We start from the raw sequence: 52,905 nt of genomic DNA on the forward strand, positions 1-52,905 counted from the left end.
CAACGTAACTGGTGTTGCACTCTTTGTAGAGCAGAATGATTTTGCGGTCGCCACGTTCTAAAAACGCGGTGAGTTTTGGCAGTACGCGCTTGTGGTAGAGCGTAAAAACAGGTTGCTGATGGTCACCATCATGCGCGACCAAAATATCGCTGTCTTCTTTGACGAACTGGCAGAAACGCTCGACAAGGTCGGTGTTAATTTGTGGACTATCGCAAGGTACAAATCCGACCCAGTCAGTTTCAGCATGCATCAAACCCGCGTGAATACCGCCCATAGGCCCAGGGAAATCTTTGAATTGATCACTAAATACGAAACCAAATTTGCTGTACGCATCTTGGTTTCGGTTGGCATTAATTAAAATGCGTGGAGTTTGTGGAGATAAACGTTCAATAACGTGTTCGATGAGTGGCTTCTGATTTAACTCAATCAGACCTTTATCTTTTCCACCCATACGGCTGGCTTGACCACCAGCCAAAATGACCCAACTAGTTTGTGTTGGTTGAAGCATATGCATTCTCTTGGGATGTTTCTTTTGGTATGACATACAACAGAGGAGACTCTATCAAAGTCTTGTCTTTAATCCACCACTGTTTTTTACATAAGTCGGTCAGTGCGTTGGCCTGATGGCTTGTCACCACGATACTGGAACCACGATCCAAAAGATCTTTTGCCATCACCACCAATCGTTCAATGGATTCTTGGTCTAAAGACGCACTTGGCTCATCCATCAATAAAATCGACGGTTTTAAGATCCAAGCCCTTGCCATGGCAACGCGCTGTTTTTCACCGCCGGACAACACGGAAATATGTTCGTCCGCTAAGGTTTCTAAACCTACCATGCGCAGCGCGTGAATAACTTGAGCTCGCTTATCTTTTTGCGTGTCTTGTTGATATTTCACTCCATAGACTACGTTTTCATATACAGTGCCGTCAAAAAGGTAAGGGGATTGATGGAGATAAATCACATCGACACGACCATTGCGACGCGTCAGTCTTTTCAGCCACGTATCTTTTGGCGCAACAACATCACCAGTAGAGGGTTTGAGCAAGCCAGCAAGGATTTTGAGTAGGGTAGTTTTGCCCACACCATTGTCACCCTTGAGATAAATGGCATCATTTGGGCCGATGGCTAACTCAGGGATGTGGAAAAGCACACGCTCTTTAAAGCGCATGGATAACTGTTCGGCGGTGATTTTTATAGTCATAATTCGCCTCGACATGGGGTTAATGGTGAGTCGTTTGTTTGCTTCATGTTCTATGTTCTGAGGTAGCCTTTGCCTCTCATGCTTGATAAGAAGAAGTTTAGAGCCAACGCTAAAGATAGTAATACAATTCCTAATGCAACTCCTTGCACAAAAGCACCTTTACTGCTTTCCATTGCAATAGCCGTGGGAATATTTCGCGTCACGCCCATAATGTTCCCACCAACCATCATTGAGCAGCCCACCTCGGTCACGATACGTGAAAACCCTGCAATGATAGCCGCAAGTAGAGGAAAGCGGGTTTCCCAAATCATCGTAGCTGCCAAGCGCGGAATGGAGACGCCCAGCGTGATGGCAGTTTCCACTGCACGACGGTCGCTAGATTGTAATGCACCATGCATCATCGATACCAAAACAGGGAAGCAGATCACCATTTGGCCGAAGATCATTGCCTTCTGAGTGAACAGCATTTGCCAGTCTCCCCAAGGGCCAGCACGCGACAGCAACATGTACAGCAACAGGCCAATCACCACGGTAGGGACCGCTTGCAGCGTATTTACGATCGACAACAAAAACCATTTACCGCGAAAGTCGGTATACGCCAGTACAAAGGACATCAAAATAGCCGGCAATACCACTAGGGATATTGCCGTAATAGAAACACTAAAGGAGACCGCAACGATCTCCCATAGGTCTGCATCAAAATTCACCAGTAAGCGAAGCGCTTCCAGTGTTGTATCAGCAAGATTCATATTGCGTTATTTGCTCTCAGCATTCGCAACAAACAGTTGTTTACCGTTTAGGCGGAAACCATTGATAAGTTCTTGTCCGCGAGGGTTTACCAACCAATCACTGAATGCCTTCGCACCTTGGTAGTTGATCGTTGGGTAACGCTCAGGGTTAACAAGAATAACTTGGTACGGGTTAAACAGTTTTTCATCGCCTTGGAACAGAATTTCTAGATCCAATTTGTTTTGGTAAGCCAGCCATGTGCCGCGGTCCGTCATGGTGTAGCCTTGCATTTCAGACGCCATGTTTAGAGTTGGGCCCATACCTTGACCTACGCTACGGTAGCCACCAAAGTTCGGTTCGATTTTAGTTTGAGCCCAGAAGCCCATTTCTTTTTTGTGCGTACCAGAATCATCGCCGCGAGAGATGAACGTTGCGTTTTTGTTTGCGATCTCTTTGAATACATCTAACACGCCTTCGTCATTTTTGATTGTTGCTGGGTCAGCTTTCGGGCCTACAATCACAAAGTCGTTGTACATTAGCTTGCGAGGTAAAACGCCGTAGCCTTTCTCAACAAATGCGCCTTCAGCTTTTGGTGCATGTGTCATCACCAAATCTACGTCACCGTTTTCGCCCATTTTTAAGGCTTTACCCGTACCTGCAGCAATAACATCGACTTTGTAGCCCGTGTCTTTTTCAAATTGTGGAAGCAGGTAATCAAGTAAACCTGAATGGTAAGTACTGGTTGTGGTTGCAAGGCGAACATGTTCTCCGTCTTGAGCAGAAAACGCAGAGTAACTTACAAGCGTGATAGACGTTGCAGCCAGAGTTAGCGCAATTTTTTTCATTTTTATGTGTTCCTTTCCAATGATTCTTTGGAATCTCTCCAGGTTTTAGGGAGAAGCCTTTTTGGACGAGAGCGATTAGCGTAATACGCAAGTTGTCTTAGGGTGTTGGAATAAGCAAACATCAACATCCTGAGATCACTTAAATGCGCTCCGTATCCACCTTATAGCAAACAAGATGCCAACCTTTTACAAGCTTAAAGTGCTTGGTTTATGCACTAAATCATGGGGTTATTTGCATAAAAGTTTGCGTTGGTACAAAATGTCGCACTTTTTGTAGGGTATCTCTGTTTAAACTTGGTACACTCTGTCCCATCGAAATCCATCTGGGGTAAATATGTCTACTCAATCCCATCTTAGTACAAACCAACAATATAGCGCCTTTTCCGTACTGGTCGTCGATGATGAATTAGGCATGCAAGCCATCTTGAAAAAGGCATTGGGTAAGCTTTTTTCACATGTCGATACAGCTGGTAGCATCGAAGAAGCAGAACAACTGCGTAATTCTCGACATTATGATCTGATCTTACTGGATATTAATCTGCCAGGGCGTTCTGGAATTGAGTGGGAAGAAGCGTTTGAAGATGATGACAAACGTGCCGATGTGATTTTTATGACGGGTTATGCGGATTTAGAAATTGCCATTCGAGCGCTACAGCTCGGTGCTTCCGACTTTATCCTCAAACCATTCAACCTTGAGCAGATGTTAAAAGCGGTCAGTCGCTGTATGGATCGCCGTTTGAACGAACGCATGCAGTACGCCATGACACGCGATTACCAACGTCACAATACCTCAGAGATCATCGGCGGCTCAGAAAAAACGCGTCTGCTTAAGCAACTTATTAACCAATTTGCACCATCACGCGCTTCTGTTTTGGTGGAAGGTGAGTCGGGTACGGGTAAAGAACTAGTTGCACGAGGTATCCACCAGGCGAGTGGGCGAACGGGCCCGTTTGTGCCAATCAACTGCGGCGCGATTGCACCAGAGCTTTTAGAAAGTGAGTTGTTTGGTCATACATCGGGCGCGTTTACCGGTGCAAAAAAATCGCGTGAAGGTTTGTTCCGTGTTGCGAACGGTGGCACCTTATTTCTTGACGAAATCGGGGAGATGCCACTTGCAATGCAGGCATCATTATTACGTGTGTTAGAGCAGCGTACGATTCGCCCTGTCGGTTCAGAAAGAGAGATCAGTATTGATGTCCGTATCGTAGCGGCAACCAACCGAAATCTGCAAGAAGAGGTCAATCAAGGTAATTTCCGCAGTGACCTCTATTACCGTTTAAACGTTCTGAAAATTGAAGTGTGTCCGCTGCGAGAGCGCAAAACCGACTTATTTGAGTTGGTGCCATTTTTCAGCAACATGCTGACGCGCGAGCTCGGTATGCCTGCGCCAAAATGGGCTCACGAGGACATGGAAGCCATGAGTGAGTACGATTGGCCGGGAAACATTCGTGAACTGAAAAACTTGATTGAGCGTTGTATCTTGCTTGGCAAACCACCTGCACACTATTGGCGAGAGCTAAATGGCGGGCATTCACTACCTAATGTGTCGATTACTGTTTCTCACTCTGCTGAGTTACCAACCTTTAGAGAAGGCAAAGAATTTACTGGCGAAGGCTATCCAAACAGCTGGACGTTAAAAGAAGTCGAGAAAGCACATATTAAACAAGTCGTTAACTTGCATGAAGGCAATAAGTCTGCTGCTGCTCGTGACTTGGGCGTAGCTCGCAAGACCTTAGAACGTAAGTACAAAGAATGGGATTCTGAGGGTGAGGAATATGCCGACTAACGGCCCACAGCACAAAGGATTGTCAAAATGGACGCACCGTTTTAAAACCATGGTGCGTTATCGCTTATTATTCTTAACCTCTGCGCCGATTTTCCTCACATTGTTAGCTCTGATCGGCATTACCATTTATTGGTCTATTCATTACACGTGGCAAAATGCGCTGCTTGATGTCTCGGAACGTCTTGGTGTTGCAAATAACAGTGTAACGTTGTTACAGCAAAAGCAAGCCAATTACGTGCGGGCGTTTGCCGATTCGTACGATTTCCGTATTCGCATTAATCAAGGAACGCCACAAGGTGACCTGCAAAAGTGGGTCACAGAGCAGAAGAAAAGATATGCTTTAGATTTTCTCTCTTTCCAACGCGTTAATTCCATGGAAAACAAATTCCGCTTTATGGATCTCACCAAGCGCGAATCGTTTTTTGATGTACTCAATAAAGAAGAACTCGAACGCCTCGATCCTGAACTCGCCAAACGAGCAGAAGTGCCTATTCTTGCTGATGGTGACAGGGAGGTGCGTGGGTTAGTCAGTCGGACCGTGATTCCGGTATACAGCCAAGCGAACGATTTGATCGGCTTTCTTGATGGTGGTTTGCTCCTTAACAACAGCACAGTGCTGGTGGATCAAATCCGCGATCTCATTTACTTAAGTGATAACGACCGCCTTCGCCCTGTGGGTACGTTGACGGTATTTCTCGATGATTTGCGTGTGAGCACCAACGTTCCTCTAGACAGCGATCATAGACTAGGGCGCGCTATAGGCACTCGCGTGAGCGCCGAAGTGTATAACCAAGTACTTTCTAAGGGTGAACAGTGGGTTGATCGCGCTTATGTGTATGACGCTTGGTATATTACGGCGTATCAACCGATCAAAGACCAATACGACAATGTTATTGGTATGCTTTATACTGGTTACCTCATGTGGCCATTCGTTAAAGCCTACATGACGAACATTGCCGAAATCAGCTTGATTACGGTTATGTTATTGCTGGTTTCCGGCGTGATGGTATATCGCGGTTCTTATGATCTGTTTCGACCGATCGAACGCATTCATAAAGTGGTGAAGCAGGTCCAACAAGGTAAAGAAAAACGGATTGGCCCGTTAGGATTAGATGCCGATCATGAACTTGCGCAGTTAGCCAGACAGTTTGATGATATGTTAGACGCGCTAGAAGAGCGCAAAATTGAATTGAAAAACTCCGCAACTCAACTTGAATGCAAAGTTCAAGAGCGTACGGCAAGCCTGAGAGAAAAAACCCAAGATCTTGAACTGCATATTCAATTGCTCAACCAAACCCGCGACAAACTCGTTGTTCATGAAAAACTGGCAGCACTGGGAGAACTCACCGCGGGGATTGCTCACGAAATTAATAACCCAACCGCCGTGATTCTTGGCAACGTAGAATTGATCCATTTTGAATTGGGTGACGATGCAAGTCGAGTACAAGAAGAAATTGATGCGATTCACGCGCAAATTGATCGTATCCGCAATATCACACGCAGTTTATTGCAATACAGTCGCCAAGGCGGTGTTCAAGATGAAATCACTTGGCAACATGTCAATCCTATCATTGATGAAAGCATCACCTTGGTTAAAACTGGCACCAAGAAACGCGACGTTGAGTTTGTGACTGACCTACAAGCGCATACGTCCGTTGAGATAAACCGTCACCACTTGCTACAAATCTTAGTTAATTTGCAAATGAACGCCATTCACGCAATGAGCGGTAAAGGCACGTTAACCGTAGTCAGTGAAGACTGGATTGAAGAGGGCGAAGTGAAAGGAGCCGCGATTCATGTTATCGATGAGGGCTGCGGTATTAAACCAGAAAACTTGAGTCGAATCTTCTCGCCATTTTACACAACTAAACGAGAAGGCACAGGGTTAGGGCTATCGGTCTCCCAAAGTATTCTCAGCCAAACGGGTGGTGAGTTAAAAGCAGAGTCTGAATGGGGAAAAGGCAGTAAATTCAGTATTTATTTACCTAAAAAAGCCGAACTGATCCTAGAGGTGACGAATATCGCTTAGTCACTTGTTGTAAGCATTACGGAAGAAAGAGCCAGTTATAATACTGGCTCTTTTTTGTATTCAATGACGCATTTGTGCTTGAGCTTTTTGCTTTGAAGAAGCACTGCGATGGTTTCACTAGCGATGAATTAATAAAAACAACACTTGCAGTATGTAGCATGAACAAGTACCGTTGCCCGGTTTTTCTAAATACACCCCAATTGCTAAGGTAAAGGTTTTGATCTCCACAGCGAATATTACTCAACAATTCGGCGCTAAGCCGCTATTCGAAAACATTTCAGTTAAGTTCGGCGAAGGCAATCGCTATGGCTTAATTGGAGCTAACGGTTGTGGTAAATCAACCTTTATGAAGATCCTCAGCGGCGAGCTTGAGCAAACCAGTGGTAACGTAAGCTACGATCCAAACGAGCGCGTTGCAAAACTGAACCAGGACCAGTTCGCTTACGAAGAATTTACGGTAATCGATACCGTCATCATGGGCCATAAAGAGCTATGGGAAGTGAAGAAAGAGCGTGACCGCATCTACTCACTTGCTGAGATGAGCGAAGAAGACGGCATGAAAGTGGCTGACTTAGAAGTTCAGTTTGCTGAAATGGACGGCTACATGGCAGAAGCCAAAGCGGGCGAGCTTCTTCTTGCTGTAGGTATCCCAATGGAGCAACACTTCGGTCTAATGAGTGAAGTAGCACCAGGCTGGAAACTTCGTGTGCTTCTAGCGCAGGTTCTATTCGCAGACCCAGATGTGATGCTTCTTGACGAACCTACCAACAACTTGGACATGGACACAATTCGTTGGTTGGAAGATACGCTAAACGCGCGTAACTGCACAATGATCATCATTTCGCACGACCGTCACTTCCTAAACTCAGTATGTACACACATGGCTGACTTGGACTACGGTGAGCTACGCGTTTACCCTGGTAACTACGACGAGTACATGACGGCGGCTTCTCAAGCTCGCGAACGTCTACTAAACGACAACGCGAAGAAGAAAGCACAAATCGCTGAGCTACAAACTTTCGTTGCGCGTTTCTCTGCAAACGCATCGAAAGCAAAACAAGCGACATCTCGTGCGAAGCAAATCGACAAGATCAAACTGGACGAAGTGAAAGCGTCTAGTCGTCAAAACCCATTCATTCGTTTTGAACAGTCTAAAGAGCTGTTCCGTAACGCTCTGATTGTAGAAAACCTGAGCCAAGGTTTTGAAGAGGACTTGTTCTCAGACTTCAATGCAATTTTTGAAGTGGGAGAGCGCGTTGCTATCATCGGTGAAAATGGTGTGGGTAAAACAACACTTCTAAACACGCTTGCTGGTGTACTTGAACCGCGTGCTGGTGAGTTCAAATGGTCTGAAAATGCAAACATCGGTTACTACGCGCAAGACCACGCGCATGACTTTGCAGAAGATATGAATCTAACGGATTGGATGGGTCAATGGCGTCAAGAAGGTGATGACGAGCAAGTCGTTCGTGGTTTCCTTGGTCGTATGCTGTTTGGTCAAGATGACATTAAGAAGTCAGTAAAAGTACTGTCTGGTGGTGAGCAAGGTCGTATGCTGCTTGGTAAGCTAATGATGCACAAGCCAAACATGCTGCTAATGGACGAACCAACCAACCACATGGACATGGAATCAATTGAATCTTTGAACACGGCGCTTGAGCAATACAAAGGCACGTTGTTCTTCGTATCTCACGACCGTGTATTCGTAGACTCGCTAGCAACGCGTATTATCGAAATCCGCGATGGCAAGATCACGGACTTCAAAGGCACGTACTCTGAGTTCCTAAAATCTCGTGGCGTTGACGCGTAATAACTCGCAAAGCGTTTAAAAAGCAAAAGCCTCGCTATTTAGCGAGGCTTTTTTGATATTTGGCCTTAATCCTTAAACTGACCGGTTATATACGCATAGATCCCGACCACGCCAAAGGTAATAATCATAGAAAGCATGATACCGCTGGGCGTAAGCAGAAAATTCCACAATTGGTCATTATTCATAGTCCACATCCTCTGTGAATCCGCATTATTGGTTTTAGTTTACACTGAAAAGGTGTTATTGGTTGCCTTTTACATCAAATTCAACCTTGTTGGCTCCTGTAAACACTTGGAAGCGCAAACCTTTCGCACGCGCAATGGTCGTAATACCAAATTGCTTCGCTAGATCTAACCCCATTTGAGTAACGCCAGAGCGAGAAAGCAGAACAGGAATGCCCATTTGAGCCACTTTAATCACCATCTCTGATGTAAGGCGACCAGTTGTGTAGAAAATTTTATCTTCACCTGTCTCTTCTTTGAGCCACATCTCACCTGCAAGTGTATCCACTGCGTTGTGACGGCCGACATCTTCCACAAATGACAACACCTCATTCCCTTTGCAAACCGCACAGCCGTGTACTGCGCCCGCTTTTTTGTAGGTGTCGTTGTAATGGGTTAACGCTTCCAGCGCAGAATAAATTTCTGACTGCTTAAGAGAAACTTGAGGCACTTGATAATTTTCAAGCTGCTTCATCACGTTGCCATACATAGTGCCTTGGCCACAACCTGAGGTGACGGTTTTCTTTTTCAGGGCGCCTTCTAAGTGTTCAGTGTTTTCTTTAGTAATCACCGCTGCGGAATGCGTTTCCCAGTCAATAATAACGGATTCAATCGCGGCTGGATCGGACAGGAAGCTTTGGTTTTTTAAATAACCGAGTACTAGTGCTTCTGGACGCGAACCTAGCGTCATGAGTGTGACCACTTCTTTCCAGTTCAGCATGACCGTAAGAGGACGCTCGCACGCGATTTGCTTCGTGAGCTTTTCGCCGTACTCGTCGTACACATCGACTTCAATGGTTTGCATGGGATTTTCACTGGTTTTAATAATATTTGGTTTCAGCACAGTCGTGTCCTAGTGATTAAGAGCGTTAGGTTGCTACGCATTTAGCTTGCTAAGTGGTTAGCAAAGCAAATCTCGTTCCAAAATAGCGGTTCCCACAAAAATTGCGAGGTTTTATGTCAACAATGCATTAAAACTGCGAGTTCGCAGTAATGACACATCCGTACATTTGAGTTTCGGCTAGTTTGGTACTTATAGCCAGAGGACATGAATAGGCTAAGCTTTATTAGTGTGGCTCGTTTATTGCTTATAAGTCAATAAAATGGTCGAAAGTAAGGTCAAGGTGTCCTGATTGCTTTCAGACCAAAATAGAAAAACTGGGTGAGTTATGTCGGATAAGAAAGATTTCGAGAACAATTACGAGAAGACTGAAGACGCATGGCCAATTGGCGTAGAGCTTGTTGAGCATGAGATCAGTACAGGGATTTGGGTGACAACCCAATGGCAGTTGACGGGATTTGCGCTAAATCCGACGGAAGAGACTCCAGATGTTTGTCTGTTGCAATTGCACAAAGACGAGCGTACAGACTACCGCTTTAACTTAAGCTCTCAGCAACCTAAACTTTTTTTAGTGATGGATAACGTCGAGTCTGGTGAAAAACCAGCGATACAGCTACTAACGGCTTCACAATCTGTCGCGGCGCAATATATGGATGGCGACAACCTTGTACTATCCAACGATATGCCGTTAGCCGTTCAGGCTTGGATGGAAGCCTTCATCGGTCGTCACGGTGAGTTGTTAGAAGTAAGACGTAAGAAACGCAAAGGAGCGGGCAGAGCAAATGGCAACTAGTTTTTTAAGCCGTTGGTCGAAACGTAAATTAGAAGAATCTTCCCAACAGGATGAAGAGATCACACCGGTAGCAGAGACGGAGCAATCCGAAGATAGTGTCACAGCGCTTTCAAACGCTGACGAAAGCTCAGACGCTTTGAACGTCAATGAGGTTAGTCAGGCTCCAGACATTACCGCGAATGTAGAGACTGAAAAGCCCGAAGAAATGTCTGTGGCGCAACTGCTGGTTTCTGAAGCTTCAGAAAGCGTTAAGAAAGCCGCGCTGCGCAAAATGTTCTTGTCCGAAGAATTTAACGTGCGTGATGGCCTAGACGATTACGATGATGATTACAGTAACTTAAAGTCACTTTCTAAAGACGTCGCAGAGACGCTACGTGATTGGGTTAAAGAAAAAGTGGAAGAAGAACCAGACGCTGCAACGACGCAAGGATCTGAACTTAACGCTGACGATATCGCATCTGAAGTGGTTGAAGACGCAGAACCAAACGCCGAAAAAAGTGCCGGAATTACCCAAGATGAAAATGAACTGTATATAAATACAGTGCCTGGTGAAGGTGATACTTTTGCTGAGGAATCACCGCCTAACGAGGTGAGACAAAATATACCACACAAAGAATAGGTACATTTTGACTAAACACTCAATGAACCGGCTGGGACAAAATGTCTCAACCGGTTTTTTTATCCCTACTATTTGTCGGTAAAATATCTAAGTGATTGAATTTTAATTGATATTTTGTTGGCATGACATTTGCTATTTGTTGCTCAATACCAATCTGGTTGAAGTTAGCACGGACGCACTGCGTAGTATTCATCGCCTATAGATGGCGGAATAAGAACGCTCATTGATAAGTTAATCAGCAGAATCTCCGGCGCTAACTACACTAAGAGATGGAAAAGACTATCCATGTTCATAAATGGAATTGAGCAATGCTGAAACAATTATTAGAACAAGCAACTTCCAATAACGGTAAAGCGAGGCTGTACGCTTTCGAAAATACCGTAGAGTTGACCAATCTTATTCCACCAACCGTAAGCTATGAAAGCGGCGGTAATACTTTGATTGTGGGCCCAACGGCAATCATCGAAAGTGCGGCAGCGCAATTGTCGCAAATGAACAGCCTAACGCTGCTTTCTACCGATGGCGAAAAGGGAACAAATCCCGAGCTTTACTACGCCAATTCGGTTCAGGTTTCAGGGTTCTTAGGTACGTTTGAAGTTCTGATTGAAAATCATGGTTCGACCAACAATCTTGCCAAGGTCGCGATCAATAGCGATTGTTTCGATATCGTACTCGATCTTTGCCTAAACAGCTGCATGTCGGAAGAAGTACCAGTACCGGGCTACTACCCAGTTGGTCGTGGCTATCCGAAACTGGTTGAAGCGTTGGAAGAAATTCCAACCTTGATGGGGACGTTCGATAAACCGAAATTCTTCCGTTTAGATACCGATCTATGTGCACACAGCTCTCGTGGCGTAAAAGGTTGCGAACGTTGTGTGGATGCTTGTCCGGCAGGGGCACTATCGAGTGAAGGCAGCGACAAAACGGGCCATCGCATCGAGATCAACCCATACCTATGTCAAGGCGTGGGTACTTGTGCTACAGCGTGTCCGACAGAAGCGATTCATTACGCACTGCCAAACCCTGAAGATACGCAAAAGTTTATTGAACGTACGCTAGCTAACTATGAGCAAGCGGGTGGTTTAGATCCTATCGTATTGATTTGTAGTTCTCGCCACGAGAGCTACAACGTGATGGCACTAAAAGCACTGCCAGATAATGTGATTCCAATTGTGGTGGAAGAACTGCCTTCGGTTGGTATTGATACTTGGTTCGCCGCGCTTGTGAATGGTGCTACTCAGGTGCTGTTTGCGGCTTCACGTTTTATGCCTCAAACCATTATTCGTGTGCTTAATAGCGAAGTAGGTATTGCTCAAGAGCTGATCGGCCAGCTTGGTATCGCCAAAGAAACCATCGACATTCTGTATCTAGAGTCACTACGTGAAGGTGCTCCGACACTTTGTACTGAGTCCTTTGATTTGGCATTAGGTGATTTGCAAGGTAACAAACGTCAGCGTCTATTTACGGCGTTGGATGCGTTGTCCGCATCACGTATTCCAGTTGAGAACATTGTTGAACTTCCAGCGAACGCACCTTACGGCACAGTCTCTTGTGAAAGTAAAGGTTGTACGTTGTGTATGAGCTGTGTGGCGGTGTGTCCAACACGTGCATTGCATACGGACGGTCGATCACCGTCGCTTAAATTCGTCGAGCAAGACTGCATTCAATGTGGGCTGTGCGAGAAAGCGTGTCCAGAGAAAGTGCTGACGCTTACTCCTCGTATGAACTGGGTGAAAGAAGAACGCCAGAAAGCGGTTGTGATTCATGAAGAAAAGGCAGCCGAGTGCATTCGTTGTCACAAGCCCTTTGCTCCGCAATCGATGATCGACATGCTACAAAACAAGTTACGCGGTCACTCTCATTTCTCTGATGAAGCGGCGATCAATCGTATCGCGATGTGTGAAGACTGCCGTGTGATCGACATGTTTGAGTCGATGGCAGAAGACCCAATGAAACAATTGAAATACTAGGAGCTCGCAGTGGACACACAACAAGAACAAACACTGAGAACAGACATTTATCTCGTTCTATCTGCACTTTTTCGTAGTGCGCCTAGTCATGAAATGCTGGCGTTCCTGAAATCGCTAGAAATTGAACCGTCTGAGAGCGCGATGCAAAAAGCTTGGCTCGCACTGCAACAAGCCGCGAACGAAGCGCAGCGAGAAGCGTTAGAAGAAGAATATCAAGATCTGTTTATTGGCATTGGACGTGGTGAAGTTGTGCCATTCGGATCTTGGCATCGCACTGGCTCGATGATGGAAAAACCGTTAGCGGAAATTCGTCGCGATTTGGATCTTTTAGGCATCGAACGAGAAGAGAACGTGAAAGAGCCTGAAGACCATATTTCTGCACTGTGCGAAGTGATGGCAATGCTGACAGGTGAAGAGGAAGAACTTCAACAAGCGGTGTTTAACAAACACATTGCTCCTTGGTTCCAATCTTTTACGCGCCAACTAGAGAGCGCCGAAAGCGTGAACTTCTACAAGCCAGCTGCACAGCTTTGCGATGCATTTTTAACGTTAGAGCAAGTCCGCTTTAGCGTGAACACCAAAAGCAGTAAGAACAAATTAAAAATTGATGTGAAAAACGTCACTGATTACGAGTAATCGAGCAGTACTTGGTCATATCGATAGAGAGGCATGAGTCTCCAAAGATCTACCGTAAGGTAAGGAAGCAATGATGAAAGATAATAAAGAAATAAACACAAGCCGTAGGGATCTCCTAAAAGGCTTCACAACCGCTGCCGTTGCCGGTGCTGTTGTTGCGGGAACCACGAAAGTGGCCGTTGCTTCAGAAACGGTTGAGCCTTCTGAAAACGACGTGAAGAAGAAAGGGTATCGTGAAACTCAACACATTCGCGATTACTACGACACACTTTAGGAGATAACGGATGAAACTTGTCAAACGCTCCGACAGTGTGAGCAAAGAAACGAACCAGCTTGGCGTATCTCGTCGTGCATTCATGAAAAACACTTCGCTTGCCGCTGGTGGCGCAGTGGTTGGTGCTAGTCTATTCGCACCGGGAATGATGAAAAAAGCGCAAGCAAAATCAGTCGATCCAGAAGCGAAAACAGAAATAAAACGTACTATCTGTTCTCACTGTTCAGTGGGTTGTGGTATTTACGCAGAAGTTCAAAATGGTGTTTGGACGGGTCAAGAGCCTGCATTCGACCACCCATTTAACGCCGGTGGTCACTGTGCAAAAGGCGCAGCACTGCGTGAACATGGTCACGGTGAGCGTCGTCTAAAATACCCAATGAAGCTTGAAAACGGGAAGTGGAAAAAGCTTTCTTGGGATCAAGCGATCGAAGAAATCGGTAACAAGGTGATGGACATCCGTAAAGAGTCCGGCCCTGATTCGGTTTACTTCTTGGGAAGCGCAAAGCACAGCAACGAACAAGCGTACTTGTTCCGCAAAATGGCATCACTTTGGGGTACGAACAACGTTGACCACCAAGCGCGTATTTGTCACTCAACAACCGTGGCGGGTGTAGCGAACACTTGGGGTTACGGTGCGATGACCAACTCTTTCAATGACATGCACAACTGTAAGTCGATGCTATTCATTGGTTCAAACCCAGCTGAAGCACACCCAGTAGCGATGCAGCACATTCTGATCGCAAAAGAGAAGAACAACTGTAAGATCGTCGTAGCGGATCCTCGCCGTACGCGTACTGCTGCGAAATCAGATCACTACGTTTCTCTTCGTCCAGGTTCTGACGTAGCATTTATTTGGGGTGTGTTGTGGCACATCTTCGAAAACCAATGGGAAGATAAAGAGTTCATCCGTCAACGTGTATTCGGTATGGATGAGATCCGTGCTGAAGTGGCGAAGTGGACGCCAGCAGAAGTAGAGCGCGTAACAGGCGTAAGCGAAGAAGACGTTTACCAAACAGCAAAACTGCTTTCTGAAAATCGCCCGGGCTGTATTGTTTGGTGTATGGGTGGTACTCAGCATACTACTGGTAACAACAACACACGCGCTTACTGTGTGCTTGAGCTAGCGCTTGGTAACATTGGTAAATCAGGCGGCGGCGCAAACATCTTCCGTGGTCACGATAACGTACAAGGCGCAACCGACCTTGGCGTACTTTCTGACACGCTACCTGGCTACTACGGCCTTTCTGAAGGCGCTTGGCGTCATTGGTCAAAAGTGTGGGAAATCGATTACGAATGGATCAAAGGTCGTTTCGATGACAACGCTTACAGCGGTCAGAAACCAATGCACAGTGCAGGTATTCCTGTATCTCGTTGGGTTGATGGTGTACTGGAAAACAAAGACAACATTCGTCAACGCGAAAACATCCGTGCAATGTTCTACTGGGGACACGCAGTGAACTCTCAAACACGTGGTGTTGAGATGAAAAAAGCGATGCAGAAGTTGGACATGATGGTGATTGTGGACCCATACCCAACGGTTGCTGCGGTAATGAACGACCGTACCGACGGCGTTTACCTGCTTCCTGCAACAACACAGTTTGAAACACACGGCAGCGTTACCGCATCTAACCGCTCTCTACAATGGCGTGATCAGGTGATTGAACCTTTGTTTGAATCAAAACCAGACCACGAAATCATGTACCTGCTTTCGAAGAAACTGGGCTATTCCGATCTTCTGTTCAAAAACATCCGTGTTGAAAATAACCAGCCGGTGATTGAAGACCTAACGCGTGAATTCAACAAAGGCATGTGGACGATTGGTTACACAGGCCAAAGCCCAGAGCGTTTGAAAGCGCACCAACAAAACTGGCATACGTTCCACAAAACCACATTGGAAGCGGAAGGTGGCCCTGTCAACGGTGAAACCTACGGTCTACCTTGGCCATGTTGGGGTACACCGGAAATGAAACACCCAGGCACGCACATTCTGTACGATACGTCTAAGACGGTTGCAGAAGGTGGCGGTAACTTCCGTACGCGCTTTGGTGTGGAATTTGAAGGCAAGAGCCTTCTTGCAGAAGACAGTTATTCGAAAGGCTGTGAAATCAAAGACGGTTACCCAGAGTTCACTGACAAGTTGTTGAAACAACTTGGTTGGTGGGACGACTTAACTGCAGAAGAGAAAGTGGCAGCAGAGGGTAAAAACTGGAAAACAGATCTTTCTGGCGGTATTCAGCGTGTCGCGATCAAGCACGGTTGTATCCCATTTGGTAACGCGAAAGCGCGTGCGATTGTTTGGACGTTCCCAGACCGCGTACCACTGCATCGTGAACCACTTTACACACCACGTCGTGACCTTGTAACGGATTACCCAACTTGGGATGACAAAGATGCAATCTTCCGTGTTCCTACGTTGTATAAATCAATTCAAGAGCAAGACAAATCGGGCGAGTACCCAATCGTTCTGACTTCTGGCCGTCTGGTTGAATACGAAGGTGGTGGTGAAGAGACGCGTTCAAACCCATGGCTTGCCGAGCTTCAACAAGAAATGTTTGTCGAAGTGAACCCAAAAGACGCGAACGATCTTGGCTTTAGAGATGGTGATGATGTTTGGGTTGAAGGTGCAGAGAAGGGACGCATCAAAGTGAAAGCGATGGTTACACGTCGTGTGAAACCTGGCTTGGCGTTCATTCCGTTCCACTTTGGCGGTAAGTTCGAAGGTGAAGACCTACGCCCTAAATACCCAGAAGGCACTCAACCTTATGTTGTTGGCGAAGCCGCCAACACGGCAACCACTTACGGTTACGACCCTGTTACTTTGATGCAGGAAACCAAAGTAACCCTATGTAACATTCGTAAAGCGTAAGGAGTCTGACAATGGCACGAATGAAATTCCTATGTGACACCAAACGCTGTATCGAGTGTAACGGCTGTGTTACTGCATGTAAGAACGAAAACGACGATGCGCTTGAATGGGGCATCCAACGTCGTCGCGTTGTGACACTTAATGACGGTGAACCGGGTGAAAACTCGATCTCTGTTGCTTGTATGCATTGTACAGATGCGCCTTGTATGGCGGTTTGTCCAGCTGACTGTTTCGAGCATACAGAAGACGGCATCATACTTCACAATAAAGATCTGTGCATCGGCTGTGGTTACTGCTTGTTTGCTTGTCCGTTTGGCGCTCCGCAGTTCCCGAAACAAGAAGCGTTCGGTGAACGTGGCAAAATGGACAAATGTACATTCTGCGCAGGCGGTCCAAACACTGAACCAGGTTCAGAAGAAGAACGCCAAAAATATGGTGCGAACCGTATCGCAGAAGGCAAACTACCGATGTGTGCATCGCTATGTTCAACAAAAGCACTACTTGCGGGTGACGCAGAGAAAGTCTCTGATATTTTCCGCCAACGTGTGGTAGAGCGCGGCGCGAAAAACGCAGGTTGGACAGACGGAAACGATCTTTCTTACGATGCGACGAAAAGCTAAGTAAGGAGAGGCACATGTTAAACACTCTTAAACGTGCGTCTCTAGCAATGCTGTCAATGATGACGGCATTGCTGCTGACTTTCGCAATGCCTGCTTCAGCAGAGGGGCAATCTTCTAAAGTGGTTCAACAGGAGATAACGCAACTTGCAGGTGCAGATTATTGGCGTGAAGTCAGAGAGGGGCAAGAAGGTTATACCACGTCTAAATCGCCAGAACATGGCGTATTAATCAGTAAACCTGGTGAGACTTGGTACATTCTAAAAGAGAAATGGATGTCTCCTGCTGGTGCTGTCGCGATTTTCGGCAGTATCGCGATGGTTATCATGGCTTACGTATTTGTTGGCCCTTTGATGCTAAGTAAGCCTCGTACAGGCAAAAAGATGAAGCGCTGGTCTCGCTTGGATCGCGCTCTCCACTGGAGTATGGCGTTTACATTCTTAACGCTTGCATTTAGTGGTTTGATGCTGGTTTACGGTAAACACTTTTTAAAACCGTATGTTCCTACCGAGTTTTGGGGCTTTATCGTCATGTTGGCGAAGCAATACCACAACTACATGGGGCCACTGTTCTTCATTTTACTGATGTTTGTACTCTTGAAATGGTGGCGCAAGTCGATTCCAAACATGACGGATATTCGTTGGTTCATGAAAATGGGCGGCATGGTTGGTAAGCACAAAGGAACGCATCCATCGGCAGGGTTCTCAAACGGTGGTGAGAAAGCCATCTACTGGTTGTTGATTTTCTTTGGCGCTATTGTCGCGGTAAGTGGTTTAGTTTTGGATTTCCCAATCTTTGGGCAAACTCGCCGAGATATGGAACTTTCTAACCTAGTTCATGCCATTTCAGCCCTGATTCTGATCTGTGGCTTTATTTTCCACATCTATATCGGTCTATTCGGTATGGAAGGTGCGTTAGAAGGCATGGTGACTGGTGAAGTCGATGAAACATGGGCGAAAGAGCATCACGATCTTTGGTATGAAGAAGTGAAGTCTAAAGAAGCGATGGGCGAAACAGAATCAAAACCAACGACAGAGAAAGGAGCGAAAGCGAATGAACAAACATCATAACGGGATTTGGATTGCGTATATCCTGAGTTGTTTTACCCCGTTTACGTTTTTGATCTCAGGCGTTATCGCAATTATCTATGCGGGTTACCGTTTGGATAAGGGGGAAGACAGCGACGTAGTGATTTCTCATTACTACGGTCTGATTCGTACCTTCTTCCTCTACCTGACGTTTTTTGTGGTGCTGATTGTCACCGTAGCGACTTCTAATGGTGTACTCGTTGGCGTGAGTGATTATTGGTTGCATAGTACTTTACTTGAAACCATCGCTTACTTTATTCCTTGGGTAGGGATGGTGTTTGCTGCATTAGCCATCTTGGTGTGGTTTATGCGAATGTTTCAAGGGATGCAGCAACTGCGGAATAACCAACCACACAGACCATCGACAGGTCCAAACCTTTAATCAATATTCTTTAAGCAAAACCGCCGTAACAGGCGGTTTTTTGTTGCTGTTTTGTCTCAAATATGAAGCACTTAGTCGCAGGGGTGATACTTGATGCAACTTATTGAGTGAATTTACGTAACTGGGCAGGAAATCATAGTTAAGTAAGAAACATGTAAAAAAATCGCGTCACGATGAGACATTAGTCTCACTCACGCTATTGTTCATTTACTCAGGATTCATCGTCCCGTTAAAGTACGCTGCGCTCAGAAATTCAAAGAGTTGCATACGTGAAAATTGCCATCAATACATTCAGTCTACGCATACAGAGGAATCTCTATCGGAGGATGTTTGATTAAGGCATCTTGCTCTCACAAATAAAAAGAGCGAAACGAGCATTAAATGATGCGGCAAGGTAAGAAAAGGACAAACACGTTACGGCTATGATCCCTCAATTCGTCATTCCTATCACGAATCGCTTTGGCGAAAGCTATCACTTTTCAGGTCAGTTACTTACTAGCGGCGAACCTAAAACATTCGTGACCAAACAAGAGGCAATAGAGTTTCTTGAGAGCTTTGGTGAGCTTGACCTTCGCTCTGTCGAAGACTTGTTCTATTTGATTGGTCAATTCAAGCCAAACATACCTGACGGTGAGCTTACTTCCCAACACTATAATTCAACGTTTGCCAATGCTTTGGTGAACGGTGACTTGCATGTTGCTCGAATTGTACCGACCGGAGAAAACTACGCACTCTCCTCTGCGGTTACGCCTCCACCGACTCAAAATACCGTCAATGCAAAACCATCGAAGGGAAAGGGGAAGTCGAATAAAAAGAGTGGCAGAAGTGCCGCATCCGCCAAGCCTCAGCAACAAAGCAGCGAAAAACATGAGAAAGCCGGGGATCCTGTATCACTTGTGACGGGTGAAGAAATTCTCGAACTCTATGATATCGAGCTACAACAAGGTACTACTTGGCAGCGTACTTACCGCTCTTCGCAGTCGGATGTAAATCATGGAATGGGCTTTGGTTGGCGACATGCATTTCAGTTTGAATTACGCGAAAAGACGAACGAGAAAGACAATGTTATCGCTTGGGAGTTTGTTGACGATAAGGCCGATATCACAGAATTTGAGCCAGTAGATATTGGAGCAACAAGTTATCAAATATACGCTGGTGCGAGCTGTTATTTCCTGAGCTCAACAACTCGGATTGTAACGCTCGCTAATGGGCATCAATATCGATTTGAACAGAAAGATGATCGTTGGCTTGTTAAACAAGTCAGAAATGGCACGTTTTCAACGTTTCAACTGCAGTATTCTCGAAACCATCGATTGATCGAGATTTCATACAACAAGCGTCCGGTTCTTGAATGTCAATATGATAAGCAAGGACGCCTTGTAGAACTGCTTAATGCAAAGTCCCAAAAAGTTCTGACAACTTATACCTATGATGAGCACGATGATTTGGTCAGTGCAACTAATCATTTGGGCTTGAAGGAACAGTATCAATACCGCGGCCATTTAATTGTTAAGCGTATACGACCAACTGGCTTTACTCATTATTTTGAATGGGATGGCGAAGGTGCTAACGCGAAATGCATCAGGAACGTTGGGGACGCAGGAATTTATGACTATCGCTTCCATTATCAGGGAAATCATTCTTCTTATTCTGACTCGTTAGATCATCAATGGTCTTTCTTGCATGACGAGCAGGGTAACTTACTCGAGAAAATAAGCCCCACAGGTAGAACTTGGCGATGGCAATATGATGAATTAGGACGAAAAGCACAAGCTATCTATCCTGATCAGTCAACGGTCAATTATCAATATAATCAGCATGGTCAATTAGTTTCTAAGTTTCATTCCTCTGGCAAAGAAATTCAATATAGTTATGACGGCTTAGGTAAGTTAGTTAAAACGGTTTCACCTGACGGGGATATCGAGAAGGCTTACTACAATAGCCTCGGTCAAAGAGTTTGGGATACCGATCAGTTCGGCTGTGTCACGGAATATGATTACGATAAACACGGTCAAGTCGTCAAAAAAGAGTCTGAAGATGGTAAGAAAAGTCAGTGGTGGTGGGATGAACAACAAAGACTTATCGCGAATGAAATAGACGGTACATTACTTCGTTACAGCTACAACGAAGAAGATCTAGTGAATGGCGTCGCTTATCCCGATGGGTGTATTGCTCAACTCGCTTATGATCAATTCGGCAGGCGTACATCAGTTCGTTATTTTAACGACGAAGACAAAGTCGGTTATAGCGAAGAATATTCTTACGATGAGCACAGTCGTGTTGCTCAGATTCGGACGCCAGCAGGCATTACCTCGTATCAATGGGGAGCACTCGCGCAACAAGAAGCAGTCATCTTTCCCGATGGCAGCCATATTTCTTACGAATACGATCAACAACGTAACCTGACTAAATTAGTTCGGAGTGACGGCTTAGAGTTCGAATTCCTGTATGACGATGAAGGCCAGCTATCAGGAACTATTGGGTTTGATAATCTACAAAGCCAATTTGATTATGACGATATGGGGCGGATCCATCGTAAGCAAGTCGCCGATAGGACCGTGCTGTACCGCTATGACGCTGCGGGTTATCTCAAGCACGTCAAAGCAGGAAATGCTAGCAGTATTGTAGAGCACCACTTCAATTATACGCTTAGTGGGCGACTTACTTTCGCATCCAATCGCCATCAAACACTGCAATACCAATACTCTTCATTCGGGCATTTAACAAAGCGCATTCAAGGTCAGTTTGAGATAGCGCAGGAGTTTAACAGAGTTGGCCAACGCGTATCTCAGGTACTGCCAGATAATACGGAGCTGAACTTCTCTTATGATCGATATGGGCGTTTTTCAGCGATTCGGTTTGGAAACCTAGATTTACCTCAAATCAAATTTCATTACGATGAAATGGGACGAGTTTCCCAAATTGAAACGGCACATTTTAATGAGCGCATCATTTATGATGGTGTTGGTCGTTTGGTCGAACAACATTGGCCTGATAGAGAGAAAAAGTACGTTTACAATGCGCAAAACCGTATTTCATCAATCATTGATAATACGGCAGGAGCAACACACTATCAGTACGATGCCTTAGGGCAACTGAAACGAGTCAATGCTTCCGGAGAAGTGACTAAATTTGAATACGATAGTTTTGGCAATCCTACTTTGCCATCTTCAGAGGTATTCGCTGATCGTATTGAAGTACACGATGATGTCCGGTTCAAATATGACGCGCAAGGAAACCAGACAAAACGTGAGGGGCAAGGACATGTTCAGACTCGCGTATTTGATGCGTTAAATCAGCTCATTGAAGTTCACACCGACGATGGCATCAGTCAATATGAATATGATGCATTAGGGCGCAGGACGAAGAAAATTACACAACAAGGCGTTACGGAGTTCTTGTGGGAAGGGGAACGTTTAATTGGTGAACGCTCTTCAGGTGCTTTCCGATGGTACCTATATCAACCAGAAACCTACACGCCAGTGGCACTGCTAGAAAACGACGTTATTTATTGGTACCAGTGTGATCAAGTTGGTAAACCAGAGCGGCTGATCGATTGCGAAGGGAATGTTGTATGGAGTGCCAGTTACGATGCTCACGGCTTTGCTCATGTACATATTGAAAATGTAGCAAATCCACTGCGTTTTCAAGGGCAGTACTTCGATCAAGAAACCGACTTACACTACAACCTCGCTCGGTATTACGATCCTAAGCTAGGACGCTTTATCCAACAAGATCCGATATCTATTGCTGGTGGTATTAATCATTACCAATATGCAGTCAACCCTATCCAGTGGATTGATCCAACAGGTTTCCTTTGTGAAGAAGGGCTAAAACGCTTGGGTCAAATGTTGGCAGAGTATCAGGCGCAAAGCGATGTCCCCCAAGAGGTTTGCGATCAGATTTTAGAGGCAGCAAAAGAATCATCCGTCGGAGAAGATGGCGTTCGCTCGCAAGTCAAAATCCGAAAACCCAAAGGTAAAAATCATATTCGATATGAATACGATTTAGACCATATTGATTGCGAAAGAAACGAGATTACTTTTTATCGTCATATCAATCATTCAGATGGCAGCCGACACGAAGTGCAGTATGTTGTTGGGATTGAGGAGTTTGTCAATGCGCATGTTTTTGACTCAGAGAAAGTTGGCGGGGAAGAAGGTTGCACGATCTTTACTGAAGATCTTGTGCTGAATAAAGCTGAGTATAAAGAAAACTCAGAACTCAATACGAGTGGTTATGAGCTAACAGAAAGAAACAAAGCAAAAATTGATGAATGTTTGAAAGAGCGTCAAAAGGCTATGGACGCTCGAACTGGCGAAGAGGGATATAACGCTCAAATCGGCAATATTAACCAACAGTCTGCAAAAATTGGTGAGTTGGCCGCGGATGACTTTGTTCGAAATAAATGTCCCAATGCTAAGTTGCTTCATCCCAAAAATATTGGAACTTCAATTTCGAAGCCGGGCGACTTTGACATGGTTTACGAGGTGGAAGAGCCACCACCAGGTGAAATTATCATTGTTGAGGCCAAAGGGGGGAGCAGCCCGCTGGGTAGCCGTAAGATTGGAAACGAGGCATATCAGCAAGGTACAAGTAAATATGCGGCGGAAATAGTTAAGTTAATGTCGAAAAATATAGAAGGAACGACGGAAAAAGTAGCTGCCGACGAAATTCAATACGCCGCTTTATCCGGCAGACCTATTCGATATATACATACTCAAGCAAGCATCCCTGAAAGTGGAAAGGCCTCGGACTTAAAACTAGAAGTGGCAGAGTTTAAAATTAATTCCAAAGGATTAAAGTAAAAATGCAAAGTAATGAATCGATCAAGATCGTAGAGCGCAAAGCAAATCCTGAACTTGACGCACAAGCCATTGCGAGTAAAAAAAAATTTATAAACAGGGTCCTAGATAACAGAAAAGAAGGTCTTAAAGTCAGGAGGGAAAATCTAATCAGTCTTGGTGATTTTGCCATCGACCAGGTTCGCTGGTATACCTGGTTCCAAACCTCACATGAAGATGAACAAATATGTACCTTGCGTCTTTATGAAACTTCTCTAATGGGCGCTTGTTATCATCGGCTTACTATGTTTCCGAATGAGTCATTAACTATTAAGATACTCGGTTACCCAGAAGTGACATGGGATGGTGAAGGTATCTTAGAGATGGGCTTCATTTGTCCTTCAATGTGGCTGGATACCTATTTTACCTCTGTAATCGTCCGTGACAAAGCTAGTATGGATGTGTTGGCAAACTTTCCGATTTCTTTGATGAGACAGAGTTCTACCAAAGCGGGTGAGCTGTCTTATATGCTGGTGGATGTGATTCAGTCTTTCCATAACCGTACAGCAGACTACCCTGATAAATTGGTGGCCGCGATGGACACGGCAGTTGCTCAGGGTGATGATTGGGCGTTAGAAATTGCCATGGGTATTTTGGAAACTTTTGCCGCCCTGACAACCGACATCGGTTATGATTTCGAAGATGTACTCATTAAGAACCTTCAGTTCCAAGAGCAATACCAAATGAGGCTCGATAAGCCAGAGGACTTGATTTCTATAGAAACTTTCATCTCTTTCCCTCTACTTGGTATGGCTTGTATGTGGTACGACAAAGGCAACCGTCTATCTATTGAAACTGGTTGGCTTCCCCCATATCTCGTTGAAGGACGTTGGCTAGAAGATGTAAAAGCAGGGAAGATCACTCGATAAACTCCTTTAGTTAGCCATTCAGTATAAAAGCCACCTCTCATGAGGTGGCTTTTATGTTTATGGTGGGGAGTTTGCTGCTTGTTGAGCTATATGGTGCGCATTATGTTGGTGCACTAAAACCACATTGGTGCATTTATTAGCGTGTTAAGCACCATTTCAAGAATGCATAATTTTATTAAAGTTCATACAAAACAATAAATTAAAGTGTAAGTGTTAGAAATGTAAATTATGGAATGAGAATTGCTCTGTTAGACGCTCTATAAACTAAGTTCACCAAATTGGTGATGAGCCTAACTTTGATGCACAGGATAAGTGCGCTACAGATCAACGGAGACAATCATAATGAGTGTAACTGCCAATCAGGTACACGGCGCTGTACAAACTCTCACGCAAAGTTCCGACACACTTTTCTTACTACTTGGCGCAATCATGGTTTTTTTGATGCATGCTGGTTTCGCTTTCCTTGAAGTAGGAACCGTGCGCCAAAAGAACCAAGTTAATGCTTTAGTTAAGATATTGGCCGATTTCGGTATTTCCGCCATTGCGTATTTTTTCATTGGATACTGGGTCGCTTATGGCGGCACCTTCTTTGCTGATGCAGAGACGTTATCTCAAGGCAATGGTTACGAGTTGGTGAAGTTCTTTTTCTTGCTGACCTTCGCTGCAGCGATTCCTGCTATTGTTTCTGGTGGTATCGCAGAGCGAGCTCGTTTTTATCCGATTCTAATCGCAACATTTTTCACTGTCGGCATCGTATACCCGTTATTTGAGGGAATGATCTGGAACGGAAACTTTGGTGTTCAAGCTTGGTTTGAAAATAGCTTTGGTTATGGCTTCCACGATTTTGCAGGTTCAGTCGTTGTGCATGGTGTTGGCGGCTGGATAGCGCTTGTTGCCGTCGTGTTTTTGGGCATGAGAAAAGGCAGAGTTCGAGCAGGAAAGCACACCAACTTTGCACCTTCGAATATTCCGTTTTTGGCTTTGGGAGCTTGGGTCTTATGTGTGGGGTGGTTTGGCTTCAACGTCATGTCAGCTCAAACTGTGTCAGGCATAAGTGGCTTGGTGGCTATGAACTCATTGATGGCAATGGTCGGGGGCATTGTCGCGTCACTGTTGGCTGGTAAGAATGACCCTGGCTTTATTCATAACGGCCCACTAGCTGGCTTGGTTGCTGTATGTGCGGGCTCAGACTTAATGCATCCTATCGGTGCTTTAGTGACAGGTGCGATTGCTGGCGTGCTATTTGTTTATCTTTTTACCCACCTACAAAACAAAACCAAGATTGATGATGTGCTAGGTGTCTGGCCTTTACACGGTGTATGTGGCGCTTGGGGTGGTATTGCCGCTGGGATTTTTGGTCAAAGCGCATTGGGTGGGCTAGGGGGCGTGAGTATTATCGTTCAGCTTCTAGGAACGCTTTTGGGCCTTTCCATCGCAGTGCTTGGTGCACTTGTAGTCTACGGTGCGATTAATACCAGTATGGGACTGAGGCTTTCAGAAGAAGACGAATTCAATGGCGCTGACCTAGCCATTCATAAAATATCTTCGACCAACGAGGATTGAGGCCAATATGGGAGCGGCATAAAGCCGCTCTTTTAGCAATTGCCTTTCTTGGCTTGGCCAGGAGGACAGAAATTACCATTACCTCGATGGTCATCATCATTGGTGCTGACTCTTACCTTTACATCATCGACTTCGCCTTCAACATTGGTAAGTTGACAGCCTGCCAAAGTCATAAGCAATATAAACGCTAGAGATACTTGTCTCATTGCTGTTCCTCTTAAATTGTAATTCTAATAGTGACCATTACGACTATGGTCTAATCCATATTACTACTGTTGCTATTCTTTCAGTGTTAAGCTAATGAAAAAACAGCAAGGATGAGTTATGAATTTCCCTTATAGAAATATTGTAGTACTTACTGGTGCAGGTATCTCGGCCGAATCTGGTATTCAAACATTTCGTGCGCAAGATGGCCTATGGGAGAATCACCGTATCGAAGATGTAGCAACGCCTGAAGGGTTTGCTCGCGATCCGGACCTTGTTCAAGATTTTTACAACCAACGCCGCAAGAGACTTCAAGATAATGCGATAAAGCCTAATGCAGCGCATGAAGCATTGGGTCGTTTAGAGGCTGAGTTAGAAGGTAAAGTGACGGTCATCACTCAAAATATAGACAACCTTCACGAAAGAGGCGGCAGTCAGAATGTGATTCACATGCATGGTGAGTTGCTCAAGGCCCGCTGTAGTGAATCTAACCAAGTAGTAGAGCACAATGAGGACATTAAGACCGACGAGCTTTGTCACTGTTGTCAGATCCCTTCACAAATGCGACCACATATTGTTTGGTTTGGTGAAATGCCACTGCGAATGGGTGATATCTACGCGTCATTAGAAGAAGCAGATTTGTTTATTTCTATTGGGACTTCTGGCGTTGTGTATCCCGCAGCAGGTTTTGTTCATGATGCAAAAATGCACGGCGCACATACCATTGAAATTAACCTAGAACCTAGTGCGGTAGAAAGTGAATTTGAGGAAAAACGCTACGGAAAAGCAAGCGTTGAGGTTCCAAAATTAGTTGACGAGATACTGGCTCTAGAAGGAAAAGAAAGAGCGTAATAACTTCAACAGGAAGAGTTTTAAGAACAAAAAAGCGGCTCATGAGCCGCTTTTTCATATCTTTAAAACTAACGAATTAGTTGTTCACTTTTAGCTTTTGGAAGTACTCATCGTACATTACGCTCGCTTCGCCAACTTCATCTTGCCAAGTACCGCTGTCCATCACTTCTTGTGGTGGGAAGATGCTTGGATCATTAGCAAATTCTTTCGGTAGCAGATCGTGTGCCGTTTTAACTGGCGTAGGATAACCAATCTCAAGTGCAATCTTAGCTGCGTTCTCAGGACGTAGTAGGAAATCGATCATCTTATGAGCTGCGTCAACGTTCTTCGCACCAGCTGGAATTGCTAGGCTGTCCATCCAGAAGATAGTGCCTTTTTCTGGCCAGATGATGTCGATGTTCGCGCCTTCTTGACGAGCCATGTATGCAGAACCGTTCCAAAGCATGCCTAGTGAAACTTCACCCGCAAGGTAAGGGTTTGCAGGAAAGTCTGAGTTAAATACTAATACGTTTGGCATTAGCTTTTTCAGTTCTTCGTAAGCGGCTTTGATTTCTTCTGGGTTAGTCGTGTTTGGTGAGTAACCAAGCTTAGTCAATGCAATGTGGAATACTTCGCGAGAATCATCCATCAGCATTAGTTGACCTTCCCACTTGCTATCCCAGAAATCATCCCATTTAGAAACCGATGACTTGTCTAGCATGTCAGCATTGATACCAATACCGGTCGCACCCCAAATGTATGGGATAGAGTAGTTGTTGTTCGGATCGAACGGTTTGTTTAGGAAGTTAGTATCAAGATCGGCAAAATGAGATAATTTCTCTTTGTCGATCTGTTGTAGCATGCCTTCTTTACGCATTTTAGAGACGAAATAGGTAGACGGTACTACCAAGTCGTAACCAGAACCTTGAGTTTTTAGTTTTGCGTACATACTCTCGTTAGATTCGTATGTAGAGTAAATAACTTTGATTCCGGTTTCTTTTGTAAAGTCTTCAAGAACTTCGTTTGGAATGTATTCCGACCAGTTGTAGAAATACAGTTCTTGATCAGCAGCCATTGCAGGGGTAGCGATGAGCGTCGCTGCACATAGAGCGCTTGCGTAGAATTTACTTTTCATTTGTTTTCCGTTTTGTTTCGCGATTGGACAAGTCAATACTAGCTGGAGTTATCAAGTTGAGCCAAATCGCAGTAAGCACAAATCTGTTTATTTAGCTTGAATATCGTTATCTCCTTGTTATGAGACGATAAAGCTATGATACCAAGACAAATAAACCTAGCAACGCGCGATTATATCAGCCTAAGACAAAAATAGGCAGCGTATTGCTGCCTATTTTCCTATGGTTGATGACTTGTTACACAAGTTCGATTACTGTCCCGCTTTCAGCTTGAGGAAATAATCTTCGTACTTAACGGTTAGATCACCAACCGCATCTTGCCATTCAACGCGGTCAAGGTCTTCTTGAGAAGGGAACAGCGGGGCAACGTCTTTAAACTTAGCATTCGATTCTTCCACCGCCGTTAGGTAGCCAGTATCACGAGAGATTTGCTCTGCGATTTCTGGGCGCAGTAGGAAGTCGATCATCTTGTGAGCGGCTTCTACGTTCTTCGCACCGGAAGAGATAGCGAAGTTATCAACCCAGCCTATACCGCCTTCTTTAGGAAAAACGAGTTTAAGGTTTAGGCCTTCACTTTGTGCCGCTGCGGCGCTACCGTTCCAAAGCATACCAACGCCCACTTCGCCAGACATGTAAGGTGCGCCTGGGTTGTCAGAGTTGAAAACTAAAACGTTAGGCATCAACTTTTGTAGCTCAGCGTACGCTTCATCGATTTGCTTAGGGTCTTTTGAGTTACCTGAGTAGCCAAGTTTACGCAGAGCGATATGGAACACTTCACGAGTGTCGTCCATCAACATTACTTGACCTTCAAGCTCAGGCTTCCATAGGTCAGCCCAGCTTTGGAAGTCGCTTGGATCGTACATGTCTGCGTTAACCGCTAGGCCTGTAATCGCAACAACGTGTGGAATAGAGTAGTCGTTATTTGGATCGTAAGGCTTGTCTAGGTAGTTTTTATCTAGGTTGCCGAAGTTTTTCAGCTTAGTCTTATCGATCTTTTGTAGCATGTCTTCGTCACGCATCTTCGCCACGAAGTACGTTGAAGGTACTACTAGGTCATAACCTTGGTTATGGGTTTTTAGCTTTGCATACAAAGTTTCGTTCGACTCGTAAGTCGAGTAGATCACTTTGATGCCAGTTTCTTTAGTAAATTGCTCTAGGATATTACTGTTGATGTAAGGACCCCAGTTCATAAATACTAGTTCTTTATCATCCGCTGTCGCTGTACCAGAGAACAGAGAAAGCGCACATGCACTACCAGCTAATAGAGTAGCCCATTTTTTCATTGACGTTAGCTCCAAACCAAACGTTGTCCAATTTTGGACGATAGATAGAAAAACAGAATGGCATGTAACCATTCTGTTTCGTGATGTTAACAGGTGCGGATTCTACTTCACTTTTTCTCTTGCTAGCAACTGAGAAATTACTACCAAGACCAAAGAAACAATCAACATCACCGTTGCTAGGGCGTTCACTTCCGGTGAAATGCCCACCTTAACCATGGAGTAAATCTTCAATGGCAAGATTTCGTATGTTGGACCCGTTACAAACGAGCTGATGATCACATCGTCCAAAGACAGGGTAAAGCTCAGTAGCCAACCTGCAGCAACCGCTGGTTTAGCAAGAGGAAGGATGATCTGTTTCAAGATAACCCATTCGCTTGCACCAAGGTCTTTTGCAGCTTCCAACATTTTCACATCAAAGCCATTCAAGCGGCTGTACACTGTTACCACAACGAACGGTAGACAGAAGGTGATGTGAGCAATCAATAGAGTAAAGAAGCCAAGCTGTGCGCCTAATACTAGGAACAGAGCAAGCAATGAAATCGCCATTACAATATCTGGAGACATCATTACGACAAACAGCATGCCGTTTACCGCGCCTTTACCTTTGAACGAGTAACGGAATAGGGCAACAGCCGTCAAGCTACCAATAATGGTTGCTGCTGTCGCTGAAAATACCGCTACGTTCAATGAATGCCATGCAGCCTGCATTAGGCTGTCGTTATTTACTAAGGTTTCGTACCATTTCGTGGTGAAACCGCCCCATTTCATACCAAATTTGTTGGCATTAAATGAGTTAACAATTAGGACGATGATCGGCAGATACAAAAATGCATATACCAGCGCCATAAAGCTAAATCTAACTGTGCGTCCCATTAGTCTAGCTCCACTTTCTTATTCAATAGTTTGCCTGCTCTGTAGTAAGCGTAAAGCATCACAGCCATTGCGAAGGTGAGGGCGATACTGGTCGCAGCACCAAATGGCCAGTCACGAGCGTTCAATACTTGGCTCTTAATGACGTTACCGATCAGTAGGTTCTTCGCACCACCAAGAAGGTCAGAGATGTAGAACATACCTAGTGCTGGTAGCAGAACCAACAAACAACCACCGATAATGCCAGGCATTGTAAGAGGTAGAATCACTTTCGTAATGGTTTGGAACTTGTTCGCACCAAGATCTTTCGCCGCCTCGATATAAGTGTTGTCCAACTTCTCGATTGCCGAGTAAAGCGGCAGAATCATAAATGGAAGCAGGATGTACACAAGACCAATCATTACTGCTGTTTCGGTGTACATAATACGTAATGGCTTATCGATGATTTCCATCGCCATTAATGATTTGTTCAAAATACCTTGTGTACCCAGAACAATCTTCAGGCCGTAAGTACGGATAAGAGAGTTTGTCCAAAAAGGTACGATAACTAAGAACAACATGAATGGGCGCCATTTCTCTGGCATTTTCGCTATGATGTAAGCAAATGGGTAACCAATTACTAAACACAACAACGTCGCCACAATCGCCATGTAGAACGAGTGCATCAGCACTTTCGCATACAAGGGGTCGAGTAGACGTAAGTAGTTGTCGAAAGTAAATGTCATTTCGATTAAGTTTGCTTCATCACGCGTTAAGAAACTCGTACCGATAATCATCACATTTGGTACCAACACGAAAAGTGTTAACCAACCGACGATTAAGGTAATGATCGCGTTTTGAAGATTAATCTTCTTGCTTATCATTGAGGACTACCTCCCAACTCTCAACCCAAGTGATAGCGACTTTCTGGCCAAGTGAGTGGTCCACATCAGGATCATCTTCGTTAAAGAATTCGCTAACCATTACACGCATGCCTGAATCCAATTGGATAACGGAATCAAGCGTCATACCTTTATAGGTACGCTCTGTTACGTGACCTACGATGCCTTTTTCTTCAGACTCTTTGATCTCTTCGATACGTAAGTCTTCTGGGCGAAGTAGTACTTGCAGTTTTTCACCTGCTTGCGCTTCCTGATCGTAGTAAACAACAGACTCGACACCTTCGATTTCTGCACGGATACGTTTCTCGTCGATACGCTCTAGCATGGTTGCGTTGAATACGTTGATCTCACCGATAAAGCGAGCAACAAATAGGTTCTTCGGCTCTTCGTAAATCTCACGTGGAGAACCATCCTGCTCGATAACACCGTCGCGCATAACAATAATGCGGTCAGACATCGATAGGGCCTCTTCCTGATCGTGCGTAACGAAGATAAAGGTAATACCAAGTTGACGCTGAAGCTGTTTAAGCTCGATTTGCATTTGCTTACGCAGTTTGTAATCAAGTGCCGATAGAGATTCATCTAGCAGCAGTACTTTTGGTTTGTTAACAACCGCACGCGCAATGGCGATACGTTGTTGCTGACCACCAGAAAGCTGATGAGGCTTACGCTGTGCCATTTTTTCTAGGCGCACCATGCGTAGCGCTTCCATTACTCGTGGTTCAATGTCCGCAGTAGGCGTTTTCTGCATACGAAGGCCAAAAGCGACATTCTCATATACGGTCATGTGTGGAAACAATGCGTAACTTTGAAATACCGTGTTGACGTGCCTTTGCTCTGCAGGAACCTGTGTTACATCCTGGTCATCCAAAATAATTTGACCGTTATCTGCCGTTTCAAAACCTGCAATCATGCGTAAAACTGTTGTCTTACCACAACCAGAAGGCCCGAGAATCGTCAGAAATTCACCATGATTAACATCCAGATTTAAATTACCGATGATTTCCTTACCATCGAAACTTTTACTAATACCAGATAAACGAATAACTGGCTTTCCTGCTTGCGGTTTTGCGTTCAACGTCTGTATTTCCCCCACGTTCAAGCCGGGATTGTCCCAGCTGATGTGACACTAACCATTCACTTTTGAGGCGCGCATCATAATCACCAAAAGTGTGAAATTAAAGCATTTTCTTATCTTGAAACAGAAATAATTTTGCAGGAAAAAGCCATCATTCCTTACCATACTGTTTTTATGAGATTAATTGGCATCTAGACACAGTTTGATAGCACTAAACTTTGTTCAACAATTGTTTCAATTTCATGACCTTGAAAGTGGTTAATTATCAACCATACAGTTGAGATTGCAAGGATTGTAGGTGAGTTGTGATGTTAGATGTGGAAAGATTTCTTTATAATGACGATTACATTAATTGACTGGAATTCCAGTCAAAATTTTACAAGTTAGTCTTGGATAAACTATGAACGACGATTTTGAGAAAGATTTCAATCTTGGGGGGAGTGTAGAGCGAGCTTTGTCTGGCAACTACGAGCTTAAAGCTGGCGCGGTTTTTAACGAAGCTTGGCGAGCAACCATCCAGCACTTTTTATCATTTTCTCCTGCCATTATTGTATTGCTTTTTGTCCAGTTAGGTATTTTCTATATTGCATTAAAACTGCAGTTGGGCGATTTGAGCGTTATTCTTGATGCGTTTGAGAACCCAGAGTCGTTCACAAACGATATTGTGTCTTCTATTTATGTCGCGAATTTCAGTTATGAGGTGATTAGCGCCCCAATTTATGCGGGGATAAGTTTGATGGCTATGAGTCATGTCGCTGGCTTAAAGACTAAGTTGCGCCATGTTGGAAAGGGGTTGCAGTTCACCATTCCTGTTATCCTAGCAACGCTCATGAGCTTAATGCTACAAGGTGTGGTTGGTATGATTTTTCCTTTACTGTCGCTGTATCTTTCCTTGGCATTTAGTCACTCTATCTTGTTGATTTGTGAGAAAAGGGTGCCACCAATGCAAGCGTTGCTGTTATCACTTCGCGCAATCAACAAGAAGATTTTTGTGGTCGCGGGGCTTTACTTAGGCGTGATGTTAATGTTTATTATTGCAGCAATGTTCTACGGTATTGGCTTGATTTTTGTTCTGCCATTCTTCTTCCATTTGAAAGGCATACTCTACCGCGAAATGTTTGGAATTAAGCTTAAGATCGTTACAACACAGAAAAACGATAATGATCACGATGGTAACTCACAGGTGTTTGATGCCTAATTCTTTGAAATCAATAAGTTTACGAGTGGCGGCAACCTGTATAGCCGCCACTTTCATTTCTATAGGCCCATATTTACACTACGAGAAACAGTTTAAATATGTGGAAAATCCTGACGTACTCTCTGGCAAGATTAAGCATGTCGATTTATCACACTTGCCATACATCGGTGATATCCCAGACTTCAATTCAATAAAAGATACGAAAGAGAAAAAAGCTGCTTTTTTTGATTTTTTAAGGCCTAAAATTGCTCTTGAGAATCAACGAATTCGTCATGAGCGGGCCTTTCTTACCTCTTTAAAGGTGGGACAAGTGACGCAAGAACAACAAGAGTATGCTCAGCGGTTATCATCTCTGTATTCGTTGCCCTTGAGTAACGATAAGATTGATCAAGCATGGCTAGACGAGATGCTTGTGAGAGTGAACGTCTTACCAGAAGCGTTGGTTCTAACTCAAGCGGCAAATGAATCTGCGTGGGGCACTTCTCGTTTTGCTACTCAAGCAAACAACTTGTTCGGCCAATGGTGTTATAAAAAGGGCTGTGGAATTGTTCCAGCGCAACGTGGCGCTAACAAAGTTCATGAAGTTGAAAAATTCGATTCTGTACAACAGTCTGTTCATGGCTACTTTATGAATGTTAATCGAAACCCAGCGTATGCAGACCTGCGTGAAATCAGAACATCTCTGGCTGAAAAGAACAAGGGCTTGTTAACGGTTGCAACCGCGTCAGAGTTAACGCATGGGTTGCTAGCCTATTCTGAACGTGGCATCGCCTATGTACACGATCTTCGCGCTATGATTCGTCATAACAACGCCTACTGGACGCAATAAAATAACGGATAAAATGAAAAAGTTAAGCCTAAGTCTATTGGGAAGTGCGGCGCTAATTCTTGCATCGCCGATAACCCAAGCTCAAGAGTACATGTTCACGTACTCAAAGTTATATACTCAACTAAAAAACAACAATAAAGAAGGGCATGACGATGTGAAAGTTGGTGTCTTTTTTGTGGACGCAAAAACTAAACAAATTTGTATGATAGAAAAAGCTTGGATGGAAAAAGAAGAGCACTATGAAGAGTTTGTTATCCCTGCTTCACAAGAGTTGCCTTTACCTGTTGATAAAAACTTAAAGTCAGCGAATCCGTTGGTTTTTGTCGATACCCCAAAAGATACACGTTGCGATTACTCACTTGTTGTGATGACCAAAGAACCATTACAGGGTAACGTTTCTTACGACCAACTTAAGCCTCTTCTACCTCAAATGCAGACGATGCTGGAAGATTTAGGCGGTATGTTTGCGGGTTGGTTTACACCGGAGGTTCAAGGTGTGACGATGGAGTTTGCAAATCAACTGAATGATAAAGTGATTTTCTCAAACGGAACCGAAAAGCCAATTGTCAATGGCAAGATACAAGTCGCACTAAGTGAAATAGGGCAAGGTGGCACAATGACACTACCAGAACCGACGATGCGAGTGTTACCTTATCTACCTAACGCAAAGAAATGAACACTGAACGTTTAGAAAGGGCTGCAATCGCAGCTCTTTTTTAATTTTGACCGTAACTAAAGTATCTTTCACACTCTTTTCTTAAAGACTCAATAAGACAAGCATTTAATCCTGCGTAAAAAGCTCGTATAATCCACGCCCCAAAGAAACCCATGTTAGGAAGTCCTAGTCGATTTATCGGCGATGTGAGAGCCCGCAATGAACCAAATAGATACAAGAAAAGAAACCCTAGAATTCAACAAGCTTCAGAAACGCCTAAGAAGACATGTTGGAAATGCCATTACTGATTACAACATGATCGAAGAAGGCGATGTTGTGATGGCATGTATTAGCGGTGGTAAAGATTCATTCGCGATGCTTGATATCCTGCTGAATCTTCAAAAAGCCGCACCGATAAAATTTGAAGTGGTTGCGGTAAACCTAGACCAAAAACAACCGGGTTTCCCTGAGCACATTCTGCCAGAGTATTTCGAAACACTGAATATCCCTTACTATATCGTCGATAAGGACACGTATTCCGTCGTAAAAGAGAAGGTACCAGAAGGCAAAACCACTTGTGGTCTGTGTTCACGCCTGCGACGTGGTACGCTGTATTCATTTGCAGAGAAGATTGGTGCAACTAAGCTTGCGCTAGGTCATCACATGGATGACATCGTCGAAACAATGTTCTTGAACATGTTCCACGGCTCTCGCCTTAAAGCGATGCCACCAAAGCTACGCTCTGATGATGGCCGTAACGTGGTCATTCGTCCATTGACTTACTGTCGTGAAAAAGATCTGATCAAATACGCTGAGCACAAGGATTTCCCAATTATTCCTTGTAACCTTTGTGGCTCTCAAGAGAACCTTCAGCGTCAATCTATAAAAGCAATGTTGATTGAATGGGATAAGAAGACGCCAGGGCGTGTGGAAGCGATTTTTAAATCAATTCAAAACGTAAGCCCAAGCCAACTAGCAGACCGGGAATTGTTCGACTTTGTTAACTTACCGCTAGATCGTGAAGGTAACCGCGAAGAGTATGAATTTAATGAGGCTGTCGTTTCTTCGACGAATATTGATGAATCAATGTTCATCGATGTTACGAACATCTAACCCGTAAAAAAGGAGGTCAATTAGACCTCCTTTTTTGTACCCAACGCTTTAACTGTTCCCAAAAAAATCCCCCTGTATTCGGGGGATTTATTAGCGCTTATTTGAAAGCGCTCAATACATAGCAATACTAAGGAGAGATTAGGTTGCTGTATTTGGATCGAGAGGACTAATGTAGCCTTTTGGTTTTAGAGCCAACACATCGCAATTTATTTTATCAATTACGTGCTCCGCTGTATTACCAATAAAGACAGCAGAAAGCCCAGTTCGCCCTGTAGTACCTAAAATAACCATTGCAGCATTCAAGCGCTCTGCAGCTGCCGGAATGACATCTTCAGGTAAACCTTGCTCAACTATCGTTTGTTCTTCATCAAGACCATGTTTTTGGCGTAGTGCTTTCATAGCCGTTAAATGATGACCTCGCACTGCATCGGTATAAGTCGTTGGGTCAAATTCAGGAAGTTCAATCGTAATATTCGCCGGTGTAACGGGGTAGGCGTTAACAAGATATGGCTTGGCCTCAAGCCGAGTGGTGATTTCTTTTAATCGCTCGACCATCGTATCGTTGAGATCAATATGAGTCGGGTTTTCTGAGCCCACATGTACTGAGGCAAGGATACTTGCTTGTTCCGGCCAAGCAGCATTCTTAATAAGAAGCACTGGAATAGGGCATTTTCGCAACAAGTGCCAATCTGTCGGTGTGAAAATGACAGACTCTAAAACATCATGCTTACGTGTGCCTTTGATGACTAGGTCATGATTGCCTGCATAGACTTCAGCAATAATCGCCTCATAAGGGCGGTTGTGCCAGACAACACAAACATCAAAGTCGAAGCCATCGTTTAGGTATGGTTGAGCAATTTTACGCATCCACTGCTCACGCTGATGAATGACACCTCGACGCATAGCATCTCTTTCATCCACTGATAGCATTGACGTCATGTCATACGAGAAATCGTAAATGGATAAAAAGAAAGTGATTTGGCTTCTAGATACACTTTTCTGAGCTAATTGAACAGCTCTTGCAAGTGCGGGCTGCTCATCATTATTGATGTCAGCTACAACAAGGATCTTACTGTATATACTCATAACTAAGCCCACTTCTATTGCAAAACCAGATACTGAATGTAAATTAAATCAGTATTTTGGAGTACTCACCGTACATTTTTACTGTAGCTTAGTTTGGAGAACTTTTTGAGGACTTTCGAAAGGAATTTATGAGAAATATGATGTAGCTCATTTTCGAGCTACATCAATAATTAGAGTGTATTATTCTTTAGTTACACCAGCAAGTTCCATCAATGCATCGTGGTCTAAGATAGTGATATATTTACCTTTTACGCTTAGGATCTCAGATTTCTGGAAACGACCTAACAAACGACTGATCGTTTCGACTGTAAGACCAAGGTAGTTGCCAATATCACCACGAGTCATAGTTAAACGAAACTCTCTAGGGCTGAAGCCACGCTGAGAAAAACGCGTTGATAGGTTGTAAAGGAAAGCAGCTAGTCGCTCTTCTGCATTCTTTTTAGAAAGAAGCAAAATCATTTCCTGATCACCTTTAATTTCGTTACTCATCAAACGCATGATTTGCTGGCGAAGCTTAGGCATCTTACCCGATAGATCGTCTAAAATTTCGTATGGGATTTCACATACCATCGACGTTTCGAGTGCTTGAGCAAAGCTAGGGTGGGAGTCACCAGTGATAGCATCGAAACCGACTAAGTCTCCAGCTAAGTGAAACGCTGTGATTTGCTCATCACCTTGCTCTGTGATCGTATAGCTCTTGATGGTACCAGAGCGGATAGCGTATAGCGATTTTAGCTCATCACCGGCCTTAAAAAGCTCTTGTCCTTTTTGAATAGGCTTCTTACGTTCGATGATTTGGTCAAGCTGGTCAAGTTCTGCCTCATTTAGAGTGAACGGGATACACAGTTGACTAATGCTACAATCTTGGCAATGAATGGCGCAACCGCCTGATTGGATACGCTTTGTTGCAGGTTTTTCAGAAATCATAACAACCTTTCACTATTTGATATACATCAATATTTTAGCATCGCTTAATCCTAAAGGGTAGCAAAAATGTCACCTCAATAGAGTTTAACGTTATATGAAACCGAGTAATGCTAAGGCTCCTACAGCGGTATACGTACCATAGCCAATAAGGATTAATGCTGAAATATTTCTAAATATTAATGATTTTTGTAATTTCTGAAAATGATTGGAACCGTATCCAATAATAAGCATTGCAGGTAGCGTTCCGAGCCCAAACGCAAGCATAATTAGGCCGCCGTTCATCGCACTACCAGAAACCGCCGACCAAGTAAGCGCTGAATAAACTAAACCACATGGTAACCAACCCCAAATAAAGCCAAATGGCAACGCGTGAAGAGGATGCTTTAATGGCAACAAACTCTTCCCTGCCGGCGAGATAAAGCGCCAGAGATACTGCCCTAGCTTTTCTATTAAAAGTAAGCCTTGCCACCATTTAGCAATATACAGCGCGACCAGAATCATGAATAACGCAGCAATCAGCCTTAACCAAGCAAGAGAATGCGTTAACCCACTAAGCTCAGATAAACCTGATATAGCACCACCCACTAATGCACCTATTAAGGTATAACTGATCAATCGTCCGAGGTTGTAGAAGAGGGGGATAAGAGGGGTAGTTTTATTTTTAGCAGAAGAGCCCATGGTAAGCAGAGACGCGATACCACCACACATACCCATACAATGACCGGCTCCTACTAAGCCGATCATCAGCGCACCGATAAAATCAGGAGTCATAAAGGTCGCTACTTTTTATCACTATTAGATTGGTCTTCTTCGTCGAGAAGAATGTTGTGTCCTTGCCGTTCAAGATCTTCAAACTGATCGCTTCTTACCGCCCAAAGAAAAACGGCGACAGCAACACAAACGAGAACGATAGCGATGGGAATCAATATATAAAGGCTTTCCATGTTTGCTTTCTCTACTTATTTCTCTTTGAGCAGGCGCAAAGAGTTAGATACAACGATAATTGAGCTTGCAGACATGCCAACTACTGCAATGTAGGGAGCCACTAAACCTGCGACCGCCAAAGGCAAAATTAACAGGTTGTAACCCAAAGACCAAGCCAAGTTTTCTCGAATAATCTTTCTTGTACGCAGTGCAAGCAAACGTGCTTCTAGTAGCTTTTCGAGATTATCCCCAAGTAACGTCATATCTGCAGAAGCTTTAGCGACATCTGTACCACCGCCCATTGCGACAGAAAGGTGAGCTCCGGCGAGAGTCGGCGCGTCATTGATTCCATCACCAACCATCATAGTGATACTGTTTTCGTCCAAGCTCTTAAGGTATGCAAGCTTATCTTCTGGTTTTGCTGACGCGACGATGTGATCGATACCAATTTCATTCGCCACTGGTTGGGCGTTTGAGAGAGAATCACCAGTTAGCAGGGTTGTCTTAATTCCAGCGTCAGCAAAACGTTGAACAAAGGCTTTGCTTTCTTTTCGGATAGGGTCGCGGTAGTAAAAGCTAGCGACATGCTTGCCATCAACCGACAGATAGACCGCCTGGTTTTCATCACTTTCTTTGCCTTGAACAAAAGCAGCACTACCTATCTTAACGATTTTGCCATTCCATATCCCTTCAATCCCTGACCCAATCACGTTTTGCACATCAGACACGATAAAGTCATCATTGGTAAAAGTTGCAAAAGAACGAGCGATAGGGTGGTTTGCATGAGCCTCTAAAGCTGCAGCTAGTGATAGACAATCTTTCTGTGGGAGATCACTAAGTACCTTTGTTTCACAGATCTCAATATCACCTTTCGTTAGAGTGCCTGTTTTATCTACAACTAAGTGGTTGATCTTACATAGTGTCTCAAACACATGGCCTTTACGAAGTAAAATGCCAAAATTACCCATTCTAGAGGTAGCACAAGTGAGTGCGGTCGGTGTAGCCAGAGATAGCGCACATGGACACGTAGCGACTAACACAGACAGCATGATCCAAAACGCATCATCTGGTTTTGTTTGATGCCAGTAAAACCAAGTACCAGCAGAGATAATAAGAATCACACCAACAAAGTAACGGGCGACAATGTCTGCAATTTCCGCAATTTTAGGTTTGGAGTGTTGAGCTTCATCTTGTAAACGCACGATGTTAGAAATCATTGAATCGGCCTTTGAGCTTACTACCTCAAGTTCAAATGATTCGTCTCCGTTTAGCGTTCCCGCATAAACAATATCGCCTTCTCGTTTCACAACGTGCACTGACTCACCCGTTAGCATGGATTCATCAATATGAATACGGCCTGAAATAACTTTACCGTCAGCGGGGATATGTTCACCAGGTAGAACGCGAATACGATCGCCAACTTTTAGCGTCTTCACGGGGATCTGATCACCGTCCAGCGTTGTAGCAATTGCAGGAATCAACTTAAGAAGGTTACCACTCGCTGCAGCAGCTTTGCGACGAGCTCGCATCTCTAAGAATCGACCTACTAACAAAAAGAAGGTAAACATCGAGATAGATTCAAAGAAGACTTCGCCTTGTTCAGTTACTGTTGCAACTAAACTTGCAACATAGGCAAAGATCAACGCGATAGAAACCGGGACATCCATACCAAGGGTTCGGCCTTTGATACTGCGCCATGCGTTTAAGTAAAATGGAAGAGCGGAATAAAGCAAAACAGGAGTAGCAAAAATCAAACTTACCCAACGAAAGTAACTTTTAAACTCTGGCTCTAAATCACCAAAGACTTCGAGATACAGTGCAACGGCGAGCATCATGACCTGCATGGTTGCTAAACCTGCAATACCTAGCCGATATAGATATTGCTTCATCATTCGATGGTAAGAGGCTTCTTGCTTATCTGCTTCAAAAGGTGCAGCTTTGTAACCAAGTTTATGAATAACGGAAAGGAGCTCGCTTAACCGTACCTGAGTTTTATCCCAGGCTAGTAACGCTCGATTGGTGGTTGTATTAACACGGATAGATACCAACCCGGCTGTATTGGAAACTTGCTTTTCGATTAACCACGCACAAGCGGCACATGAAACGCCTTCCAAAGAAAGGGTTACTTCAGAAACATTTTCGCGATTTCGTACGAATTCAGATTGTACATCCGCATTGTCATAATGAATTAAAGCTTGGAGTTGCTCTGGTACTAGATCTGCCTTTTCTGCAGGCGCAGTGCGGTATTGGTAATATGAGACAAGACCACTATCGACAATAGTCTGCGCCACAGTTTCGCAGCCCGGACAACACATGTCGCGAATTTCACCCAATATTTCTACTTTGAAATCCGTGTTGGCTGGTACATCTTCACCGCAGTGATAACAGGATTTACACATATGCTTACTTCATTAACGGTGTTGAAGAGGCAGGAAACTCAACTTTACCTTGGATCATCCATTGCTTGTCGTGTGGTTGTAGTTCAACAAACCATGGTCCTTGAATAGGTTCCTCAGCATTTAGTCGGTAATTACCAGATGCATCCGCTGTTACAAGCTTTGTGAAGTCACGATCAGGAAGAGTACGATGAGTGAAAGTGGCCGTTAGAGCAGGGTAATGAGGTAGCTTCCCTTTAGCGAAAACAATCACAACATTGTTATTTTCAGAGGAAATCTCAGCGTTAAGACCTAGGTCACGAGCGACATTCATTTTACTAATGTCGATATTAATGCCTTTGCCTTTTTTATAGTAATCCTCGGCGACTAAAGAAACAGAGTTGTTCGAGAAAACGACCACAGTAATCACAGTCCAAACTACGACAGTAAGAGGAAGGATGATTAGGAACCACGGCCAAAATTGTTTATACCAAGGCTTTACCATAAAAAAGTTCTCAACAGCTAAATGAAAAAAATGTAAGGCGTTAAATTTAAAGGAAAGACAGCCCCTATGAAAGGGGCTGTTATTGCTATGTTACGTAATATCTCAGTTACTTACTCTCTGAGTTACTTAAACTCCAGACATATGAGGCAACGAGCTGAACTTTATCTTCACCCAAAATGTCTTTCCACGCAGGCATTACGCCTGAGCGTCCGTTCATTACGGTTTCTGTTACAGCTGCACGAGAGTCACCAAATAACCAGTCTTGGTCTGTAAGGTCAGGCGCACCGACTGCAGGGTTACCCTTACCATCGGTACCATGACAAGCTGCACACACTACGAAGCGTGCTTTACCTGCCGCGGCTTCACGAGCATTTACTTTACGACCAGATAGACTAAGTGTGTAACTTACAACTTCTTGAACACCTTGCTCACCAAGGGCATCTTTCCATGCTGGCATTTGACCAATACGGCCGTGCATGATGGTTGTAACGATCGCTGCTGGCTCGCCACCATATAGCCATGCATCATCAGTCAGGTTAGGGAAGCCTTTCTGACCACGTGCATCAGAGCCATGGCATTGAGAACAGTTTTGCAAAAACAAACGCTGACCAACTTTTAATGCTTCAGGATCTTGCGCAATTTCAGGAATTGGACGTAGACCACTGTCATTGTGCGCAAGTTTACGGAATGCTTCGCCGAAGTAAGCGTCGGCATCATCCAGTTCTTTTGCATATTGGTTTAGTTGCTTGTTCTCTTGTGCTGCAGCGATGGCTTCTTTTGACTCTTCTAGTGAGCGAACGGTTTGAGCCGAACTCTGCCAGTTTAAAAAGCCCTTGAAGCTACCTAGACCTGGGAATAGGGCAAGGTAAACTGCTGCGAACACAAATGTGCTTACAAACAGGTAAGTCCACCACTTTGGTAGAGGGTTGTTTAGCTCGCGAATACCATCGTACTCGTGGCCCATGTCTTCCCCTTCCTCGACGCCCATTTTATCTTTAGCGCACCAAGTCAGGAGAATCGCACAGCCTACTAGCGTACCGACAGTAATCACGATAATCCAGAGACTCCAGAATGTAGTCATTACTTCTTCACTCCTTGGTTATTAGGGGTCTTTTGTTCTTCGTCAGCAAACACCAAGTTGGCATCTTCTTCAAAGCGTGCTTTACGCTTTTTACTAAATGCCCACCATACGATGCCAATAAAACTAGCGAAGAGTACAACGGTATAAATACTATGAATTGTACCGAAATCCATATGATCCCCTTACTTCATTGCATGACCAAGAGACTGAAGGTAAGCGATGATTGCATCCATCTCTGTTTTACCTTCTACTTCTTTAGCCGAATTCGCGATCTCTTCATCAGTGTATGGAACGCCGAACTGATCACGAAATAGCTCAAGTTTCTTCTGAGTTAGCTTACCGTCTAAAACGTTTTCAGCTAGCCACGGGAAACCTGGCATGTTTGACTCAGGTACAAGCTCACGAGGATCTAACAGGTGAACACGGTGCCATTCGTCAGAATAACGACCACCAACACGAGCTAAATCCGGGCCTGTACGCTTAGAGCCCCAAAGGAATGGGTGTTCCCAAACACTCTCACCAGCAACAGAGTAGTGACCGTAACGTTCAGTCTCTGAGCGGAAAGGACGAACCATCTGGCTGTGACAGACGTTACAACCTTCACGGATGTAGATATCACGGCCTTCCATCTCCAAAGGAGTGTAAGCGCGCAGATTTTCTACAGGTTCAGTCGTTTGCTTTTGGAAAATCAGAGGAGTGATCTCTACAAGAGCACCCCAACTGATAGCAAACACGATAAAAATAGCCAACAAACCGACATTACGTTCTAAGATTTCATGGCGATTATTAGAATTATTACTCATTCTTAAATCTCCTTATGCCGGATGTGGGATAGCTTTTAGGCTTTCTTTAGGTGCACTTACCGTTTTGTACGTGTTGTATGCCATTAGGAACATACCAGATAGGAAGATAAATCCGCCTAGGAAACGTACAAAGTAGAACGGATAAGACGCTTCTACAGATTCAACAAAACTGTAAGTTAGCGTACCGTCAGAGTTAACCGCGCGCCACATAAGGCCTTGCATTACACCAGAGATCCACATCGCAACGATGTAAAGAACGGTACCGATTGTTGCTAGCCAGAAATGCACATTAACTAGACCAACAGAGTACATACGCTCTTGGCCAAATAGGCGAGGTACCAAGTGATATACAGAGCCGATAGAAACCATCGCAACCCAACCTAACGCACCAGAGTGAACGTGACCAATGGTCCAGTCTGTGTAGTGAGAAAGTGCGTTAACCGTCTTAATCGACATCATCGGGCCTTCAAAGGTAGACATACCGTAGAACGACAGTGAAACGATTAGGAAACGTAGGATAGGGTCATAACGAAGCTTATGCCATGCACCAGATAACGTCATAATACCGTTGATCATACCACCCCAAGAAGGAGCAAATAGAACCAGCGACATAACCATACCTAGAGACTGAGTCCAGTCTGGTAGCGCTGTATAATGAAGGTGGTGAGGGCCTGCCCAAATATATAGAGAAATAAGTGCCCAGAAGTGAACGATAGATAGACGGTAAGAATAAACAGGACGTTCAGCTTGTTTAGGAACGAAGTAGTACATCATACCTAGGAAACCAGCGGTCAGTAGGAAACCTACCGCATTGTGTCCATACCACCACTGAACCATCGCATCCACTGCGCCCGAGTAAATCGAGTAAGATTTACCAAGTGACACAGGAATAGCCATGCTGTTCACGATGTGAAGTACTGCTACTGTGATAATAAAGGCACCGAAGAACCAGTTTGCCACATAAATATGTGACGTGTTTCGCTTCACTAGTGTGCCGAAGAACACCACCGCATATGATACCCATACTAGCGCAATTGCGATATCAATAGGCCATTCTAGCTCAGCATACTCTTTACCCGACGTTAAACCGAGAGGCAAAGTAATGGCTGCTGCCAGGATGATTGCTTGCCAACCCCAAAAGGTGAAGGCAACGAGTGGGCCACCAAAAAGACGTGTTTGACATGTGCGCTGTACAACATAATAAGACGTTGCGAACAGAGCACTGGTACCAAACGCAAAAATTACCGCATTAGTATGCAGTGGACGTAAGCGACTGTACGTCAACCACGGCGTATCAAAGTTTAGCTGTGGCCAAACTAATTGAGCGGCAATCAAAACACCAACAGCCATACCAACTATGCCCCATAAAATGGTCACAAGGGTAAATTGGCGAACGACTGTATAGTTGTAGTTTTGTTCAAGCTGCTTTACTTGGCTCATTTGCATGCTTCCAATTTCTAATTAACTACACTTTTACTTCCAACACGACTTGCGTCGTAACACCACCCAAGTAAACTCTAGAATTCAAGTGTTATCATCACCTTATTTCCATTGCTGACTTTAATAAAAAGTGGCATTTTCAGCGTGACACTATACTTGAATTAACAATTCAATGACAGGGTAGTAACCTTACTGGACCTCTGGAAATCATTTTTTATTTAAAAAGTTTGAAGTTTGTAACAAGGATATTAGTAATTATGCCTGCACAAAAGTTAACAAAGGCGCGACTTGCACAAATCTTAATCATGCTCAGTGTCTTAATAGGCGCATTTTTCTGGCGTACCTTTACACACGAGAGTGTTAATAGCGTTGACTGTTCACAAAAAGAACGATGCGATGTAACAATTGAAGGAGAAATAATCACGATTAATCGTGACTCAATGGGAATTTCGCTCGAAACGACAGAAAGTAGCACTCTAAAAATTGATCTAAATCAATCTGGTAATTTTATCAATCTCAACGAGAAGCATAAGTCAGTAGAATGGGACATCATGCCTGAATCGAAAAAAATCACCTTTAAAAAAGGTGAAAACATTGTTGTAGTTCAATTATAAATACGATCTATCACGAGATAATCGTAACTTATTAATGAAATTAACACCTTCTTACCTAGAGAAAATTGGTTGGAATGGTATAACAGCAGAGTGATATCCAATTATAAAATCGTATGCATTGCCAATCAGTTTTTACTCATATTAAAGATGAAGACTCAGCGATAAAAACGCTCAGATCCGAATTGACACAACAGAACTTGTCTTACGTGATGTGTTACTACACGGAAGAATACAATTTCGAGTTGATTCGAGAAGCGTTTCTTGCGCATTTTCCTAGTGTGCCTTTTCATGGCGCCAGTTCATGTCAAGCCGTAATGACAGATCAGGGCTTTCATACAGGCCCAGTAATTGCGGCACTTGCTGTTTATGATACAGGTCCTCATGCTTATGGTACTGGTATTTCTAATCACAACTCAGGTGACAGCGTCACCAAGGCTTTGGATATGGCCCTTGAGAATGCAAACCGTGTAGGAGAGGTACCAAACTTAATTCTACTTCATGCTACACCAGGGCAAGAGGAATCAATCATTGCGTCTATAGATGAAAGATTTGGAACTCTAATTCCAATTATTGGTGGTTCGGCCGCTGATAATAACATCGCTGGGAAATGGTCTGTGATAACCGCCCAAGGCTCTCAAACTTCAGGTTTAAGCTTAACTCTCTTTTACTCCTCTCAACCTGTTGATATCGCTTTTAGCGCTGGGCATACACCAACTAATATCAAAGGTGTTGCAACCAAGACCAACGATAGATGCTTACTTGAAATTGATAACGAACCTGCGCTCAATGTTTATAGAAGGTGGACAAATCACCAGGATAACCAAGTAGGTAAAGATAATATGCTGTTTACAAACTCGAGTGCTTATCCATTAGGGCGGATCGCAGGTCACCTCTATGATCGCCCATATTACAAGTTATCCCATCCGATCCGTGAGACGCAAGATGGTGGAATCGAGTTGTTTACACGAATAGAAGAGGGTGACGAGCTCACATTAATGAAAGGAAGTCGTGAGCATCTCGTTGCGCGCGCTGCAAAAGTCGTCAATGCCGCTTTTAACCAAAAATTAGAAGAGTCTCGAAAAATTGGAGTGATAAATATCTTTTGCGCAGGTCCCATGTTGCACTTAATGCAAGACATGAATAGCGTTTGTGAACAAATTAACCAAGAACTAGAACATTTGCCTTTTATTTGCCCTTTTACTTTCGGCGAGCAAGGTAGATTTATTGGTGGTGAGAATGGACATGGAAACCTGATGATTTCATCGGCTATATTCCATAAACCTTATGAAAGATAAATACTTAGACATATATCAACAGGAAGCGCTTCAAGAAGCGTTAGTTGAGCTAAAGCAGGCTAGACAAAGAGAACGACTACTCGCCGATGAAAACAAGGCCATTCTTTCCGCGATATCTGCGATGAGTGAGGCAAAGAATCGGCATGAGATATTTACGGGATTAAACAATGTCCTCAAAAAGTACATCAACTTCGATGATTTTATTGTACTGACTCGTGATGGTGAACGATATCCCTTCAAGACATTGATATCAACTAATAGCGTATTTGATAATGTATCCTGGTTACACGGTAACACCTATCAAAGAGCTCTCAATGGTGAATGCATTCTACTGTTCGAGCCAGATAAACTCGCTGAGTTTGTTAACTTAAACAGCTTTATAAAAAGCCATGTAAACTCGGTCGTTTTAACTGGTATACGTTCAGAAGTAACGCAAACCGTAATCCTACTTATTGGAGCTCAGAAAGGGCACTTTAGCATAGAGAATAAGGAAACCTTGAGGCGGTTTCGTCCCTTAATTGAAAGGGCGGTCATTGATATCGAGACCAAAGAGAAGTTACAACGTATCGTTGAGGTAAGAACAACTCAGCTCGCTAAAGCAAGAGAAGAAGCAGAGCTTGCGAACCGCTCTAAGTCGGAGTTCTTAGCGATGATGAGCCATGAAATAAGAACCCCTTTAAATTCCGTTCTTGGAATGCTAGATATACTGAAGCAATCAACCTTGTCAGAAGAACAAATTGATGCGTTGAGCCAAATGGAGTGCTCTGCAGAGTTACTTCTCGCGATAATCAGTGACATTCTTGATCTCTCTAAAATCGAGTCAGGTCGCTTTCAGCTCAATGAACAATGGATTAATTTAAGAGACACTGTCACTTTTGTTATTTCTCAGCAAAAACAAATAGCTAAGAAGAAAAATCTCCAATTTAAACTCAACTGTACTGTCACTAATGACAAACAATTTTGGATTGACTCCACGCGGTTATCTCAAATCCTGTTTAATCTAATAGGGAATGCAATAAAGTTTACAGACGAAGGTGAAGTAAAAGTTTCTGTATCTGAGCAAGATGCTGAACTTGTGATCTCAATATCTGACACTGGAATTGGTATATCTAAAGCAAAGCAAGAGCACTTGTTTACGGCATTTCATCAAGGAGACCGTTCCATCACGAGACGCTTTGGTGGTACAGGACTGGGACTCGCAATAACCAAGCATTTAGTTGAAATGATGCGTGGCAAGATTGCCGTTAAAAGTGACGAGCATGTAGGTTCAACCTTTACGATTTCGATTCCAGTTTTGACTCGTTGCAATCAAAATCGTCCAGTTAGAATCGAAACCAATCAACCGTCAAAAGCAATGGAACTTCTCGTCGTAGAAGATACCGAGTCGAATCAGTTCGTAATAAAGCTTATCTTAAATAAGCTTGGCCATAATGTTCATATCGCAAGCCATGGAGCAGAGGCATTAACATTTTTAGAGGAGAATGAGGATTTAATCGATTTGATTCTCATGGATGTCTCGATGCCGGTGATGGATGGAATTACCGCAACAAGACTTATTCGAGATAAAGGTTTCAGGACCCCAATTATAGCGTTAACTGCACATGCGCTAGAAAGCGATAGAGATAAATGCCTGGATGCCGGTATGGACGGATTCATTTCCAAGCCAGTTAGAAGACAAGATATCTTTGAAGCTATACAGTCATTTCAATAAGTAAAAAGGCGTTAATATAGATCTTAACAATCGATAGATTATTAAGATCTATATTAAGTATTTTATGGTAAATAACCATTATGTTTAATGCTCACCGTAAGGCCCTTAAATTTAAAATCTGCAGGGGAATAGGAGCATACTCAGACAACATTTAGCGTACGGCTATATGTGATTTAACATAACACATATAATGCGCACCAAGGGGTGTTTTGTTAACAAAGTCTAACTCTTTGATTAAGCCTTTCATAAGTGTCTGATAACCAAGCCGTAAATTTTAATTTTGTGAGTTTTAAACGTTTAAGTCGTTTGTACTATTACTGGCGATTGTTTCCCGCAATCTACAAAACTCGCCCAATACTCTTACCGCCACATTATGAGGCGTTCGGTTAAGGCGAAAAAACAAGAAAAAAATAATTTTAGTCTGTTCATCAAATTGCGAGCGTTGTCATGTTTCACGAATCATTCTGCACTCTATTCTGGCGCGAATTTAAAACCCTTAAGCAAGGCGCCGAGTTTTTTCACGTTACCAAGCCGACGGTTGTTCGTTGGTTAGATGGCACCGTTCCGGTGAATCCAATGGCGGAAAAACTTCTACTCATCAAATCACTTGGCTATTTGCCTAATGACATCCGTTGGTCTGGTTTTCGGGTTTGTGAGCAACGTGCGGTGTTAATCACGCCATCTGGTCGTGAGTTCAGCCCTAAAGAACTGGAAAGCTTTGTATTCTGGCGTGACGAACATCGTCAGTTTGTGGAAATGTACGGACACTTTGAGTATCCCAAGGTTTATCCTGCTAAGGAAAACGTCTTACCGTTTCGTGGCGGCCGTCGAATGAAAGCCGCCGAATGGGTTCCTAGTAAATCTAAGTTAAAGTAGATTAGTTGTGCTCTTTCAAGCGGAAAATTGAGTCCGAAAGACGCGTGCCTGCACCTACTAGTCGAGCTAAAACCTTTAATTGCTCTTGTATAACGATACTATCCGAAGGTACTGGGTAATTGAATGTATGGTCGATTTCACCCCATACTTCTTCAAATAACGTTCTAACTTGTAGTTCACAAGTTATATCACTATCGGCTCTAGGTTTAAAAACATAATGAACGCTTGTATAGAAGCTTTCTTTCAGCTCAGCTTCTAAATCTAGCTCTTTAAAGTATGCCTCGAACTCAGGATCCCAGGTATATGCTTTAGGGTCTTCATATAAAGCAAGTTCACCAGTCTCAACCAAAGACATTAGGCGTTGATGTATCTGAGAAAATTGATTTTGATACAGGTGAAGGATTCTTATGCCACAGATATCTGTAATGCGCTCAGTTACGTTTTCAGGAGTTATTGGCCCGTTTTGTTCCTCTTCTGGTTTTTGGGAGTCAGCTTCGTTTTTACGTGCTATTTTTTCGCGTAAGTGTTCTATGTCTTTAAAGCGTGACTTATAGCTATGAACATATTTCTTGAACACCGGGTCTCTGTTAATCAGTGAAATAATTTTGTCATGTAATAGCTCATAGAAGTGCATTTTTTCTTCAAGTTTTTTTTGAATACCTTCAAAATTTTCTTCTTGATTCATTATGAAGCACCTCTACCTATAGTTTGCTTAGACGATTCAATATATCGTCGGCTAATTGCAAATAGTTGTCTTTTGTTGAATAAAACTTCGCTTTATTACCACTGATTGTTTGTTTGTCCCCTCCCAGGTCTGCTTGATCTGGCACCGACCACATAGGAACTCTATACTTCTGAGCCATGGTCGGCAGTGTTCCATGTCCATATATAACAGCATTGTTTCCCATTGAATGCTGAAACGATTCTAAACCTAATGCAAAACAACCATCTGGCACGTGCTTTTGAATGGTCTCCGGTAACTTCTGGGCGTAGTTATAATGAGCCAGTGCAATTCCTAACTCATTGGAGGCATCACTACGCTTTTTCGCGTTGTAGACCGTGTAACCAAGAAGTTGTACAAAGCTAGCCGGAAAATAGCTTCGTTTAGAGTCAGTAAGCAGACCGTACATTGTGTCAAACTCACGCTTCCAAGCATTTAGCGCATTGCCAATGTTTTTGATACCATAGTCAGAAAACATGTCTGGAGCACAAGGAATCATAAATGCGTCTGCATTTGAGATTATTACTTTATTGAGAGCGCTCAAGCTTGGCGATGTATCAATTAAGATAACTTCATAGCCATGCTCCGTTGCGTACTGCTCACACTTTTTACGTATTGCCGTAACTGTACGAAGAGCTTGAGGCTCGCCAAGAAACGCCTCACTCCATTGTTTGGAAATTTTGTTTTCAAACATATGCAGAGTTAGTCGTCCAGGTATTAAGCCGAGGTTATTATTAAGAGGAACAGGTGGTGGAAGTGTTTTTTCATCTGACTCACCATCTTCGACAGGTTTTAATAGGTAATGAATTGAATGGTATTTAGATTGAAATTCGATGAACTCATCACTACTCATAGAATTCTTAGCTGCTGAAAAATCTTCTATAAAGTCATCTTCACTCATCCAAATCTTTTCTAGCTGCTCTTCTGTTAAGCCATAAAGAGTTAGGTTTGATTGTGGGTCCAAATCTACAAGAAGCGTTTTCACCCCCCTTTCAGCGAGAGCTGCACCCAAATGATAAGTAAGAGTTGATTTACCTACTCCACCTTTATTGTTAAATACTGAAATTAATTTCATGTTCTTTCCGAATAGTACTTTTTATTTAGTTATGAGCTATCGAACTTACAACATAAACCAGCATAATAGCCATTAATTTCATATAAAAACGTGAACAAACCGAACCTTATCGTTAAGGTTCGGTTTTTGCCGTGGCTTTCATTGCTTACACTAACGGCAGCGCGACATCGAAAAAGTTCATGTATAGGTTTTGGCTAAAGAAGCCGCGAACCTGCGCGTTTGCCGTTGAGCTCACCATGCCAATGTTCGACATCGTGACGGTGCCATCATCGCCCAAGCTGAAATCGGTGTCCCGCGCTTGGAATTCAAACTCAAAGCCTTGGTTGCCCATGATGATAAACGACAGGTGTTTATCAATTGGGTAGCAGCCCTCAACGCAAGGTAGGAAAAAGGTTGGGTCTGCTTTTGAGAACTTCTTGGTGATAATGAACTCTTTTCCGATGCCTTGATTGGTGTAATTGAGTTTTGGCACTTGTCCGGCTTTGCCGTAGTACACCCCTGCACCTTCCACGGACAACACACCCCGCGCGGCGCTTTCGATGAAAAACGCACGTTTACGATAGTTAATGGTCGCTCCACCTTCGGCCAGACTTGGGATTTCAAGCCAGAACTCTTTTACGTCGTACAAACCCGCCGGAAGTTCAATGGTGCGTGACGCTCGGATACTGGTTGCGTTGCCGTCTCCGTCCAAATCACAAATACCAAAGCGAATCTTTTGCGGGCCACCTGCCTGACAACAGCGCACATAGGCGTAGTAGTTTTGCTCGCCATCTTCAATCAGCGTTGGCGTATCAAACTCTTGGAACAACACCGCATTGGCACCGTTACCCGTCATACCAAGACCACCAAACATAACGGCGTTACCATCCTTGTTTTGGTGTAGGTCGGCTGTGCCATATCGGCCGGATTTCACTTTGCAATAACTGATACTGCCGCCGTGTTGAACCTCAATGCTCCACGATGGACAAATGGGTTTTGCAATGCCTTTCATGAAGTTAAAAGATTTGGCTTTGTCTACCGCGTGGCCATACAAAATATCATTCGAAAGCGTTGCGCTGTAATACTCCGCAAAGCTTGGGTTTCGCAATAGGTTGTCAGGCGCATTGCCAGCAAGCGCCACTTCTGCCATGGCGCGCTCTAGATAGTCGGCAATGTGCTCGACTTTTTTATCCGTGCTTCCCGTTGGAAGCGGTTTAACTGAATCTGTCATGATAAATACTCTTTAATCTGTCTGTTTGGCCGTGAGCACCAACACGCTTTCGCGCACATCTTGCAGCCCTTGAGTAAGCTGTTTATTGATGGCGATTTGGTACTTCAGATTCATGCCGATAAGCACAAACATGACCAGCGACTCGGACGAAAACCCCAGACCCGATAAGGCGTTAATAAGGGCGTTTTCCATCCAAGCCC

At 44.0% G+C, this 52,905-nt stretch carries 49 protein-coding genes (1 of these 49 cut by a window edge); 24 read left to right on the forward strand and 25 right to left on the reverse strand.

The window, feature by feature from the left end; all coding sequences use genetic code 11:
• The 4 genes in view from mobA to L3V37_RS15415 are tightly spaced (at most 50 nt apart) and all read right to left on the reverse strand, a layout consistent with a single transcriptional unit that may run on beyond the window.
• On the reverse strand, positions 1 to 508 hold the 5' portion of the coding sequence (mobA, locus tag L3V37_RS15400; protein WP_005377572.1) for a molybdenum cofactor guanylyltransferase MobA. The gene continues 80 nt to the left of window position 1, outside the view; only the first 508 of its 588 coding nucleotides appear in the window; its start codon is at positions 506 to 508; its stop codon lies beyond the left edge, outside the window.
• Positions 486 to 1,205, reverse strand: coding sequence for an energy-coupling factor ABC transporter ATP-binding protein (locus L3V37_RS15405; protein WP_025766658.1), 720 nt, complete (start codon positions 1,203 to 1,205; stop codon positions 486 to 488). Before L3V37_RS15405 ends, mobA begins: the two co-directional genes overlap by 23 nt.
• A 50-nt stretch (positions 1,206 to 1,255) precedes the next feature.
• The gene (locus tag L3V37_RS15410) at positions 1,256 to 1,954 is read right to left on the reverse strand and encodes an ABC transporter permease (protein ID WP_237306554.1); all 699 of its coding nucleotides are present in this window, start codon (positions 1,952 to 1,954) and stop codon (positions 1,256 to 1,258) included.
• 6 nt (positions 1,955 to 1,960) lie between these two features.
• On the reverse strand, positions 1,961 to 2,779 hold the full coding sequence (locus L3V37_RS15415; RefSeq protein ID WP_005389522.1) for a substrate-binding domain-containing protein: 819 nt from the start codon (positions 2,777 to 2,779) through the stop codon (positions 1,961 to 1,963).
• Positions 2,780 to 3,113: 334 nt separating this feature from the next.
• Between L3V37_RS15415 and L3V37_RS15420 the strand changes: the two genes are divergently transcribed.
• The 3 genes from L3V37_RS15420 to L3V37_RS15430 all read left to right on the forward strand — a co-directional run bounded on the left by L3V37_RS15420 (position 3,114) and on the right by L3V37_RS15430 (position 8,404).
• The gene (locus L3V37_RS15420; protein WP_064353911.1) at positions 3,114 to 4,565 is read left to right on the forward strand and encodes a sigma-54 dependent transcriptional regulator; all 1,452 of its coding nucleotides are present in this window, start codon (positions 3,114 to 3,116) and stop codon (positions 4,563 to 4,565) included.
• Complete coding sequence (locus tag L3V37_RS15425; protein ID WP_237306555.1) at positions 4,555 to 6,594, forward strand: cache domain-containing protein; 2,040 nt, start codon at positions 4,555 to 4,557, stop codon at positions 6,592 to 6,594. The genes L3V37_RS15420 and L3V37_RS15425 overlap by 11 nt, the downstream gene beginning before the upstream one ends.
• 217 nt (positions 6,595 to 6,811) lie before the next feature.
• Positions 6,812 to 8,404 carry an ABC-F family ATPase gene (locus L3V37_RS15430; protein WP_025766654.1) on the forward strand — a complete coding sequence of 531 codons (1,593 nt, stop codon included), beginning with the start codon at positions 6,812 to 6,814 and terminating at the stop codon, positions 8,402 to 8,404.
• A 240-nt stretch (positions 8,405 to 8,644) separates the two neighbouring features.
• Here the strand turns inward: L3V37_RS15430 and L3V37_RS15435 are convergent, their stop codons facing one another.
• Positions 8,645 to 9,469: a formate dehydrogenase accessory sulfurtransferase FdhD gene (locus L3V37_RS15435; protein ID WP_237306556.1), complete on the reverse strand. Its 825-nt coding sequence runs from the start codon at positions 9,467 to 9,469 to the stop codon at positions 8,645 to 8,647.
• Positions 9,470 to 9,794: 325 nt separating this feature from the next.
• Between L3V37_RS15435 and L3V37_RS15440 the strand changes: the two genes are divergently transcribed.
• The 12 genes from L3V37_RS15440 (at position 9,795) to L3V37_RS15495 (ending at position 25,987) form a co-directional block, all read left to right on the forward strand.
• Entirely contained in the window at positions 9,795 to 10,259 is a 465-nt protein-coding gene (locus L3V37_RS15440; RefSeq protein ID WP_005396177.1) for a DUF3305 domain-containing protein, read from the forward strand.
• The gene (locus L3V37_RS15445) at positions 10,249 to 10,878 is read left to right on the forward strand and encodes a DUF3306 domain-containing protein (protein ID WP_025788722.1); all 630 of its coding nucleotides are present in this window, start codon (positions 10,249 to 10,251) and stop codon (positions 10,876 to 10,878) included. Before L3V37_RS15440 ends, L3V37_RS15445 begins: the two co-directional genes overlap by 11 nt.
• A gap of 308 nt (positions 10,879 to 11,186) precedes the next feature.
• Complete coding sequence (locus L3V37_RS15450) at positions 11,187 to 12,848, forward strand: 4Fe-4S dicluster domain-containing protein (RefSeq protein ID WP_237306557.1); 1,662 nt, start codon at positions 11,187 to 11,189, stop codon at positions 12,846 to 12,848.
• 9 nt (positions 12,849 to 12,857) lie between these two features.
• Complete coding sequence (locus L3V37_RS15455) at positions 12,858 to 13,484, forward strand: molecular chaperone (protein ID WP_237306558.1); 627 nt, start codon at positions 12,858 to 12,860, stop codon at positions 13,482 to 13,484.
• 73 nt (positions 13,485 to 13,557) lie between these two features.
• A complete protein-coding gene (locus L3V37_RS15460; protein WP_005377542.1) occupies positions 13,558 to 13,758 on the forward strand; it encodes a twin-arginine translocation signal domain-containing protein in 201 nt (66 codons plus the stop codon).
• A 10-nt stretch (positions 13,759 to 13,768) separates the two neighbouring features.
• The gene (locus L3V37_RS15465; RefSeq protein WP_237306559.1) at positions 13,769 to 16,624 is read left to right on the forward strand and encodes a formate dehydrogenase subunit alpha; all 2,856 of its coding nucleotides are present in this window, start codon (positions 13,769 to 13,771) and stop codon (positions 16,622 to 16,624) included.
• Positions 16,625 to 16,635: 11 nt separating this feature from the next.
• Positions 16,636 to 17,244, forward strand: a complete 609-nt coding sequence (fdh3B, locus tag L3V37_RS15470; RefSeq protein WP_237306560.1) for a formate dehydrogenase FDH3 subunit beta — start codon at positions 16,636 to 16,638, stop codon at positions 17,242 to 17,244.
• 14 nt (positions 17,245 to 17,258) lie between these two features.
• Positions 17,259 to 18,311: a formate dehydrogenase subunit gamma gene (locus tag L3V37_RS15475; protein ID WP_017448546.1), complete on the forward strand. Its 1,053-nt coding sequence runs from the start codon at positions 17,259 to 17,261 to the stop codon at positions 18,309 to 18,311.
• Positions 18,295 to 18,711 carry a hypothetical protein gene (locus L3V37_RS15480; protein WP_182019396.1) on the forward strand — a complete coding sequence of 139 codons (417 nt, stop codon included), beginning with the start codon at positions 18,295 to 18,297 and terminating at the stop codon, positions 18,709 to 18,711. Before L3V37_RS15475 ends, L3V37_RS15480 begins: the two co-directional genes overlap by 17 nt.
• 422 nt (positions 18,712 to 19,133) lie before the next feature.
• Positions 19,134 to 23,519, forward strand: coding sequence for an RHS repeat-associated core domain-containing protein (locus L3V37_RS15485; protein WP_237306561.1), 4,386 nt, complete (start codon positions 19,134 to 19,136; stop codon positions 23,517 to 23,519).
• A 2-nt stretch (positions 23,520 to 23,521) separates the two neighbouring features.
• Positions 23,522 to 24,424 carry an immunity 49 family protein gene (locus L3V37_RS15490; RefSeq protein ID WP_237306562.1) on the forward strand — a complete coding sequence of 301 codons (903 nt, stop codon included), beginning with the start codon at positions 23,522 to 23,524 and terminating at the stop codon, positions 24,422 to 24,424.
• A gap of 342 nt (positions 24,425 to 24,766) precedes the next feature.
• Entirely contained in the window at positions 24,767 to 25,987 is a 1,221-nt protein-coding gene (locus L3V37_RS15495; RefSeq protein ID WP_237306563.1) for an ammonium transporter, read from the forward strand.
• A 32-nt stretch (positions 25,988 to 26,019) separates the two neighbouring features.
• On the opposite strand, the gene L3V37_RS15500 is transcribed toward L3V37_RS15495, so the two are convergent.
• The gene (locus L3V37_RS15500) at positions 26,020 to 26,193 is read right to left on the reverse strand and encodes a hypothetical protein (RefSeq protein WP_165401620.1); all 174 of its coding nucleotides are present in this window, start codon (positions 26,191 to 26,193) and stop codon (positions 26,020 to 26,022) included.
• A 118-nt stretch (positions 26,194 to 26,311) separates the two neighbouring features.
• Here L3V37_RS15500 and cobB point away from each other — a divergent pair, with 118 nt between their 5' ends.
• Positions 26,312 to 27,043, forward strand: coding sequence for a Sir2 family NAD+-dependent deacetylase (gene cobB, locus L3V37_RS15505; protein WP_237306564.1), 732 nt, complete (start codon positions 26,312 to 26,314; stop codon positions 27,041 to 27,043).
• Positions 27,044 to 27,119: 76 nt separating this feature from the next.
• On the opposite strand, the gene L3V37_RS15510 is transcribed toward cobB, so the two are convergent.
• The 5 genes from L3V37_RS15510 to potA all read right to left on the reverse strand — a co-directional run bounded on the left by L3V37_RS15510 (position 27,120) and on the right by potA (position 32,267).
• Entirely contained in the window at positions 27,120 to 28,157 is a 1,038-nt protein-coding gene (locus L3V37_RS15510; protein ID WP_005377521.1) for an extracellular solute-binding protein, read from the reverse strand.
• A 249-nt stretch (positions 28,158 to 28,406) separates the two neighbouring features.
• A complete protein-coding gene (locus L3V37_RS15515; RefSeq protein ID WP_213870148.1) occupies positions 28,407 to 29,438 on the reverse strand; it encodes an extracellular solute-binding protein in 1,032 nt (343 codons plus the stop codon).
• A 102-nt stretch (positions 29,439 to 29,540) separates the two neighbouring features.
• Entirely contained in the window at positions 29,541 to 30,311 is a 771-nt protein-coding gene (gene potC / locus L3V37_RS15520; protein WP_005389180.1) for a spermidine/putrescine ABC transporter permease PotC, read from the reverse strand.
• Complete coding sequence (potB, locus tag L3V37_RS15525) at positions 30,311 to 31,171, reverse strand: spermidine/putrescine ABC transporter permease PotB (protein ID WP_005377512.1); 861 nt, start codon at positions 31,169 to 31,171, stop codon at positions 30,311 to 30,313. The genes potC and potB overlap by 1 nt, the downstream gene beginning before the upstream one ends.
• Positions 31,152 to 32,267 carry a spermidine/putrescine ABC transporter ATP-binding protein PotA gene (gene potA, locus L3V37_RS15530; RefSeq protein WP_017634901.1) on the reverse strand — a complete coding sequence of 372 codons (1,116 nt, stop codon included), beginning with the start codon at positions 32,265 to 32,267 and terminating at the stop codon, positions 31,152 to 31,154. Before potA ends, potB begins: the two co-directional genes overlap by 20 nt.
• A 400-nt stretch (positions 32,268 to 32,667) precedes the next feature.
• Between potA and L3V37_RS15535 the strand changes: the two genes are divergently transcribed.
• From L3V37_RS15535 to ttcA, 4 genes are all read left to right on the forward strand, one after another.
• Positions 32,668 to 33,465, forward strand: coding sequence for a hypothetical protein (locus L3V37_RS15535; protein ID WP_005389175.1), 798 nt, complete (start codon positions 32,668 to 32,670; stop codon positions 33,463 to 33,465).
• The gene (locus tag L3V37_RS15540) at positions 33,458 to 34,294 is read left to right on the forward strand and encodes a glucosaminidase domain-containing protein (protein WP_017634900.1); all 837 of its coding nucleotides are present in this window, start codon (positions 33,458 to 33,460) and stop codon (positions 34,292 to 34,294) included. The genes L3V37_RS15535 and L3V37_RS15540 overlap by 8 nt, the downstream gene beginning before the upstream one ends.
• A gap of 13 nt (positions 34,295 to 34,307) precedes the next feature.
• Positions 34,308 to 34,970: a DUF2987 domain-containing protein gene (locus L3V37_RS15545; RefSeq protein ID WP_025766641.1), complete on the forward strand. Its 663-nt coding sequence runs from the start codon at positions 34,308 to 34,310 to the stop codon at positions 34,968 to 34,970.
• Between the two features lie 198 nt (positions 34,971 to 35,168).
• Positions 35,169 to 36,062 carry a tRNA 2-thiocytidine(32) synthetase TtcA gene (gene ttcA, locus L3V37_RS15550; RefSeq protein ID WP_005377502.1) on the forward strand — a complete coding sequence of 298 codons (894 nt, stop codon included), beginning with the start codon at positions 35,169 to 35,171 and terminating at the stop codon, positions 36,060 to 36,062.
• A 138-nt stretch (positions 36,063 to 36,200) separates the two neighbouring features.
• Here the strand turns inward: ttcA and uspE are convergent, their stop codons facing one another.
• The 10 genes from uspE to ccoN form a co-directional block, all read right to left on the reverse strand.
• Positions 36,201 to 37,148, reverse strand: coding sequence for a universal stress protein UspE (gene uspE, locus L3V37_RS15555; RefSeq protein ID WP_213911299.1), 948 nt, complete (start codon positions 37,146 to 37,148; stop codon positions 36,201 to 36,203).
• 180 nt (positions 37,149 to 37,328) lie between these two features.
• Positions 37,329 to 38,075, reverse strand: a complete 747-nt coding sequence (locus L3V37_RS15560; protein ID WP_005377497.1) for an FNR family transcription factor — start codon at positions 38,073 to 38,075, stop codon at positions 37,329 to 37,331.
• Between the two features lie 90 nt (positions 38,076 to 38,165).
• Positions 38,166 to 38,846 (reverse strand): sulfite exporter TauE/SafE family protein, encoded by a 681-nt coding sequence (locus tag L3V37_RS15565; protein WP_136977052.1) that lies wholly within the window; start codon positions 38,844 to 38,846, stop codon positions 38,166 to 38,168.
• An 8-nt stretch (positions 38,847 to 38,854) separates the two neighbouring features.
• Positions 38,855 to 39,019 (reverse strand): cbb3-type cytochrome oxidase assembly protein CcoS, encoded by a 165-nt coding sequence (gene ccoS / locus L3V37_RS15570; protein WP_005377493.1) that lies wholly within the window; start codon positions 39,017 to 39,019, stop codon positions 38,855 to 38,857.
• A 15-nt stretch (positions 39,020 to 39,034) separates the two neighbouring features.
• The gene (locus tag L3V37_RS15575; protein WP_237306565.1) at positions 39,035 to 41,398 is read right to left on the reverse strand and encodes a heavy metal translocating P-type ATPase metal-binding domain-containing protein; all 2,364 of its coding nucleotides are present in this window, start codon (positions 41,396 to 41,398) and stop codon (positions 39,035 to 39,037) included.
• Positions 41,399 to 41,402: 4 nt separating this feature from the next.
• Positions 41,403 to 41,879: a FixH family protein gene (locus L3V37_RS15580; RefSeq protein ID WP_237306566.1), complete on the reverse strand. Its 477-nt coding sequence runs from the start codon at positions 41,877 to 41,879 to the stop codon at positions 41,403 to 41,405.
• A gap of 106 nt (positions 41,880 to 41,985) precedes the next feature.
• Complete coding sequence (gene ccoP, locus L3V37_RS15585; protein WP_005377487.1) at positions 41,986 to 42,960, reverse strand: cytochrome-c oxidase, cbb3-type subunit III; 975 nt, start codon at positions 42,958 to 42,960, stop codon at positions 41,986 to 41,988.
• Complete coding sequence (locus L3V37_RS15590; RefSeq protein WP_005377485.1) at positions 42,960 to 43,133, reverse strand: CcoQ/FixQ family Cbb3-type cytochrome c oxidase assembly chaperone; 174 nt, start codon at positions 43,131 to 43,133, stop codon at positions 42,960 to 42,962. Before L3V37_RS15590 ends, ccoP begins: the two co-directional genes overlap by 1 nt.
• A gap of 9 nt (positions 43,134 to 43,142) precedes the next feature.
• On the reverse strand, positions 43,143 to 43,763 hold the full coding sequence (gene ccoO / locus L3V37_RS15595) for a cytochrome-c oxidase, cbb3-type subunit II (protein WP_005377475.1): 621 nt from the start codon (positions 43,761 to 43,763) through the stop codon (positions 43,143 to 43,145).
• Between the two features lie 12 nt (positions 43,764 to 43,775).
• Positions 43,776 to 45,203: a cytochrome-c oxidase, cbb3-type subunit I gene (gene ccoN / locus L3V37_RS15600; RefSeq protein ID WP_005396488.1), complete on the reverse strand. Its 1,428-nt coding sequence runs from the start codon at positions 45,201 to 45,203 to the stop codon at positions 43,776 to 43,778.
• 257 nt (positions 45,204 to 45,460) lie between these two features.
• Here ccoN and L3V37_RS15605 point away from each other — a divergent pair, with 257 nt between their 5' ends.
• From L3V37_RS15605 to L3V37_RS15620, 4 genes are all read left to right on the forward strand, one after another.
• The gene (locus L3V37_RS15605) at positions 45,461 to 45,817 is read left to right on the forward strand and encodes a hypothetical protein (protein ID WP_005377473.1); all 357 of its coding nucleotides are present in this window, start codon (positions 45,461 to 45,463) and stop codon (positions 45,815 to 45,817) included.
• 113 nt (positions 45,818 to 45,930) lie between these two features.
• On the forward strand, positions 45,931 to 47,112 hold the full coding sequence (locus L3V37_RS15610) for an FIST signal transduction protein (RefSeq protein ID WP_237306567.1): 1,182 nt from the start codon (positions 45,931 to 45,933) through the stop codon (positions 47,110 to 47,112).
• Positions 47,102 to 48,823 carry an ATP-binding protein gene (locus tag L3V37_RS15615; RefSeq protein WP_237306568.1) on the forward strand — a complete coding sequence of 574 codons (1,722 nt, stop codon included), beginning with the start codon at positions 47,102 to 47,104 and terminating at the stop codon, positions 48,821 to 48,823. Before L3V37_RS15610 ends, L3V37_RS15615 begins: the two co-directional genes overlap by 11 nt.
• A 447-nt stretch (positions 48,824 to 49,270) precedes the next feature.
• On the forward strand, positions 49,271 to 49,699 hold the full coding sequence (locus tag L3V37_RS15620; protein ID WP_237306569.1) for a phage protein: 429 nt from the start codon (positions 49,271 to 49,273) through the stop codon (positions 49,697 to 49,699).
• A 1-nt stretch (position 49,700) separates the two neighbouring features.
• Here L3V37_RS15620 and L3V37_RS15625 read toward each other — a convergent pair whose 3' ends face one another.
• The 4 genes from L3V37_RS15625 to L3V37_RS15640 all read right to left on the reverse strand — a co-directional run bounded on the left by L3V37_RS15625 (position 49,701) and on the right by L3V37_RS15640 (position 52,897).
• Positions 49,701 to 50,384, reverse strand: a complete 684-nt coding sequence (locus tag L3V37_RS15625; RefSeq protein WP_237306570.1) for a RelA/SpoT domain-containing protein — start codon at positions 50,382 to 50,384, stop codon at positions 49,701 to 49,703.
• Positions 50,385 to 50,400: 16 nt separating this feature from the next.
• Complete coding sequence (locus L3V37_RS15630) at positions 50,401 to 51,495, reverse strand: ParA family protein (protein ID WP_237306571.1); 1,095 nt, start codon at positions 51,493 to 51,495, stop codon at positions 50,401 to 50,403.
• 145 nt (positions 51,496 to 51,640) lie between these two features.
• The gene (locus tag L3V37_RS15635) at positions 51,641 to 52,705 is read right to left on the reverse strand and encodes a hypothetical protein (protein ID WP_237306572.1); all 1,065 of its coding nucleotides are present in this window, start codon (positions 52,703 to 52,705) and stop codon (positions 51,641 to 51,643) included.
• A 12-nt stretch (positions 52,706 to 52,717) separates the two neighbouring features.
• On the reverse strand, positions 52,718 to 52,897 hold the full coding sequence (locus tag L3V37_RS15640; protein ID WP_017636135.1) for a hypothetical protein: 180 nt from the start codon (positions 52,895 to 52,897) through the stop codon (positions 52,718 to 52,720).
• Positions 52,898 to 52,905 lie beyond the last annotated feature (8 nt).

This window comes from Vibrio sp. D54 (assembly GCF_021728075.1).
In the GTDB taxonomy this organism is placed as follows: Bacteria; Pseudomonadota; Gammaproteobacteria; order Enterobacterales; family Vibrionaceae; genus Vibrio; species Vibrio alginolyticus.

Coding starts and splice junctions, on each gene's coding strand:
- L3V37_RS15560 (WP_005377497.1), bottom strand. CDS start 38,075: ATGATTTCTGAAAAACCTGCAACAAAGCGTATCCAATCAGGCGGTTGC.
- ccoS (WP_005377493.1), bottom strand. CDS start 39,019: ATGGAAAGCCTTTATATATTGATTCCCATCGCTATCGTTCTCGTTTGT.
- ttcA (WP_005377502.1), top strand. CDS start 35,169: ATGAACCAAATAGATACAAGAAAAGAAACCCTAGAATTCAACAAGCTT.
- L3V37_RS15565 (WP_136977052.1), bottom strand. CDS start 38,846: ATGACTCCTGATTTTATCGGTGCGCTGATGATCGGCTTAGTAGGAGCC.
- L3V37_RS15465 (WP_237306559.1), top strand. CDS start 13,769: ATGAAACTTGTCAAACGCTCCGACAGTGTGAGCAAAGAAACGAACCAG.
- L3V37_RS15495 (WP_237306563.1), top strand. CDS start 24,767: ATGAGTGTAACTGCCAATCAGGTACACGGCGCTGTACAAACTCTCACG.
- L3V37_RS15450 (WP_237306557.1), top strand. CDS start 11,187: ATGCTGAAACAATTATTAGAACAAGCAACTTCCAATAACGGTAAAGCG.
- ccoO (WP_005377475.1), bottom strand. CDS start 43,763: ATGAGTAATAATTCTAATAATCGCCATGAAATCTTAGAACGTAATGTC.
- L3V37_RS15425 (WP_237306555.1), top strand. CDS start 4,555: ATGCCGACTAACGGCCCACAGCACAAAGGATTGTCAAAATGGACGCAC.
- L3V37_RS15540 (WP_017634900.1), top strand. CDS start 33,458: ATGCCTAATTCTTTGAAATCAATAAGTTTACGAGTGGCGGCAACCTGT.
- cobB (WP_237306564.1), top strand. CDS start 26,312: ATGAATTTCCCTTATAGAAATATTGTAGTACTTACTGGTGCAGGTATC.
- L3V37_RS15510 (WP_005377521.1), bottom strand. CDS start 28,157: ATGAAAAGTAAATTCTACGCAAGCGCTCTATGTGCAGCGACGCTCATC.
- L3V37_RS15410 (WP_237306554.1), bottom strand. CDS start 1,954: ATGAATCTTGCTGATACAACACTGGAAGCGCTTCGCTTACTGGTGAAT.
- potB (WP_005377512.1), bottom strand. CDS start 31,171: ATGATAAGCAAGAAGATTAATCTTCAAAACGCGATCATTACCTTAATC.
- L3V37_RS15445 (WP_025788722.1), top strand. CDS start 10,249: ATGGCAACTAGTTTTTTAAGCCGTTGGTCGAAACGTAAATTAGAAGAA.
- L3V37_RS15485 (WP_237306561.1), top strand. CDS start 19,134: ATGATCCCTCAATTCGTCATTCCTATCACGAATCGCTTTGGCGAAAGC.
- L3V37_RS15575 (WP_237306565.1), bottom strand. CDS start 41,398: ATGTGTAAATCCTGTTATCACTGCGGTGAAGATGTACCAGCCAACACG.
- L3V37_RS15625 (WP_237306570.1), bottom strand. CDS start 50,384: ATGAATCAAGAAGAAAATTTTGAAGGTATTCAAAAAAAACTTGAAGAA.
- L3V37_RS15635 (WP_237306572.1), bottom strand. CDS start 52,705: ATGACAGATTCAGTTAAACCGCTTCCAACGGGAAGCACGGATAAAAAA.
- L3V37_RS15460 (WP_005377542.1), top strand. CDS start 13,558: ATGAAAGATAATAAAGAAATAAACACAAGCCGTAGGGATCTCCTAAAA.
- L3V37_RS15490 (WP_237306562.1), top strand. CDS start 23,522: ATGCAAAGTAATGAATCGATCAAGATCGTAGAGCGCAAAGCAAATCCT.
- L3V37_RS15630 (WP_237306571.1), bottom strand. CDS start 51,495: ATGAAATTAATTTCAGTATTTAACAATAAAGGTGGAGTAGGTAAATCA.
- L3V37_RS15615 (WP_237306568.1), top strand. CDS start 47,102: ATGAAAGATAAATACTTAGACATATATCAACAGGAAGCGCTTCAAGAA.
- L3V37_RS15640 (WP_017636135.1), bottom strand. CDS start 52,897: ATGGAAAACGCCCTTATTAACGCCTTATCGGGTCTGGGGTTTTCGTCC.
- L3V37_RS15415 (WP_005389522.1), bottom strand. CDS start 2,779: ATGAAAAAAATTGCGCTAACTCTGGCTGCAACGTCTATCACGCTTGTA.
- ccoP (WP_005377487.1), bottom strand. CDS start 42,960: ATGACTACATTCTGGAGTCTCTGGATTATCGTGATTACTGTCGGTACG.
- uspE (WP_213911299.1), bottom strand. CDS start 37,148: ATGAGTATATACAGTAAGATCCTTGTTGTAGCTGACATCAATAATGAT.
- L3V37_RS15580 (WP_237306566.1), bottom strand. CDS start 41,879: ATGGTAAAGCCTTGGTATAAACAATTTTGGCCGTGGTTCCTAATCATC.
- L3V37_RS15500 (WP_165401620.1), bottom strand. CDS start 26,193: ATGAGACAAGTATCTCTAGCGTTTATATTGCTTATGACTTTGGCAGGC.
- potC (WP_005389180.1), bottom strand. CDS start 30,311: ATGGGACGCACAGTTAGATTTAGCTTTATGGCGCTGGTATATGCATTT.
- fdh3B (WP_237306560.1), top strand. CDS start 16,636: ATGGCACGAATGAAATTCCTATGTGACACCAAACGCTGTATCGAGTGT.
- L3V37_RS15405 (WP_025766658.1), bottom strand. CDS start 1,205: ATGACTATAAAAATCACCGCCGAACAGTTATCCATGCGCTTTAAAGAG.
- L3V37_RS15620 (WP_237306569.1), top strand. CDS start 49,271: ATGTTTCACGAATCATTCTGCACTCTATTCTGGCGCGAATTTAAAACC.
- L3V37_RS15535 (WP_005389175.1), top strand. CDS start 32,668: ATGAACGACGATTTTGAGAAAGATTTCAATCTTGGGGGGAGTGTAGAG.
- L3V37_RS15605 (WP_005377473.1), top strand. CDS start 45,461: ATGCCTGCACAAAAGTTAACAAAGGCGCGACTTGCACAAATCTTAATC.
- L3V37_RS15590 (WP_005377485.1), bottom strand. CDS start 43,133: ATGGATTTCGGTACAATTCATAGTATTTATACCGTTGTACTCTTCGCT.
- L3V37_RS15420 (WP_064353911.1), top strand. CDS start 3,114: ATGTCTACTCAATCCCATCTTAGTACAAACCAACAATATAGCGCCTTT.
- L3V37_RS15480 (WP_182019396.1), top strand. CDS start 18,295: ATGAACAAACATCATAACGGGATTTGGATTGCGTATATCCTGAGTTGT.
- L3V37_RS15545 (WP_025766641.1), top strand. CDS start 34,308: ATGAAAAAGTTAAGCCTAAGTCTATTGGGAAGTGCGGCGCTAATTCTT.
- L3V37_RS15515 (WP_213870148.1), bottom strand. CDS start 29,438: ATGAAAAAATGGGCTACTCTATTAGCTGGTAGTGCATGTGCGCTTTCT.
- ccoN (WP_005396488.1), bottom strand. CDS start 45,203: ATGAGCCAAGTAAAGCAGCTTGAACAAAACTACAACTATACAGTCGTT.
- L3V37_RS15475 (WP_017448546.1), top strand. CDS start 17,259: ATGTTAAACACTCTTAAACGTGCGTCTCTAGCAATGCTGTCAATGATG.
- L3V37_RS15610 (WP_237306567.1), top strand. CDS start 45,931: ATGCATTGCCAATCAGTTTTTACTCATATTAAAGATGAAGACTCAGCG.
- L3V37_RS15440 (WP_005396177.1), top strand. CDS start 9,795: ATGTCGGATAAGAAAGATTTCGAGAACAATTACGAGAAGACTGAAGAC.